Origin of the sequence: Nostoc sp. (assembly GCF_036919615.1) — a bacterium.
Classification (GTDB): Bacteria; Cyanobacteriota; Cyanobacteriia; order Cyanobacteriales; family Nostocaceae; genus Nostoc.
The window spans coordinates 57,672-115,342 of sequence record NZ_JBALCN010000102.1 but is presented as its reverse complement, the minus strand read 5'-3'; the positions used below and the strand labels follow the sequence as shown (position 1 = coordinate 115,342).

Here is a 57,671-nt window from a genome sequence, read left to right as displayed (position 1 = left end):
AACATTTTGCTCTAATTCCTGGTCACTCATCCGCTGCAATTCCTGACCTGTGAGCAGGCGATTGCCTTCTTGGGCGATTCCTAAATCGGTGGCGATCGCTCGTGCTGTTAATTGGTGGTCGCCAGTAATCATCACTGGGCGAATGCCTGCATCCCGACACTCTTGGACTGCTAACCTCACCTCTGGGCGTGGCGCATCTAACATTCCCACCAATCCCAGCCACACCAAGTTTTGCTCGGATATCTCATCTGAACCTTCCGGTGGGATCTCCGTCAGGGGTTTGTAGGCAAAACCTAGAACCCGCAAACCTTTACTCGCCATTTGGTCATTTTCTGCCAAAATTTTCTGGCGTTGTGCTTCGGTTAAAGTAGCCGTGTTATTACCCAAATGAATTTGAGTGGAACGTGCCAAGGTTAACTCGGGAGAACCTTTGGTAAACATTAAGTAAGGTTCAGATTGGAGAAAACTGACGATGGCTGGGTCAACACCTCTCGAAGATGCTTCACTTGTAGCGACTTCCTGCACCTGAGAAATCACACTCATCCGCTTGCGTTCTGAGGAAAAAGGGAACTCCGCAACGCGAGGTAATTTACTGTTCCACTGGTCTTTTTCGATTCCAGCTTTTCCCGCCAGTGTTAATAACGCCCCCTCTGTCGGATCTCCTAAAATTGCCCATTCACCTTGTTCTTTTTGCAACACTGAATCATTACAAACACCACAAGCGACAGACAACGCTAAGATTTCTGGAGACTCCTCTGGGGAAATTTTTTGACCATCTAGCTGAAAATCCCCTACAGGAGCATAACCTTCTCCAGTAACGCGAAAAGTTTTGTTGTTAGTGGAAATCGATTGCACCACCATTTTGTTTTGAGTCAGCGTACCAGTTTTATCAGAACAGATGGTAGTTACAGAACCCAATGTTTCCACTGCTGGTAGTTTGCGAATCAAGGCATTTTGGCGCACCATTCGCTGAGTTCCCAGTGCCAAGGTGACGGTAATTACAGCTGGTAAACCTTCTGGCACCACAGCAACCGCCATACTCAAGGAAACTTCCAAGAGTTCTTGGATGTTTTTAAAACCTCCGTCCTTGATCACACCGCCGGCGACGACGATCGCCACCAGAATCAAAGAACCTGTAACCAAGACATTGCCCAGTTGAGTCATCCGCTGCTGTAACGGTGTCGGCTCACTTTCCACTGCTTGCAACATGATGGCAATTTTGCCTAGTTCTGTAGTCATGCCGGTGTTAGTCACCAGAACCTTGGCTCGTCCTTGGACTACTTCGGTTCCTTGAAACACGACATTTAGGCGATCGCCTAATGATGTTTCCTCGGGCAATTTTAGTGATGCCTGTTTATTTACCGCTTCGGCTTCACCAGTCAATGCCGACTCACGTATTTGTAAATTAGACTCTTCTATCAAGCGTCCATCTGCGGCTATCTGCATCCCAGCTTCCAGCTGCATTACATCCCCTGGGACTAGTTCCTTGGCTGCTATCTCCACCAGTCTAGCGTCGCGGAAGACCCGCACTAAGGGAGAGGTCATTTTTTTCAATGCTGCCAGAGCTTTTTCGGCACGGCTTTCTTGGACGTAGCCGAGTATGCCATTGAGGATGACAATTGCTAAGATAGCAATCGTATCTTTAAATGGCACTTCACCAGGCTTCAAATTGCCCGACTGCAAACGCATCAGGTCTAAAAACCCTGAAATCAGAGCGACGCCAATCAGCATCAACAACATAATGTTCTTGAACTGATCCAGCAGAATTTCCCAAGCACTACGGCCAGCAGTTTCTTCTAATTCGTTGGGGCCGTATTTTTGCAATCTCTGTTGAATATCTTGGGATGTTAAGCCACTGTCCGCGTTACTATCGAGCAGGTCTAGCGCTTTCTTAACTTCTAAACTATGCCAAACAGCGGCACCTTCAGGCAGAGAATTAGCAGACATCGTGTGGGTCACAGCAAATGGTTACAAAATTCGATCATAATTTAGTGATGGCAGGAATTCCATCTCCTAAAGTTACATTAAGGCTGTCACCCAGTTATATGAGTGTATATGTAATTCTTAATATTTGTAAATTTATACTTTTTTAAGATAGTGTTATTTCTCACGAAAGAGTTTTTCGGAACACATTGTACCGATAATTGTGAGTAATAAAGCTTTGAAGCTTTGTTACAGAAGCATATGCCACAATTAATTTTAAGCTGCCATTGCTTTAATTGACATCTAGTTAATAGCCAGGATGCATGGCACGAGTGCATTTCTTCTCTACCAGACCAGAGGCGAACATTTGAAATTTTGCGAAAAGTAAAGCCAGTTGCTTGTGTATTTACCCGCTCAAGCAAACTCGCATACCAGTAGGGTTTCTTGACTAGAGCAAACTTTTCAAGCCAAATTTTGAATTTTGAATTGCTTAGGTGTGCTAAACCATTGAATAAATATGCTTAATATGTATGAGTTTCACATTTCCCACTTTGACCGTTAGCCAGATGTTTGGGCAAAAAACAATTCGACCGCTTACTGCTGCTACCCTGTATGGCATTACTTTCATTAAAGATAGACTGATTGCCATTGACAGTATTAAAGGGCATCTACTGGAGATTGATCCCACCTCTGACAACAGCAAAATTATCAATCCTCATCAAGTAAAAGAATTTACCGATGTCACTGGTCTAGCGGCGTGGGAAGATACTTTGTGGGTGAGCCGAGAAAATAGTGTTTACTTGTGCAAGCTCAATGCTTTGGATCTAGAACATTTTGTGACATTGCCTTATGAGGCTGATGGCGTTGCTGTTTGGGAAACAACAGTTTATGTCAGCTGCCAAAGGCTGGGCTACATTCTGATTTTTGACCGCCAAACGCGAAAAGAGATTACCAGATTTTATGCCCCTGGAGTTGGGATAGAGAATTTGGCAGTTAGTCAGGAAATGCTGTGGATTTGCGATCGCACCGAACAATCAGTTTACGCGATGGACAGGGCCACAGGAGAACTTCAATTCAGTGTCCTGACACCCTTTGAATCTCCCACAGGCATAGCGATCCATAAAAATAGCGAAACAGGCAAAGAAAGTATTTATGTCGCTTATGCTTCAGAGGAGCCTTATATCCGAGACAACCCAAATGCTGATCCCAGTCATGAGCTAACGTTCCGCGATCGCACTTTTATTCATCCCCTGTATTATGATTACCAGCCAGATAAGCGCTACGCCCTTTCTAATGGCTATCTGATTGAAATGTCCTATGCCGAGGAAATTGCTCCCTTAGACGAGGTTTATTTACCTGATGTAGAATGGCGTATCGCCCTACCCTCGGAAACTGAGCGTCAAAAGGTAAAACACGTTGAACCCATTGGTATACCCTTTACTGAAGAGGTGGTAGAGGGACAACGTGTAGCAGTCTTTAAATTTGATTCTCTTGCTCCAGGTGAACGGCATATATTTGGCTGGAAAGCACTTTTGGAAGTTCGAGGGATTAAGTATCGCATCACACCCAGAGATGTGGAAGACGTTCCTGAACTGTCCCCAGAATTACAAACACGCTACTTAGTCGATGATGACGATTTAGCAATGGATACTACCATTGTTCGCCGTGCTGCCAGAGAAGCGATTGGTTCTGAAACCAATGTGCTGCGGAAAATGCACAGAATCCGCAACTACGTTTATGATGAGTTATCCTACGGTATTAAACCTTACATTGACCCGCCAGATACAGTTTTAGAACGGGGTGTTGGTTCGTGTGGCGAATATGTCGGCGTTTTACTTGCCCTATCCCGTTTAAATCGCATCCCTTGTCGGACTGTAGGTAGATACAAATGCCCTGCTCATAGTGACTTACAAGGTGTGCCTCTGCAACCCGACTTTAATCATGTTTGGCTGGAGTTCTACGTCCCGAATTTTGGCTGGTTGCCAATGGAATCAAATCCTGACGATGTGAGTGAAGGTGGGCCTTATCCAACGCGCTTTTTTATGGGCTTATGCTGGTATCACATTGAAATTGGTAAAGGTATCACCTTTGAAACTGTGACAAGTCAAGGTTCACGGTTAACCAAAGAAGATATCCCCATTGGCGATTTGGCGATAAATCATATTCGGTTCACGATTCTTAAAGAATTACCACCCTTTTGAATTAGGGCATTGGGCATTCTGGAAAGGCGCTGATAAAGCCAGTAAGGTGTGTTATGGCGTAGTCTAACGCACCTTAATACTCTCTGCTTAACCCCCATTTGTGTCTACTTCTGAACTCTTGTTCCTATTCAAGTATTCTTCAAACAATTCAAAAAATTTCTCTAGTGCCTCATACTCGTCTACAGAATAGAAAAGAATCTTCAACCCTTTCAGGATAGATATGTGAAGCAGTAACCGTTGGATTAATGTAAAATTCGTCCTTTTCTTCTCTAAGGCGATGATGTGGGTGTACCACTCGTAAGCCCCCAAACTGCCTTAGAAAATCCACTACAACTGCATGAATAGGATACCCTTCTGACTGCAAGCTTTTTTCGTATTCGCTTGTATTCACACAACGGTCTTCGCTCCATCCTGCCTGCTGTAACAATGCTCTTGTTTCTATTGAAAATACTGCCATAAGTAATTATTCCTTTTCCTATTAAATATTAACTCTTAAACTGGGCAGGGGATATGATTGATGCTGCTTAAAATCGGCAAAATCACAGATTGAGTTAAATGGGCAAAAGCGGCAGTGAGAGCCAGGATTTGGAGGAAAAATTTTACTGAAATTACTAGTTTTTTCCTGATATTTTTGCAAATCGTGCTGGTGCTTGTGGGCAACATTCGCTAACTCAAATTTTAATGATTCTAATTCACTATTATTGATACTAATTAACTCAGATTTTTTACATATTTCTAAATTATAAAATGATGCAACAGCTTGCCGTTCCGGGTAAAGATAACGAGCAGCTAGCAAATAAACTAATGCCTGTCGTCGGTCAAAAGCCGATTTACCAGTTTTGAAATCTAAAATATGTAAAGTGCTATCAGACTCAATGAAAACGCAGTCCATAGCCGCATATAAACGAAAGCAATAATCTTCTTGTTCAACTACTATCGGTTTAGGAAAGCCTTCATCACCCGGAGTTAATTGGATAATATCTTTATCCAAAAGCAACGGAGCATCGTGATATTTTTTCAAAATTTGCAGCACGCGTTGCTGGACTTGATCGCTTGAGTTGCCTAATTTCAGTAGCTGTGCAACTCTTTCTACACCATCTGCTTGCTTCAACAGATGCCTGTGATGATGAAACTCATAAACGCCTTTTTGAGCGAGTATCCCAATCCGCTGGGGTGCAGTGGCTTGCGCTAAAAGCGCTTTGACTTGTGGTTCGTGTTGCCGCGCTTTGATAAACCCCCGTCTCATCTGGCAATGCCAGCGTTCTTGCCCGGTCGCTGGGGCAACTAGAGACCAAAGGTGATAACTGGCAAAAGGTCGATCGGGGGTTGACATTGCTCAGAAACAGTGAGAAAAAATACGATAGGGAGAAGTTTAACCTAAGGCTTCCTTAGAAAAGAACTTCGGAGGATGCTTGCTGCTACACACGCTTTGCGGGAAGCTTTAATAGTACTGATAATGTACCGGAGCAAGTGGCAAAAATGTCCAGCAAGATAAAATTTGGCACCGATGGATGGCGAGGGATTATTGCCGATGACTTTACTTTCCCAAATGTGCGAAAAGTAACAAGAGCAATAGCCACTTACTTAGAAACAGCCTACACAAAAGATAGACCAGTACTTATTGCCTACGATACTCGCTTTTTAGCTGACGAGTTTGCCCAAACAGCCGCTCAAGTCCTAGCAGACTTGGGTTGGACTGTCAAAATTACTGATCGGGATTGCCCCACACCAGTAATTGCCTACAACGCCCGTCACCTAAATTCCGCAGGAGCGTTGATGTTTACTGCTAGCCATAATCCAGCACCCTACTGTGGAATTAAATATATACCCGATTATGCTGGGCCTGCCACTCCAGAGATTACTGATACTATCGTCGCAAATATAGAAAGTGCATCGGATGAGTTGCCTGGGAGCAACCCATCGGGTTCAATTTCTATTTTCGATCCGAAACCAGATTACCTGCAATTTATCTACACCCTACTTGATGTAGAAAAGATCAAAAGCGCTAATTTAAAGGTAAAGTACGATGCGCTCTATTCTACCTCTCGCGGCTATTTAGATGAAGTTTTGCAACATAGTGGTGTTCAGTTAGAAAGTTTTCACGATTGGAGGGATGTGTTATTTGGGGGTGGAATGCCAGAACCCAAAGGAGAACAATTAGTTGAGTTAGTGGAAGCTGTACTTCGCGATCAAGCAGATTTGGGCTTGGCAACGGATGGAGATAGCGATCGCTTTGGTATCGTTGATGAACAAGGAAACGTCCTTACTCCTAATACTGTGCTGCTACTCTTAGCACGTCATTTAATCAAAAACAAAGGTAAAACCGGCGCGATAGTCCGCACTGTGGCTACAACCCACCTGCTGGATAATTTTGCTGCTAAAAATGGGCTGCAAATTTACGAAACAGCAGTTGGTTTTAAATACATCGGCGAAAAAATGCGGGAAACTGCTGTATTAATTGGTGGAGAAGAATCAGGCGGTTTGAGTATTATCGGGCATATTCCCGAAAAAGACGGGGTTTTAGCCGATATGCTGGTGGCAGAAGCGATCGCCTATGAAGGCAAACCTTTGAGTCAACTTGTCAAAGAAGCGATCGCTGAAGCCGATGGCCCACTTTACAACAACCGCCTAGACTTGCACCTCACAGAGGCGCACAAAACCGCCGTCATCGATTCTTTTTCCAAAAATCCACCTACAGAGGTAGCAGGAATTAAAGTCAAGGAAGTCGGGCGTAAAGACGGTATTAAGCTCTATTTAGAAGAAGGTAGCTGGATTTTACTGCGTCCTTCTGGTACAGAACCACTGGTGCGCGTCTACCTAGAAACCAACACTCCCGAAAAACTCACCCAAATCGCCCAAGAGTTAGAGAGTGTCATTGCTAGATTAGAGGCAGCAGTTTAATCAATCAGAGTTAGGAGTTAAGAGTTATGAGTTAGGAGTTAAGAGTTGTAAATTAGCAATTCTTAACTCCTAACTCATAACTTCGATCAAAATGTGAATTAATAACTCCTCACTCCTAACTCCTGTACAGACGCGATTAATTGCGTCTCTTTTTAACTTTTATCAAAATATGAAAATTGCTCCTTTTTTGACATCTCTAGTTGTAGCGGTTTGGGTAATAGCGATCGCAATTATTTCAGTCCAAAATGCCACACCCGTATCGTTGAAATTCTTAACATTCCAATCGATTCAGATACCAATGGGTTTAGTGCTAGCTTTCAGTGCCGGTGTAGGGTTAATTGGCGTGGCACTGTTGCAACCTCTCTGGGGACTTGCTAGTTTTGGCCAGCGTAATTCTCGATTGGAAGACGATGCTGAATTTTTTGTTGATGAAGATTTTTGAGGTTTGAATAGCTGTGCAGTACCAAAATATTATTACAATCGAACCAGGAAAACGAGGAGAGCGATCGCACTATTATAAAATCAAAATGTCCATTCATGATCTGGATCATCTAAGGCGGCGCGAACAGAAGCTAAGTTAGCAAGGTCTTTGAAAGGGCTAGATTTAGCAATTTCTGTGATTGAATTTAAGGTAAGGGCTAGTTGGTGATTATTGCCAGATGCGATCGCACTATCAACCACAGCAAATAAAGCGCGAAAGTTTTCTGCACGTTCATCAAAAGAGCGATCTAGATACGCCATCAGCAACTCTCGCTGGGCGTTAATCTTGGTGATTGTTTCTTTTTCCCAAGCCTCAATTTCTCGCCGCTTTGTCTGTTCCTGTTCGGCAATTATTTTATATTCACTATAGGCTGAAACCATTTGCTGTAAGCATTCAGCAGGATTGATAAATTCCTTGACTAGTGTGGTAACTTTTTTGGACGACATTTCTAATTACCTCCCCAAGTACGATACTTGGCTTGTATAGTCGCAGTAATAGGATTCAACTGCCCTTCACTATCTAAAACAGGAGTTTTCATGATTTCTGCAAGTGCTTTAACAAAAAGTGCTACTTTTTGAAACTTACTAGCATCCCTGTTTTTGTTGAATGATGGTAAAGATTCGAGTTCTTGAAGACCTAAAATAGTGCATTCATTCAGATATTCAAATAGACCCCCTAACTCAATAATCCTCTGTCTTACTTGTTGCATAAAGTCTCTTGCTGCTTCAATTTTAACGATCGCAGTATTGACTTCAGCGTTATACTCCCATGCCTTTGTCAATGCTTTTTCGCCTTCACCAGCAAGCACAAAACCTCCAATAAGGACAGCGGGGCCAACGGTGATACCACCTAACACAAGAGAACCAAGAGCCATGCCTCCGCCACCGGCAGCTAATGAGCCACCGCCCAGCCATGCTAGAGTTGCATTCCACGCTGCTGCACCGCTAAGTCCTCCTATAAGTGTCCCAGTACTGGCTACTCCTACAGAGGTAGCAAGACTCATTGCACCACCGTATCCTGCTGTTGCTGCCCCAATCGCCTTAGTGCCACCTTTGAAAAACTGTTCAGCTTCTATTGCGGCGGTCTTGTACTCCTTAATCTGTTGAACTGAAATTCCTTCCAGCCCTTCTAAGAACTCCTTCTCACTTTGTTTTGTTTTACCGATATTTTGTTCGATAAAGTCAACAAAGCGTCCAATTGTACTCATCATCACATCAAGCTGAAGTTGACCATACTCTTTTGCAAACTCGTTAGTCACCTCCCAGTCTGCTTTTAATTCATTGACTGCATATAAGTGACAGTTTTCGGCACGTTCACCAATTTCTTTTGCCTCATTCATATTGCCAACACCTTCAGCACCTTTTACTGCTCCGAAGGCTCCAGTAGCCAAAGCAGCAGCACCTAAGATAAGTGGAATCATGAAATACTCCTGATTGTGATTAGTATTTGGTTAGTACTTGTCTAAGGGTTAAACATAAAAACAAGGCATCACCTTATACTTCTCTTTCCCAGAGATACCAACTAATGAACATTCAGAAGGGATAAATTTGATACTGCGATGAATGCAGCTGTTAATCCTTTTCGTCTGGAGTGCGATCGCTCATCACTGTAGATTGATTTGACTTGAGAAAACCTAGTAATTTATATATGTAGCAACTACTCTACTTGTGCGTAGACGCTTTTTAGCAGCTTGCCGCAGGGATTGCAACTGTTAGGATAAAGGGCAGGAGAATTTATTATGTCTAGTACTGACCAAGAGATATACAGCCAAGTTGTTTGTAACTTATCATCGACTGAGCGGCTAGGCTTGGCAACCCTGATTCTAAATGAGCTAGTCGAGCAAAACTTGTCTATCATCGACCAAAGTGATACTTGGACTGAGCAAGATCAGCTTGATTTAGCATCCTTCTCCTTGGAGTACACAGCTTCAATTTTTCCTGAAAGCTACGAATTGGTATAAGTTGGGCAGCTTTGGGTTAGTTGTAGCTTTAGGTAATCAATAAAGTCTAGAATTTCTCTATCAGTGAACAGTAATCATTGTCTTTTTTGACAAAAACATATTGAGGTTTTGGGACTGCTCCAAAGCCTAATTTAACTTCCATATTTTTGATGAAGGTTTTGGTAAATATATTTATTGAGCAACCAGCCTTTACGATTTGTACCGTCAAGCTATGAGTTACTTTATAGATATAATTCCCTAACCAGCAAGCAAATTAACATTAAGACAGCGAAAATTCCGAAATTTGGTGAATCTATGACAAAGTTTCTGGATCAACACCAAGCGCCTTCAACCTTTCCACTAACATTTTTACCTGTTGTTCTGCTTCCACACGTCGCTGTTCTTCAAAAGCTGTGCGTTCTTCGGCTTCCCTGATGCGTTCTTCTGGTGTCAGCAATTTTTGCCCTTCTTCGTCATACCAGTACAGCCACTCCCGCACTATACCTTGATAAATTCCCCGTTCTCGCCCAATTCCTAAACCAATCTCTGGTAGCCAAACAGGATTTCCTGACATTAAAATATATTCCCCATCAACTAAGTGATACACCTCCAAAGGCGGCTTTTTACGCCGAAGCGGACTATATACAACGTAGTACAAAATTCCTAATTCTTTGGCATACAATTCTTTCTTGCTGCTATATTCTTCCCGATATATTTGGGAAACAACTTCTAGTGCTAAAATCGGCAGTTTATTTTCTTCCCATAGCACATAACTCAGGCGCAAGTCCTCATCAATGAAGCGTTTAACTCCTAAGCTGAGAAACCCATTAGGGACAATGGCTGGTTTATCTGGGTGATAATAAATACCCATCTCAACACCAAAGAACCAATCCCAGCGATCGCACCAAACCAAAGCCAGTGTCGTTTTCAGCAAGCCGGGAATTAAATTTTGGAGTTCATTATCCACAGCGGTATCATCTGAGTCGGGTAATTCTTCGGAAGATGGCAAACAATGTAGCGGATTGTAGTTTAACATGAGCGGTTTTGCCAAATCTTATTTTAGATAGATTGTAGGTAATCTATTGATGTGCGATCGCAGCGCCAGAATAAAGAACCATTTTTAGCGACGCCGAATAGCCCGTCGTAGACATCGCCTGTGGATCTTTTCTCAGTATTCACAGACTTGTGATTGCAAAATTTTACATTAAAGTCGTGATTTTTCGGTACTGACTACCAAAGTCTCTAACTGACAATAGCAAAAAAGTGCGGAATATTGTTCAAATCAAACATTCGAGAAGTCACAGAGTATTCAATTTAATGGTGAATCTGGTGGCTGGGCTGATTATCCATACCTACCAGGATAAAAATACTTCTAAAATAATACGAAGTTACGAATTTGAAGAGATAAAAGTAAAAAAGTTTTTGGCTATTGATGATGTGTTTGGAGACCAAATTAATATTGTCTAAAAAGGTGAGTAAACCTTCTTGGCATTAGAAAAAAATAGAAGGATTTTGAAGATTTAAACTAAAAAATTGACTTATATCATTTATTTGTGAGGCTGCTCAAAATTTTCTTTCTGTGCTTTGCGTTCTTCTCTACGAGACGCTGCGCGAATGCGGTTCTTTCCTCATATAGTTTGGTGCATCTTCATACAGAATTGGTATTAGCGATCGCCTCCAAGCAATATATATCAAAAAAGGGCAGGTAGAAAACCCGCCCTCAAAGTAATAAATATTTCAACTAAACTAGCGATCGTAACTTAATTACCAATTGACGGCGCACTCAAAGAAACCTTTAGTGCATCGTCTTTTTGCTGTGCTAATGTCGGCACAGAATCACGCAATCTTGCTGTCAATTGTACAGTTGTGGCGTCATACATTTGAGTCAGCAACTTCGGATAAAAACCAATACCAATAATTGGCACTAACAAACAAGCAATAATAAATACTTCGCGGGGTTCAGCATCTATCAAAGCTTGGTGAGAAACTAATTCCTTGTTCTCTTCTCCGTAGAAAATTTCCCGCAACATCGACAGCAGATAAATCGGAGTTAAAATTACTCCCACTGCCATCAAAAACACCACAATGACTTTGAAGGTAGAGCTATAAGCATCGCTAGTAGCAAAGCCGACAAACACCATTAATTCTGCCACAAAACCGCTCATTCCTGGCAATGCCAAAGAAGCCATTGAACAGGTGGTAAACATGGCGAAAACCTTCGGCATTCTCTTACCAACACCGCCCATTTCATCCAACATCAGGGTATGTGTGCGATCATAAGTTGCGCCAACGAGGAAGAACAAACTCGCCCCAATTAATCCGTGGGAAACCATTTGCAACACTGCCCCACTTAAACCCAAATCGGTGAAGGAGGCGATACCAATCATCACAAAGCCCATGTGAGAAATTGAGGAGTAGGCAATTTTTCGCTTCAGGTTGCGCTGGGCAAAGGATGTCAAGGCAGCGTAGATGATATTAACTACCCCCAAAACCACCAATACTGGTGCAAAAAAAGCGTGGGCATCGGGGAGCATTTGGGCATTCATCCGAATTAAGGCGTAACCACCCATTTTCAGGAGAATACCTGCCAATAACATGTGTACAGGGGCTGTAGCTTCCCCGTGGGCATCAGGTAGCCAGGTGTGCAAGGGAATAATCGGCAACTTGACGGCGTAGGCAATCAGGAAGCCAGCATAGAGGGCAAGTTGGAAATTCAGGGCGAAATCCTTTAAGGCGAGCGATCGCATATCGAACGTCACCGTATCGCCGTAAAATCCCATTGTCAGGGCAGACAGCAAAATAAACAGCGAACCACCAGCGGTGTATAAAATAAATTTTGTCGCTGCATATTGTCGCCTTTTGCCACCCCAAATCGACAGCAGAAAGTATATCGGCACCAGTTCCAGTTCCCACACCAGGAAAAATAACAGCATATCCTGGACAGCGAACACGGCAATCTGACCGCCATACATCGCCAAAATCAAGAAGTAAAATAGCTTGGGCTTGAAGGTAATAGGCCAAGCTGCTAAAATCGCCAGTGTGGTAATGAATCCAGTCAAAATAATTAGGGGCATGGATAAGCCATCTGCCCCTACTGACCAATTCAAATCTAGTTGGGGTACCCAGGGGTAACTCTCCACCAACTGCAAACCTGGATTGGAGAAATCATACCTAGTATAAAAAGCATAAACAATTAGTGCAAAATCTATCAGCCCTACGATCAGGGAGTACCAGCGCACTGTTTTGCCTTCTTTATCAGGAATGATCGGAAGAAGTAGCGACGCCGCTATCGGAAACAGAATAATCGTCGTCAGCCACGGAAAATTAGCTGTATTCATCACAATTCGTCTGCTATCAAAATCATGTTTGGCAAAAAGTCACTAGTTATTAACTAACAGCTTTTTGAGGATTTCGTCTTCCTCGTTAGGTTGATTTAATTAAATTGCCAATCCTCCATTGTTTCTCTTGAGAATCTTTTTTGACAGTTGGGGGTGCGGAATGTGCGTTGTGATACTCCCAATCAAGTTAAAAATTTGCCTTAAAAAAGCCGCTAAAATTATAGTTTAGTGGTGCGATCGCGTCATCCAACCCATCGCTAAAAATACACGATGCTGTTTGGTGGTTGTTGAAAAAAGCAATTTGGTGCAAAAAAGCATAACAGGAGAAATAACCATAATGATAATCGCACAAATTGAAAATCAGATTCGTTATGTCACCAACATAGAGGGAGAAACAACAGATGTACTCGTCCCTGTAGAACTTTAGCAACAGCTTATGAGTTCCATAAATTATGATAACGTCAGTGGTTTAGCTTGGATTGATGAACAAGAGTCAAAAGCACAAATATTAGCCGATTTGCAAGAGTCAGTGCGGCAAGCAGCAGTAGGACAAACTTTCCCAGTTTCAGAGCTTTGGGACTACAGTAGGCGATTTGATTGAGTTTTTTTAGTAAAATAGACAGAGAAAGTTGATAAGGGAAATTTGATTATGTCATCTCCAGCGATCGCTACTGTAATTAAGATGATGGAATCTTTATCTGAAGATGTGCAAGAAAGAGTTGCAGAACATCTCCGAGAGTACCTGGAAGATTTGCAAGATGAATTGAAATGGGATAAATCATTTAAGAAAACTCAACAACAACTGATTGCATCTGCCCAATCTGCTAAAAGAGAGATTGCAGAAGGACTTGCAAAACCAATGAACTATGAAAAGTTATGAAGTCTGCAAGTCTTCCTTCTTTTTGGGATAAATATCAGTGTCTTGACAAGCAAGTTAGACAGAGTGCAAGAAAAGCTTATCAGTTATGGAGAGAAAATCCTTTTTATCCGTCTTTGCATTTCAAATGTATAAATAACGAGGAGAATATTTGGTCTGTCAGGATAACTCGTAATTATCGAGCAATTGGGGTTTTGGAGGGTGATACAGTTACATGGTTCTGGATAGGTAGCCATGACGATTATGAGAGTTTTTTCTCATAACACGATCACTATTTTATTTACCACTTGTTGGATAGCATGACGCGAGAAAACGAAATTTTGACAATACATGAATTATTTTTTTAAAATTATATTTATTGAAAAATTTATTATTTTGCTAAATGTTAGGCTTCTATTAATTTGTAGGGTGGGTTACGGGTTACGGCGCAAAAAGATTATTATATTTTACCTCTTTATCGCGATCGCCAAATTCAAATTGACATTCAACCCATTATTGATCAGTTACAGGCTAGAAATTTTATCGGTGATCAAATCTCTGGGATAGACTTGACCGTTTTTAAAGTTCGAGCAAAAAATAGTGATATCCCGACGGGCAAAAGTGGTGGATATCGCGTGAGCTATCAAGTTGTCTGACCTAAATGTGTCTTATCTTCTACTCCGAGAGTACCTGGAAGATTTGCAAGATAAAGCTCTAATAAGTTATACAAGTACTGTTGTTTAAGATGTAACATTTAAATGTCACTTCAATTTCCTGATTCATGGCGCTTTAAATCTTCACCAGATTCAGTTATTCCTAATGCAGCGATTGATGAATTTGAGAAACTTATTGGCATAATAGTAGCTAAGGGAAATCGCTGGGAGTTACTAGAGTATTTTAAAGAGTGTTTTGCCCATGCAGTAGGCTCTACGAGTGTCTGGAGTACTTCAGAGAGTTGGGCAAGCACAGATTTACGGTCATATTTGGAAGACGCGGCTAAAAACTCACCCCTGTTTCTAGAGGCGTTCTACGAGGCGTGTGAGAATCTTCGAGATAAATATGCAATCCCTGACATTGAACGTATCAACGATATTTGTCTTGAACACAAGATTGCTTATCAAATCCATCCACCAAAACTTGTGAAGCTATCCGAAGGTGAAGAAGCTATCCCTGTGGCCGAATCGCCATCAACCTTTACTGAGTCTGCAAGGCAACTCATTACTAAGTCTCTAAGCCGTTCTGAACAACTACTGATTGAAAATCGGGCTAGAGAAGCAGTTCAAGAACTGCTTTGGATTCTAGAATCAATTACAACTGCTTTTAGAGGTGAGCAATTACCATCTGGCACAATAATAAAAGGGACATACTTTAACCTAATTGTGAAAGAACTCCGTAATGCAAATGAAGGGACAGCAATCAAGTATATATTAAAATCTTTAGAAAGTTTACATGGTTATCATTCGTCACCAACTGGTGGTGGTAGTCGGCATGGACTTGATCTAAAAGAGGGCAAACCAATGACTCTTTCTGAAGGTCACTTATTCTGTAATCTTATTCGTTCTTACATTTCTTTCTTTCTTACCGAGTATGAAATACTTATAAATAATGATGTGTTGGACAATTTCTAACAATGTGTTGCAGCAAATTGCAGCGAAAAGCGATTATTCAGCTAACAGACATCAGAAAAACTTTGTGTTTGTTTGATATTTGAACCTTTTCTTGCTCACTTAAGCATTTAATAGCATTGTAGTTTCCAAACCGCGTATGTCCTTCTACAAGCTGATATGGGCGATTTAATTCTGCATAATTTGGTATATTAATCATATTTTCAGTTTTTAATACAATTATTGGAACTAGCCAAGTTCCAGACTGCCTCCAATAATCTTTATCTACATCAGTGCATGATAGATGCTCAAAATTTGATATATGACTTTTGCGGTCTACATAATCCTTAAAGCCTGAAAATATCTGCACTTTAGAAAACTCTTTTTCAGACCAATGAACAAGGTTAAAAGTCACTTGATGGTAATTAATCCAGCCATAGTTATTTACCATATCGAAATCATAAATATGCTCAAATTGCCACTGAATAAGTACGTCTATAGGAATATTGTTAAATATTGATATTATCCTTTGTGAATATTCTAAAGGTGTTTCATCAGATGGATCTCGATAATTAAACTTGCGTCTTGGCTTGAGTTGTTTCCATGTATTATGGCTTCGTTCCCAAACTTCATCATCTGGTATATAATGCCGCCTGATTCTGATCTCTTCTTCTGTCATAAATAACTGAATGTTCTGAACGATTTTATTTTTTGAATATCATTAAACATCTTGAAAAAATCAGGGCGGAACTAGAAGGCTAAACTTTTATGGCTTGTATTAAAAAATTTTGTCATCTTTTCAGACTCAACTCTCAATTCCTCTCTACGCCTCTGCACCTGTACGTGAAACAAATAACATGTAGTTTACTTACCTGAAAATGCCTGGATCACAAAATTCAAAAAATAAAATAATGTAGGGGTGGACAACCGTCCACCCCCATGAAAATTAGGTAACACCAAAGACAATCACTAAGCCCAAAACCGCCCCAAACACAATCAAGGCATAGAATTGAGCGCGACCGTTTTCTAGGTACTTCAGACCTTCACCGCTAACAAGGGTGAAAAAGCCTGTGAGGTTAACAGCACCATCAACAACGCGGAAGTCAACTTCCATAACTTGTCTAGCTAGGCGACGCAAGCCGAGGACAAAAACCCGATGGTAAATGTCATCAAAGTACCACTTGTTGAGGGATAACTCGTAAAGTGGTTGGATTTTAGCAGCGATCGCAGCCGGGTCAATTTTATGGCGCAAATACATCAGCGAAGCCAGAGTAATCGCAATCAAAGAAATTCCGACTGAGGCACCCGCCATAATGTAGAATTCCGTCGGATTGAACTCGGAAGCCTTTTCTATAACTTCAGAGAGAGTTTCACTAGGAGGAAAGATAAACTCTTCAAAATAATTGGCGTAGGGAGTTCCCACCAAACCAATCAAAATCGAAGGCACAGCCAACAGTGCCAACGGCAGGGTCATCGTCCACGGCGACTCGTGGGGGGAGTCGCTGTGATGCCCGTGGGAGTCGTGGGAGTCATGATGCTCACTAGTTGCCGCCAATTCTCCTTTCTTCATCGCCCCAGGCCCAAAATTCGGGACTGGTTCTTCTGACTCTAATTCCAGGACAATTGTCGCCGCAGCCTTCTTGAGTTTTTGCTTGATTTTCTCGTCATTACCCCGGAATTCGCCTTCAAATGTCGAGAAGTACATCCTAAACATATAGAAAGCCGTAATCCCAGCAGTTAGCCAGCCGATAAACCAGAGAAGTGGGTTCGCCTCAAAAGCTTTCCCCAGAATTTCATCTTTTGACCAAAAACCAGCAAAGGGGGGAATACCAGAAATTGCCAAGCAACCAATCAAAAAGGTAATTGACGTGATCGGCATGTACTTCCGCAGTCCACCCATCAGCCGCATATCTTGCGCTAAAGCGGGGTCGTGACCGACGACACCTTCCATGCCATGAATTACTGAACCTGAACCCAAGAACAGCATTGCCTTAAAATAGGCGTGGGTCATCAGGTGGAATAGTCCAGCACTGTAGGAACCTATTCCCATTGCCATCACCATGTAACCGAGTTGGGAAATGGTGGAGTAAGCCAAGCCCTTTTTGATGTCGTTTTGGGTAATCGCAATGGTTGCCCCCAAAAACGCCGTGAACGCCCCAGTAAAGGCAATGACGTTCATTGCGGCTGGGACGTGTTCAAATACTGGGTACATCCGGGCAATCAGGAAAACACCCGCCGCCACCATCGTTGCCGCGTGAATCAAGGCAGAAATGGGCGTGGGGCCTTCCATTGCATCTGGTAGCCAGACATGGAGGGGGAATTGGGCTGATTTCGCCACTGGCCCTAAAAAAACTAAAATCGCAAACAGGACAGCGAGAAAATTGCTGATAGAACCTGATTGGACAAGTTGGGCGAGGCGATCGCCCATAACATTAAAATCAAAGCTTCCTGTTGCCCAGAACAGCCCCAAAATGCCGAGTAAAAGACCAAAGTCGCCCACGCGGTTGGTCACAAACGCTTTTTGAGCGGCATCTGCTGCTGACTTGCGATCATACCAAAAGCCGACCAGCAAGTAGGAACACATCCCGACCAGTTCCCAGAATATATAAATCTGTACTAGGTTGGGGCTGACCACCAGACCTAACATTGAGGAGCCAAACAAACTGAGATAGGCGTAAAACCGGACGTAACCTGGATCGTGAGCCATGTAGCCATCGGTGTAAACCATGACTAAGCAGGCTACCGTTGTCACAATCACCAGCATTAGGGCTGTCAGGTGGTCAATAGTGTAGCCCATGTTCAGGTGAAAATTACCTGCTGCCGCCCACTCCAAGGTGCGGATATAAGGCGCGTGTCCTTGAATTTGACTCCATAGCAAGGCAAACGACAGCCCCATCGCTGCTCCCATTAGGGAGATAATCACCACAGCGTTAAGCTGCCGTAGGCGGTTTGTCACCTGATTCAACGAGATTAACCCTAGACCGACCAGCATTGCCCCAAAAAGAGGTAACACCGGAATCAGCCAGGCATACTGATAGATTACTTCCATCACTGACGCCTACTTTTAGAATTCTTGACTAGCGTGTCGGAACTGTTAATAATTGTGACACACACCCTTTAGGATAAAATAACCCACCCAAGGGTGATTGGGTGGGGTGTTAAGCATGGTTTTAGATTTGCCGAGAATAGCCCTAAGTGGTGAGTGCCAAGTCGTGAGTTTAATTATTACTCACGACTTGGCAGTCTCTTCAGGCTGACCGACACTCTAAATCCATTGTTTTTGAACTCTTGTAGATTTTCGGGCAATTGCTATAGCTAGCTTTAATGTCTTCTAAAGCTAGACGTAAATCTTCTCTGCCGCGAAAGCTTTCCAAGCGATGGCAAACATTGCCATTTTCAATCAATAGTAAAGTTGGCAGTGACTTTAGTCTATAAGTAGTAGACAATTTAAAATTTTGATCGGCATTAACCCCAACCAATTTAATTTCTTCCCCACATTGGGCTTGAAATTGCAACAACAGTGGGTGAATAACCCGACACAAGCCACACCAAGGTGCTTCAAAATTAACTAAAACAGGAATAGGAGATTCTAAAACTTCTTGAGTAAATGTCCGCTCACTAACCGACAACACCATGACGCCTCTTGGATTATAGGGTTTTTATATTAAACTAGCTATCTGCACTGAAGTGAAGGATTGGCAAGCCTGTAACTGCGGTATAGATGCTTTCAGGACAAAAATCTCAGGACACAGAATAATTAAACAAAAATTGAGCGCATTGATGTGTCTCTGACAAAAAAGCCAGCGCTACTTTCACGGTGGCTTTTTTGGCTTTTAAACTCCTGATTGCCGTCTCTACCTGGGAATTTGACTGAATTTGCCACTTACTCCCAAGGAAATACAACGGGCCTTCAACTACCAATATAAAATCTCAAGCTAATTGAATGCACCCCCACTGAATAAATGTTTGAATTTATCCTACATTAATTTGGGGGCAATTGATAAGCTGAAATTTTCATCTATTTGGGATTTTCTGCTGACAGTGGGGATCGCCTAGATTTCCCATCTTATCCTACTAGTTGCTTCTAACAACAGAGGGTGCGACCACCAAAGCAAAGCTATAAAAATGGCAACTCCCAAATAGGCAGGACGGAGAAATTCCTGCCATTTGAGAGATTGACGCCCGTCAATAATTGCTTTAAAGGGAATAATTGAAGTCCGCTGTTTGGCAATTTCAAAAGCTTCCCCATAGCGATGCACAAGGCGGCGATCCCCGTGCCAAATCCCAAACAAGTGATGCAACACCAATCCAATGGAAGTCACAAGGGTAAAGGTAGTACCCAGCCACAGAGTATGGGCAATACACCAAATTATTTGTCCCACCATCTGGGGATGACGGGTAATCCGAATAATTCCTGTTTCGTAGAGATGAACTTGGGGCTTTTGAATGGCAGCAATTTCTAGTAGATTGAAGGTAGCAGGATATAAAAACAAGAACGAGATTGCTGACAGCAGCCAAACAAATTCTTGCACTCCTAGTACCCCTTGTACCTGCCAAAGTTGTAAACCATCATAGCGGTGCCCAAAAAAGTAAATAATTAATATCACAGCCAAGGGTAGGCTGACTAATGCAAAGAGAATGCGATAAAACCTTGGACCAATATATTTTTCTGCCCAAGGGCGTAAAGCAGCGCCTCCACTGTGAGCGATCGCAAAAGCTAATTCTAACCCCAGTATGACAAAATGACTGGGGGTCAACCAAGGAGTCAGCATCATATACACGGATGGAGTAATTTAAAGAAAACTTAATTCAGTACAACCAATACCACAAAGTATTCAAAAGGAGACTTCAGTCAAGATGTTGTGCTACTGTCTTTTTCGAGTCAAGCCTTCAAGTTTAATATCCAACAAATCATGCTTGGCTGATTGCTGTCAAAGCTGATTTGTTGCGTGCATCCGCTCCTTTAAAAGTTTGTGGGTTGAGTTTTATGTCTGACCTTCCTTTCACTTTAGATCAGTTACGTATTTTAAAAGCGATCGCTCAAGAAGGAAGCTTCAAGCGTGCAGCTGATAGTCTTTACGTTTCCCAACCTGCCGTGAGCTTGCAAGTCCAAAATCTCGAACGGCAGCTAGATGTCCCATTATTCGATCGTGGAGGACGACGCGCTCAATTAACCGAAGCAGGGCATTTACTCTTAAGCTACGGTGAAAAAATCCTCAGTCTGTGTCAGGAAACCTGTCGTGCGATCGAGGATTTACAAAATCTCCAAGGCGGTACTTTGATTGTCGGTGCTTCTCAAACCACCGGCACTTATCTTTTACCTAGAATGATCGGTATGTTCCGACAAAAATATCCAGATGTCGCAGTGCAATTACACGTCCACTCAACTAGGCGAACTGCGTGGAGTGTTGCTAACGGACAAGTTGATCTGGCGATTATTGGCGGTGAAATTCCCGGTGAACTATCAGAATCTTTAGAAATTCTTCCTTACGCTGAAGATGAACTAGCGCTGATTTTACCTGTCTTTCATCCCTTTGCCAAACTTGAAAAAATCCAAAAAGAAGACCTGTATAAATTACAATTCATTGCCCTAGATTCCCAATCGACTATCCGCAAAGTAATTGACCAAGTACTAGCACGCTGTGAGATTGATACAAGGCGTTTGAAAGTTGAAATGGAACTAAATTCCATTGAAGCAATTAAAAATGCTGTGCAATCTGGTTTGGGGGCTGCCTTTGTTTCAACTAGCGCCATCGCTAAAGAGTTACAAATGGGTGTTCTGCACTGTGCCAACATTGAAGGCGTCGTCGTCAAACGGACACTGTGGCTGATTTTTAATCCTAATCGCTATAGATCCAAGGCCGCAGAAGCTTTTAGTCAAGAAATTTTGCCCCAATTTGCTAACCCAGGATGGAATCAAGATGTGTTAACATTGACACAAAAAAGCATGGTGGTAACTACATTGGATGCAGCAACGTCTACCTCCTCCCGCGAAGTCTAAAATCTGGTCATTAGTCGTTGAAGTTCTGTACCCTTCTCTTCTCTACAATAGGCTGCGCCAAGGAGACACTTTCAGCGAACGGGAAGGCTAGCCAAACGCTCTGGTGCAGACGCGCAAAGGACGCGGACTCGAAAAGGCTGCGCTATCGGCAAAAGTCGGCGCTCATACTTCTTTTTTTGTCATTTGTTCTTTGTTGTTTTGAAAATGACCAATGACCAAATAATTCGTAATACCCTACTGTAAGGCTGCGCCTACGTAATTCGTAATTATACCTCGTAGCTATAAGCACTTTTTGCCGTAGGCAAGCTAGGGGTTTGACATCAGGAAAAAAAAGGTTCCTGTTATTCTTAAATAAATTTAGTTTCTATGTAACCTGAATGAATTACGAATTACGAATTATCAGTTACGAATTATTTTGATTAATGACTAATCACGAAAATGGAAGTTTACTGTACTCGTCCACGTTGCCCACGCCCACAAAACTATTTTGCTGATTTAGACGATATTACGATGCTGAAAACAACGCAGCAAAAGTACTGTATTACCTGTGGTATGCCACTGATGCTAGATGGTCGATATGTACCCATGAAGCTGCTGGGAAGGGGGGGATTTGGAGCAGCCTTTTTGGCACGCGATCGCCGAATACCAGGAATGCGTCAATGCGTGGTTAAGCAGTTTCAACCAGTAGGGAATTTAACCTCAACTCAATTGCAACAAGCGCAGCTGATGTTTGAGAGAGAGGCAGAAGTTTTAGCACAGCTTGGTAATGATCACGAGCAAATTCCTGACTTGTTTGCCTTCTTTCCAGTGATAGTTAATAGCTTGCAACCAGGACAGCAAGACCAATTTTTTTACTTGGTACAAGAATACATTAATGGGCAAAACTTAGAGGAAGAATTAGTTCAAAATGGCAAATTCTCTGAACAGCAAGTGTTGGAAGTGCTGCAAGAAATCCTGAAGGTGCTAAAGTTTGTCCATAATCGAGGCATTATCCACAGAGACATCAAACCCTCTAACATCATGCGCCGTCGTGATGGTAAACTTTTCTTACTAGATTTTGGCGCAGTTAAGCAAGTAACAAACGCTGCACTTGGTTCTGCTGCTTTTTCCACAGGAATTTATTCTATGGGATTTGCACCACCTGAGCAGATGGCTGGGGGTCAAGTATTCCCATCTACAGACTTATACGCATTGGCTGTAACTCTTATTACCTTATTGACAAATCAGGAAGCAGTTCAACTATTTGATGCCTATAGCAACCAGTGGAAATGGCGAACGCAAGTGAGTGTTAACCCTCGCCTTGCTGATATTTTAGATAAGATGCTGCTACCTGCTGCTAATCAGCGCTTCCAGTCAGCCCAGGAGGTTTTAGATGCACTTAACTCACAGCCTCTAGCCCCGACACAACTTAATTCGCCTTCTATAACACTTCCCCCACAACTACCCAAAGGTTCTAGTCCCGTCGTCCCCCGCCCACCAACTCAACCAGCGTTTTCTACAGTGGAATTATTAGGTGGGGCGGCATTTAGTGGGTTTGAGGGGGCATTGATCGCGATCGCCCTCTTCAGTTTAGTAAAATCACCAATAATTACTTTAACTACTTCTGCCCTGATTTTAGGTATATTAATTTTTGCCCAAACCAGGCGGTGGATTGAAAAGTTTGATTTATTAATTATTCCAACAATTAGTTTTGCGATTATTTTTTTTCTCCCCTTTTTACAGGGGGGGCTTGGCATTCAGGCAGTAATTGTTTTAGCAGTTGCAGCAGGCTTAGTAGCCATTTCACTCACAGCCGTATTTCGACTTATTTATAAATTATTATCTCTGTTACTTTAAAAACTCCTGGTGCTAACAGCCACCTATGTCTCAGAAAAACGAAACACTTAGCCTTTTCTTAGCCGCTGTGATCACCATTGGCTTAATCTTTGGTGGCTTATGGTTTTTTATGGAACGGTGGGCACAACTAAATAAACCTGCTGCTAACCAGTCGGAGAATAGCAATCCCAGAGATGCCATTTCTGTTCCTAAGCCTATAGAGACTAGCAAGACAAGTAATATCATCAGCAAATGTGACGTGCCAAACCTCCCAGAGGGGACATTCAACTATGGTGGTAGCACAACCTGGGCACCCATCCGTAAAAACGTAGACTCTGTACTGCCAAGCCTCTGTCCTCGGTTTATTTTACGCTACACTCAACCTCCGTCAGGTCAACCAGGATCTGGAACTGGTATTCGGATGTTGATAGATAATCAACTAGCTTTTTCTCAATCTTCTCGCTCAGTTAAAGCTGAAGAAAATGCCGAAGCTAAACAAAAAGGATTTAGTTTGAAAGAAATTCCGGTGGCGATTGATGGGATTGCGATCGCAGTTAACCTCAATCTCAACATTCCTGGTTTAACTGTTGCCCAACTCAAAGACATCTACACGGGCAAGATTACTAATTGGCAACAGGTGGGTGGGCCAAATTTACCAATTACAGTCTACTCTCGTAGCAAAGAAGCTGGGGGTACAGTGGAATTCTTTGTCGAAAATATTTTGAATAAAGAAAATTTTGGTGCCAACGTTAGTTATGTTGACACAACTACTGAAGCAGTACGAAAAGTAGCTGCAAGTCCTGGCGGAATTTACTATGCTTCTGCTCCAGAGGTTGTACCTCAATGTATGATTAAATCCCTGCCACTAGGGCGCACAAGCAGTCAATTTGTGCCTCCCTACCAAGAACCCTTTGTACCTCTATCTGAATGTCCCACTAAGCGTAATCAGTTGAATACTCAGGCGTTTCGTAGCGGTGACTATGCAATTACCCGCAATTTATTTGTAATAGTTAAACAAAATGGTCAAACAGATCAGCAAGCTGGCGAAGCTTATGCAAATTGGCTGCTGACACCTCAGAGTCAAGAACTGATCGAAAAGGCTGGATTTGTCAGACTTAAATGATCAAAGCGGTTAGATTTAGCCAAATAATCAAATAATAAACATTTTTACTTTATTCAAATTTGTTCATGTCACAAAAGAATGAAACCACAGTTTTAGCCTTGGCCCTGTTGCTGACAGTTGGAATAGTTGGCGGTGGTTTTTGGTGGTTTACTAATGGCTCTGGGGTCAAAATTGGTAATACCATCATTCCAAATCAGGAAACAGGCAGCAATCCATCCCTACAAGATCGGATTAGTTTTGGGGAAAAAACTTTGACTCCAGGTGACATTTCTTCAGTTAAACAAGAAGGTGTAAAGGCGATCGCTGCTAAAAGTTATGATCAAGCGATCGCTAATTTCACCGCTGCCCTAAAACTCAACCGTAACGATCCAGAAGCATTAATCTTTCTTAACAATGCCCGCATCAGGTCTTCCAAAAATTACACCATTGTGGCTTCTGTACCAATAGGCACTGACCCCAATACTTCTTTAGAAATTTTACGTGGCATAGCCCAAGCCCAAAATCAAGTTAATAGCTCTGGAAGAGTCAAGGGAGTGCCTTTGAGGGTAGGGATAGCTAACGACGACGACAATCCAGAAGTAGCCAAGCAAATCGCTTCCAACCTAGTCAGCAATTCAGAAGTATTAGGTGTAGTTGGGCCGAATACTAGCGATTCCACTTTAGCCGCAGGTACTATTTATACTTCTGGACAACTTATAGCCATATCTCCTACCAGCACATCTGTAAAAATTTCCAACTTCAGCCACTACGTTTTTCGCACGGTTCCTAGTGATTTTATGGCTGCTAGAAGTTTAGCCAACTACATGGTGAGAACCTTGCATAAAAAAAATGCAGTGGTTTTCTTTAATTCTCAAAGTAACTATAGCCAGTCTTTAAAGTCGGAATTTGTTTCATCTGTTTCCCTAGAGGGTGGACAGGTATCCAGCGAATTTGACTTATCCAAGGCGGATTTTAGTGCGGCTAAAAGCGTAGAACAAGCAACTAAGCAAAGTGCAGAAGTGTTGATGTTAGCAGCTAACACTGAAACTCTGGATAAAGCGCTGCAAGTAGTTCAGATTAACCAGAAACGATTAACTCTACTGGCGGGAGATGATGTTTACACCGTCAAAACTTTAGAAATTGGCAGAGAACAAGCTGCGGGGATGGTAGTGGCAGTTCCCTGGCATATTGATAGCGATCCTAAGTCAGATTTTCCCCAGAAATCTCGACAGTTATGGCACGGTGATGTGAGTTGGCGAAGCGCCCTTAGCTATGATGCCACTGTCGCTCTGATTGAGGCATTAAAACGCAATCCCACACGAGCAGGAGTCCAACAAGCACTCTTCTCCTCTGACTTTTCTGCCACTGGCGCTTCTGGTACAATTCGGTTTTTAGCATCAGGCGATCGCAATGCGCCAGTCCAACTTGTGAAAATTGTTCCTGGTTCTCGCTCCCGCACTGGTTATGACTTTGAACCAGTTCGATAACCATCGAAGAAAGGCAGAGAGCAGGAGGCAGGAGGGTTTTAGCCTACTACCGCAAGTCAAAAGTCAAAAGTCAAAAGTCAAAAGAAATACAGCATAAACGTTTCGTTGATTTTAAATGGGTTGTTTATTTCCGCCGCGCTGTACTAGTTTATCTTTCTTTACCTTACTTATCTGCTATCCAGATTGTCTGAATGCTTTTTTCTCACTTGTGAGAAATCGGGGTAATACTGCCATGACTATTTAATAAACTTTGCTTTTCCTTAACTTTTCATTAATTTTCAGGTAACAAAATACAGAAGTGGGGATTTTTAGCACCTGGTGAGGTAGTGCAATCTTGAGGTTTTCCCAAGTGTGTAACTGCTGAACCCAGAGGGCTAATGGACGAGTTGTTTAATACCTTGTCCTTTGTGGGGAGAATCAAGAATAATTTGATGCGATGGAAATTGTACCAAATTATGGGTGCAGTCATTTCTGACTTCTGGATTTTTCTTTATACCTTCAAGCCTAGCCACAGCAGTGTTTTCACTTTGGCTTTATTTTGGTGTGCAAAGAACGCACTTTTCTAAACTATGGGCAAAAATATTAACAGCAAACTTATGCTGAGTGCAAAACCTTTAAAAAGGTTATCGCAAGCAACTACTACCGCAGCGCTTGGTTTCGCTATGCTTGCAGCTATTGGTATAGATCCTGCCCAAGCTGTCAATTTGAAAACACTTAATATTTCAGGAAATTTTGCTCCTGCGACTCTTGATGGTTCAGTAGGGCTACCTGTGAATTTAGCAAATGGTTCTTTTAATGGGACTTACACAGTGGATGTGGATCAATTACCCGCTTCCAGTTCTTTTGTAGGTTTGACAAGTTGGACTGTCAATTTAGTCAATAACAATACTGTTTTGCGAACATTATCCAACAGTTTTGCTGGCAATACAGCTTACATTCAAGAGAACATACTTGCTTTTGCAGACGCAGGCTTATTGACAAAGCAAAACCATGATTTGTACAGTTTAGAACTATATTTTGACAGAAATTTCACTGGTATAGGTAGTACCAATGATGGAAAATTTCTGGACAACAGTAACCTGGGAAGTGTCCAAAACTCGGACATTACTGCCGTTATTTTTGCTAAAAGTGAGCCTGTTCCTGAACCTCAAACTTTTGCTGGAACAGTAGTTGTTGCTACTATCTGTTTGTAGCTGAAAAGAAAGCAAAAAGCTCAAATAGCGGCATAATTTTGCTTTTGCTCAAAGGTGTTAAGTTCTTCTGAATTTCGGAACCAATAAAGCACGGCGGAAGCCAAATACCTATTTTAAATCAATCAAATGCTTGCGGTATATGAATAAGAATTACCAAGGAGATGTGCTTTGAAACGATTTACAAAGTTCTATTTTGCTCTAACACTCTTGCTACTACCGTCCTCAATCATACCGTCGATGTTTCTCGGCTCGGCGATCGCAGAGGATGCCTCTCGACATGAAGCATTGCCAGCAAACTCAACCGTCACAACTCAGCCAAATGTAACGCCAGACGTGACACGATACTTAAATGATCCGCACAAGGAACCCAAGCTGCCGCCAAAGTTACTCACGAAACTGCTTCACGAGCGGATCAAGTATGTCTTCGTAATTTTTAACGAGAACCACTCCTTCGACAACGAGTATGGCACGTTGCCCGGTGTTAACGGACTCTACTCAGATGGACAAAAGCCTCGTGACCCAAAGAAAACGCCGGGTTTCACCCAGACCTATACGGATGCTAAAGGCGTGACCGTCACGCTTGAGCCATTCCGGCTCGGGCCTGAGCAGAACTCCAGCGTCGTTGACAGCGTTGACCACTCACACACCGGACTTGCAACCAAGCTCCACGTTGTGAACGGCAAGCCACAGATGGATCAGTTCGCCTCCGACGAGTACACACGCTTCGCATCGAAGGGTGGAGCAGCCAACATTGCTGAGGGCAAGCAGTTTGCCCGCCTTGTCATGTCGCACATCGACTGCGACACCATTCCGTTCTTCTGGAAGTGGGCTAGTCGCTTTACGGTCTTTGACAACATCTTTGCAACCGAAGACACGCCCTCAACCCCGAATGCGGTGGCGATGATCGCGGGGCAGTCGGGTGAAACACAATGGGTCAAGCACGGTTCGAGCGGCAAATCTTACACTGTGGGCAGCCATACTGGGACGACGCAGGGTGTACCCCTGGTCAACGATCCACAGCCCTTCTATGGCTCCCAGTTCGACACAACGACGGACAACAAGCAACCTGCTGGCACGAAAGAGAGCTACGCCGATAGCAACATCTCCTCGAACCTGACCTTCGCCAGTCTGCCGCTCACCTTCCAGGGGCGCAATATTCGGTCGGTCTTGGCTGGTAACAGGAATCCTTCATTCGATCTAGCCGACATCCAGCAGGATATCCCTTATATCCAGCAACTCCGAACTGAGCCTGTCAATTGGCGCTGGTATCAAGAAGGCTACGATCTCGAACCAACCGATGCTAACGGAGTTGCCTCGCACAATGCCTATGTCACGCATCACAACGGTGCACAGTATTTCGGCTATATCGCCAACACGCCGGAGGTGAGCAAAAATCTCCGTGGGCTGAATGACTTTTTTAGCGACATAGCCAAAAATACGCTGCCCAAAAGTGGCGTGTTCTACATTCGTGGTGGCTACACGAACCAGCAGGGGTTGAAGCCACCGATCACGAACCCCAACACACCCGCAGATGAGATCGCCGCGATTAATGCGGCGAAGTCAGGCGATGATGATCATCCGGGCTACACTGATCGCCAGCTCAGCGAAGCGATGGCGGCCAGGGTGATCAACGCGATCGCCTCAAATCCGAAGCTTTGGCAGCAGAGTGCTATCATCATTACCTACGACGAGTCCGATGGTTTCTACGACCATGTGCCACCGAGGATCTTGTCCTATGGCCCTGACGGGCTGCCACTCTCCCGTGGTGTCCGTGTGCCACTGCTTTTAATCTCACCCTACGCCCGGACGCACGCCGTCTCACACGTCGAGGGCGATCACAACTCGGTGATCGAGACGATCAACACGATCTTTGGTTTACCTGCGCTTGCCAGCCTGCCCGATGAGGCACAGGCACTTGCTGCTGGCAACTCCCCACGGTTCAACAAGTTCGGGCCGCCAGGCTTTGAGCAGAAGTACCTCGGCCCACGGGACATCAATTCACCGATCACCGACAGCCTACTGTCAGGCTTCGATCCGAAGCGCCTGCTCGGTGTCTCGCCGCCACTGCCAGCCTCGTTTGCGAAGATTCCAGACAGCGTTGTAAATACACTACCGCACTACGGTGGGCAAGGTTGTCGGGCGATCGGAGTCACGCCGGAGGACAAGCGCCAGGGGATAGTCAACAAAATCCCCAAGGGCTTCAACTCACTACCAAGTACTTATCCAGCGGCTAACCCTTAAAGTGCTGAGTGCTGAGTAAAGAAGTGGGGAATCTCACTTCCTTAATTCAGCACTCTTCAAATATGTCCATTTTTCGACATTCCCTGAGGAGAATTCATGCGCTTCATCTTAGTCTTGCTGACTCTGCTTGGTGTCAGCTGCTCGATTTACAGCGCTGAGGCGGGTTCGGTGATCAAACGTGTCAAGGAACACAATGTGGTTCGCTGTGGCAGCGTCGAGCGGACAGGTCTGGCAACTGAAGCCGAGCCAGGAGGCTGGAGTGGTCTCAACGTCGACGTCTGCCGGGCGATCGCCGCCGCCGTGCTAGGATCTGCTGACCGCATCCAATATCATGAGTACGAAACGCCGAAGGACTTCGATGCTGTGCGTAACCAGCAGGACGACGTATACTTTCTCACAGGAGCGGAGATTGAGGAGCAAAAGTTGGCCGGTAAACTGCTGCCTGGCCCTACTATCTTCGTAGAATCCAATGCGGTGATGGTGGCGTCCACCTCGGCTGCACAGCACGTCAGCGACCTGGCCAAAGAAAGCATCTGCTTCATGATTGGCAGTTCGGTCGAGCGGAGCCTGACGGCTTACTTCGGTGCACTCCACAAGAACTGGTTCCGTCGGCCGTTCTCTGAAGACGGGGAGATGATCGATACATACAACGTCCAAAATTGCCAGGCGATCGCTGGTGAGATCACGACCCTTGCAAATATCCGCCTCGACCCTGGGGTTAACCGATTATCGAGCCGTATCCTCCCGGAGCCACTAACGACCTTTCCGGTGATCGCTGCAACCGGAACTGAGGACGCCCAGTGGTCGGCGATCGTCACCTGGACAGTGGATACATTGATCAACGCAGAAAGACCGGAAACACCCTGGTATGCGGGCGGTGCTGGGGTGATGCCGGTCTTTGCACCAGAACTGGGTCTCGACAAGGAGTGGCAGCGCCGTGTTCTTGCATCTCTAGGCAACTATGGCGACATCTTTGATCGCCATCTAGGGAAAGGCTCCCAACTCAAGCTCGACCGCGGATTAAATGCGAACCATTTCCGTGGAGGACTTCTTCTGAGTCCGTTCCTCGATTAATTTCAACTCAGTATAAAAGTGTCAGACAAAGTTTTTGGCTGTTTTCAACTAATACCTTCACTTCTAAAGTAGTCACAAGTGAGGATTTATCATAATTCGTTAATAAAACACCCGTCCTCCAAATACAATCTCAAGTAGCAAGCACCTATCAAGTCAAGCACTTATATTGAATGGACGCACGGGTAATTTACTATGTCCCAAAAAAATGAAACAACTATTCTTGTATTATCCATCCTAATCACGGTCGGGCTAATAGCTGGCGGTTTTTGGTGGTTTACTAGAAAGTCTGGTCTTGACCTAAATACAATTAATTCTGGTAACACCAAAACACCCCAAACTGGATCAGAACAACCTAGTGGCAAGACTTTCACCTCAGTACAGGATGTTCCAACAGGATTATTCAATTACGGAGGCAGTACATCTTGGGCGCCGATTCGACTAATAGTTGATCCAGTAATTCAAGCGGCGCGACCAGAGCTTCGGCTGCGTTATGTAGAACCCAGCAGTGCATCTCCTGGTTCTGGTACTGGTATCCAGTCGCTGATAGACGGTCAATTAGCTTTTGCTCAGTCCTCCCGACCAGTTCTAGATCCGGAGTTAAGCCGTGCCCAGCAACGTGGGTTCAGTTTGAAACAAATCCCTGTGGCAATTGATGGTTTGGCATTTGCAGTTAACCCCAATCTTAACGTCCAAGGACTAACGTTAGACCAGTTAAAGTCAATTTACACAGGCAAAATCAATAATTGGAGCCAGGTGGGCGGCCCCAATATTCCAATTAAGCCCTATTCTCGTCGCATTGCTGATGGCGGTACGGTCGAACTTTTTGTCCAAGACATCTTGGGTGGTCAAGCTTTCAGCCCGAATGTGGAATTTATCTCCACAACCACCCAAGCCTTGCAAAAATTGGCTGATAGTCCTGGTGGTATCTATTACGCTTCTGCCCCAGAGGTGATTCCTCAATGTTCAATCAAACCCTTGCCGTTGGGGCGGACGCAAGGGACATATATTACTCCCTACCAAGAACCATCTGTCCTCCCGTCTGAATGTCCTGGTAAACGGAACAAATTGAACATTGAGGCTTTCCAATCAGGAAAATACCCGATTACCCGTAATCTGTTTGTGGTGGTCAAACAGAATGGTCAGAATGAGCAGCAAGCAGGTGTCGCTTACGCCAACTTACTGCTGACTGAACAGGGACAGGAACTGATTACCCAAGCAGGGTTTGTCAAAATTCGCTGACAGGAGCAATCGCCTCGGGTGGGACGTAACCCATCGCACTCAGACAGAGTGGCGGAAATCGCCGCTCTGAACTGTGCTTTAACCAGCTCTATTAATCGATTCTGCTGGCAAGCAAATGAGATTATCCCCTTGAGTGAGGATTAAGCCACGTTGACGCAGCTTGCCCATCAAGCGGGTGACGGTAACACGAGTAGAACCAATCGCACTACCAATTTGGGCATGGGTGAGGGGGAAGGGCAGACAATAACCGCGAATCACATCAGGATCAGTGTCGCTCATTGCTGGCTCTCCATATTCCTCAATTAACAATGTGAGAAATCCTAAGAGTCGGTCAATTGTGCGGCGTTGTCCCAAGGCACTCAGCCACAGCAGCTTACGCTGGTGCTGATACCTAAAGGCATCCATTACTTCGCGACGGAAGTGAGGCCAATTGTCTAAGTCGTGCCAGTACATCCACAGCACCGCAGTTTGGTCAACATGGGCGTAAGCCTGGAGTGTGAATGGTGATTGGGCAACAATTTCAAATGGCTGTCCCGCTCCCACAAAACCCAAGAACGCTTCTTCTGGGGTTCTGTTGATTCGTCGAGACGTTAGCTGACTAGCAGTCGCACTAACTTGTGCGGTTCCTACCATGCGGATTGCACCCCTTTGCACCAAATACAGCAATCCAGGTCTGGCTGGAATGCGCTCATCTTTGCTAAAGGTGCGGCAGCGGTAGTGTTCTTGAGCCCAGTCAAGAATTCGTTGCCAAGTCAAAAAAGGCCGTGATGCCTCAGAAAAGGAGGATGGAGATTGCATAGGTAACAAAGAGCGTTCGGCTGAAGACAAAGACGTAAATAAAAAGGTGCAAGGAGTGTCTTTGTGTTGGCGAGGCAGGCTTAACGCCTAACAGCGCCAGCCAATCCAAAGAATAGAAAGCAAAATACTCTCTACTCTTTTGTTATACTTCCTACTGTACAATGATGGTAGTAAAGTTTACTTACTATTCATCGATTATTCATCAAATTTTATCCTCTTCTCATTTTTCTTCATCTGAATTAAATTTATCTCGTAAGATAGATGACAGAAAATTAACAAATAAATTTTACATGATTATTTAAATAAAATTACGTGCATTATAAATTACTAGCAAGCAAATATACGTCAGTAAAACAGCTAGTATACAGCTATTTGCTAAAAATACTAAGTATTAATACTATTAAGCTAGATAAAGCACGCATAAAAGACGAAAAAATTCCTCTATACAAAGGTAGAGATGATAGTAGAGTTTTATATATCTCAGGTGTAGCTTTACATCTGTCAAAATCTCAGAATCGAAAAGCTATGGAGCTTGCCAATGCGATCGCCTCAGATATCTCAGGGATCTGTGAGGACGTTTTTAGCATCAAAATAGTTCCCCCTGGTTGGATACATTTTGAATTGACTCACTCCACGTTAGCGACTTGGTTACAAAGTCTTGCAGTCGTAAGTTCAGGGGGAGAGGGGGAGCAGGGAGCAGGGGGAGATGAGGGGACAATTGATGCCCCATGCTCAGTGCCCAATTCGTTGTTTGCTGTTCAATATGCCCATGCACGTTGCTGTTCGCTAGTGCTTCTGGCTCACCGAGAGGGATTGATTAAACTTAGAGAACCAGTTCCAAATAGTAGTCCAGTATTTTGGAGTGTTAGCGCTCCCAACCCCATACCTTGGCTCACCAGTGATGGAGGACTGCGGCTAAATCACCCAGATGAGCGTCGTCTCATTGGCGAGTTAGTGCAAGTGGTAGATAACATAGAGTGCCCTGATATTAGTGGTTCTGTGAAATGGGAAAAAGTAGCACTGAATTTGAGCCAAGCTTTTGAAAAATTCTGGTCTAATTGCCGGATTTGGGGTGAGGTGAAAATTACCTCACCTGAGCTAGCCCAAGCCAGACTTGGATTGCTGATGGCTACTCAGTCAGTATTAAGATATGTCCTAAAGGAAAACTTGGGGGTTTTTGCGCCCTTAGAGTTATAAATCAGTAATGTCTCTTAGGTAAAAAATAAAAACTTTTATATAGCTATTGACTCAATGCATCACCTCAGCTACATTAGCAGGTGTGTGAGGAGCGAACCAGCTAGGGCACCGAGACGAAACACGGCCAGTCGTCGGTGTCCTTTCTGATTTATATGGTTTAGGTTTGGAAAAGTGCTCTGACTACAGCAAAAACTTTTCAATTGCTACTGCTGCTCCATCTTCCTCTACACTAGGAGCTACCCACTGGGCGATCGCTCGTACTCCTGCTGGTGCGTTGCCCATAGCTACACCAAGTCCAACAGACTCCAGCATTTCCAAATCATTGAAGTTATCGCCAATAGCCATAACGTTGGCTATCTGTAATCCCAGCAATTCTTCGGCTAGGTAACGCACAGCAGTTCCCTTATTCACAGAGGCGTTAGTTACTTCAAAAAAGGTAGCAACAGATGTTGTGAGATAAAGTTCAGCAGGTGTGTATTGGCGGCGCAAATTCCCCAATAGCTGATCAATCACATCAGTGTCATTACATAAAGCGAGAATTTTTGTCGGTTCATTGGTTAAAGTTTGGCGCAAATCACCTACAGGAATCGGGATAATACTAGAACGTTCTGCATAAATTTGGGTTTCTCTAGTTAACTCACGGACGTATAGCTGATCATTGATGTAAAAGTGGACAGATAGGAGCGATCGCAACTCAGGCTGTTCAAAATAATCTATTAGCTGGTGGGCGATTTCCCTGGAAACAGTCCAATGGCGATGAATTTTTTGGGTGATCGGGTCTTGAATCCAGGCTCCTTGATAAGCCATTAATGGTAGGGTAGAACCAATGTCTTGGTGAAAGCGTAAGGCTGAACGATACATGCGACCTGTAGCGATCGCCACTTGAATTCCTCGTGCTTGGGCTGCTACAATAGCTTGCTTTACACCTACACTGATGGTGTTAGAGTGTCCAGCGATCGTGCCATCTACATCCAAAACTAGTAGTTTAATGTCTTTTGCAGCAGCCTGATTATCACTAGATGCCAAATGTGTGGCAGATGCTTTCTGCATAATTTCCTAGATTTTAAGTTCCAGTAAGAGGTTAACAGGCTATAGCGACCAGTGGAGAGCAGTAGCAAAAATTGGGATCTTTAGTCAACCCAATTTCCCTACCATGAGGATGCTGAGTCAATATACATATAATTAACTTCATATCAATAATATTTACTGTGATTCCCAAAAATAGTATTTTTTAGATATTGTTAAAAATTCTGACTAATAGTCGCAACAAAAAAACCCGATTCTCAAAAAAACCGGGGATTTTAATTAAAATTAGATAAACTGACCGATAGATGGAATGGGAAAAACTTACTTATTCAAAAAAGTTTATGAGTTGTCCACCTTGATCCGGCTTTTTTTGCGTTGTGACAACAGACAAAGCCCAGCAATTAAACCAACTCCTAATGTGGCAGAGGGTTCAGGTATTGATTTAACATCATCGTAGTCATAAGTTACTTTGATATTTGCTTTGGCAAGTGTTTCAACATAAGATGCTATGTTGCCCGACCCCGTAACTGCTGAGGTGGCTGAAGCTGAGAATAAAAAGTCTATGTTGCTATTACCAATGAAAGACTGCAAGAATTGGGTATTAGTGAAAGACTGAGTGCCAGATTGTGTGGCAGTTAAGTTAGAAACAGTCTTTCCAGATGTGCCACTATAATCAGTGTTGCCGTCATATTTAGCAACTTGGTAACTGTAAATATTTTGTGGATTGAGCGCAAATAGAGACTGATTATTTAATTCTAAGCTGAGTTGACTAGCAAGCTTTACTGTCACTGGAGTTGAAGTTTGACTCCTGTTTTCAAAACCTGCATTTCCAAGTAGATCACCACTAAATCCTATAGTTACACCCTTAAGTATGCCTAGAGACGAGTCAAATTGTTGGATACTCAGAGGTGCATCAATGATATTTGTAAAATTGTAATCAATGGAACTACTGTACGAGAGAGAAGCTGCATTAGCTGCTCCAGATGTTGCAACAATTCCTGCCAAAGTTGTGGCAGCAGCTAGAGTGTTGAATAGTTTTGTTGTCATGAATAGAAGATGCTTTTCTCAAACGAATCATTACAGGATTGCTAACTTATTTTTAACTTTTAAATTTTGCTTATAGGCTTGATAAATATACGTAAACTTGTATAAAGTTTTTATATTTAAATTCTTTCAATAAGTATACCTTTGTGTAGGTATGTATAAAATTTTGTGAAAGCAAAGAGACCTTGATAGTGGTCATCATGTGTCGAAATATTAAGTTAGTTTTTGTTTGTTCCTGAGAATTGAATTCTGGTAAGCAGTTCAATCTAATTAAACACAAAACGCTCAGGAGATAGATCCCCAACTTCTGGTGAGAAGTTGGGGATCTGATTATGAAGTCGGGGATCTGAATTATTATGTTTATTTATACTCGCGTACTTAATTGGGCTGATATCCCTGCCAAAAGCTGGTTCTACTTGGTTTCCGTACTAAAGCTGCAAATGCGTAGACATCAATATTATATAAAATAGTACACAAGAATAACTAGTACGCAAAAACTGCGCTATTGTCGCTAAAGCCAAGCTGAACAAGCATCTGAAATTGCTAACTATGTGACAAAGCTTCTAGCTAAAATAGGGCTATGTCTGAAACTTTCATTTCTGCAACCGCAACACACCCCACGTTCATCCTCGTAGATGGACACTCCTTGGCTTATCGTTCATACTTTGCTTTCGCCAAAGGGCGAGATGGAGGACTACGTACCAAAACAGGCATTCCAACCAGTATATGTTTTGGTTTTGTGAAGTGCCTGCTGGAGGTAATGGCAACACAACAGCCACAAGCAATGGCGATCGCTTTTGATTTGGGCGAGGCAACTTTTCGCCACGAAGCCGACGATACTTATAAAGCCGATCGCCCTGAAACGCCAGAAGACTTCATTCCCGACTTAGCAAACCTGCATGAGTTGCTCAATGGCTTCAATCTACCGATTTTCACTGCCCCTGGTTACGAGGCAGATGATGTTTTAGGAACCTTAGCACAGCGAGTAACTGCTGCTGGGTATAGGGTGAAGATTCTGACTGGCGATCGCGATTTATTTCAACTGATCGACTCTGACAAAGAAATCACTGTTCTGAATTTTAGTCCAGATGCCCTAAAGCGCTCTACAAATAGCATCACGGAATTTGAAGCAGAACAAGTCAAAGAAAAAATGGGCGTTTTACCTTCACAAATTGTTGATTTCAAAGCTCTTTGTGGTGATAAATCGGATAATATTCCTGGGGTCAAGGGAATTGGTGAAAAGACAGCAGTGCAGCTGCTAAATACCTATGGTTCCCTTGAACATATTTATGCTGCGTTAGATGAAATTAAAGGCGCAACTCAGAAAAAACTAGCAAGTGGTAAAGAAGATGCTGATCGGTCTCGCTATTTGGCAACTATAGTTCTGGATGTTCCTATAGAAATTAATTTAGAAGATTGCAAATTACAAGGGTTTGATACAACCGTCCTAACACCAATTTTAGAAAAGTTAGAATTCAAGTCTTTTCTAGGCAAAATCAACGACCTCCAGCAACGTTTTGGGGGCAAAGTTGCAGAAAACGAAGAACCTAAAACAGAGGGAATTAATCCCAATACTAACTCAGAATTCCGGGCTGATGAAGATAATGATTTGTGGTTTTTTAGTGCTAGTGATACAGCAGCAGTTCCACAACAATCTACTTCCCCAATTACACCAAGCATCATCAACACCGAAGCCAAACTCACTGAATTAGTGAAACTTTTGCAAAAATTCACCAACCCACAGACTCCCGTTGCTTGGGACACTGAAACCACCGATTTAGAACCAAGAGATGCTGAGTTAGTAGGAATTGGTTGCTGTTGGGGAACGAAATCAGATGAGGTAGCCTATATTCCTGTAGGGCACAAAACTGGAGAAAATTTGAATAAAGATTTGGTGTTAGAAGCATTACGCCCAATTCTTGAAAGTACCGATTATCCAAAAGCTCTACAGAATGCAAAATTTGATCGCTTAGTTCTAAAGTGTCAAGGAATTAATTTGGCGGGAGTAGTGTTTGATCCTATGCTGGCAAGTTACATTCTAAATCCAGATTCTAGCCATAATTTGATGGATTTGGCGCAGCGATATTTAGGATTGATAGCAAAAAGTTACTTAGATTTAGTTCCTAAAGGCAAAACCATCGCTGATATAGATATTCCCGCCGTAGCAGATTACTGCGGTATGGATGCTTATTCTACCTTTGGCTTAGTGTCAAAATTGCGTGAGGAGCTGGATAGAATTCCAGCTTTATCTAAGCTGTTAGTGGAAGTGGAACAGCCACTAGAAGCGGTTTTAGCCCAAATGGAATACACAGGTGTCCGGATTAATTCAGCTTATTTGCAAGAACTTTCGCAGCATTTAGAAACAGAGTTAGCCAGGTTAAAAGAGGAAGCAACTGAAATAGCTGGAGAAAATTTTAACTTGGGTTCTCCTAAACAATTGAGCCAAATTCTGTTTGAAAAGTTGGGATTAAGTACTAGACATTCTCGTAAAATTCAAACAGGCTACTCTACAGACGCAGCAACGCTGGAAAGACTCCAAGAAGATGATAACACTGGATTTGTTGAGGCGATCATTGAGTATCGCACCCTTTCTAAATTAAAGTCTACTTATGTTGATGCATTGCCAGCATTGGTGCGTCCAGATACCCAGCGGGTGCATACTGATTTTAATCAAGCAGCAACATCAACTGGTAGGTTATCTTCCTCTAATCCGAATTTGCAAAATATCCCCATTCGTACAGCTTTTAGTCGCCAAATTCGGAAGGCGTTTTTGCCAGAAGCTGGTTGGTTAATGGTGGCTGCTGATTACTCACAAATTGAATTGCGGATTTTGGCTCATTTGAGTCAAGAGCCGATATTAGTGAAAGCATATCAGCAAAATGAAGATGTTCACACTGTTACGGCGCGGCTAGTGTTTGAAAAAGAAAATATCACCTCAGAAGAACGAGGGATGGCAAAAACTATCAATTTTGGCGTGATTTATGGAATGGGTTCTCTAAGGTTTTCGCGCTCAACTGGGATAGATAAGACAATTGCCAACGAGTTCATTAAGCGATTTAATGAACGATATCCCAAAGTTTTTGCATATTTGGAGCGAGTCAAAAAAGAAGCGATCGCTCTTGGTTATGTAGAAACTATTTTTGGTCGTCGTCGTTACTTTGACTTTACTAATAACAGTTTACGCAAATTAAAAGGCACTAACCCAGAAGATATTGATCTGAGTAAATTGAAGAATTTGGGTGCTTATGATGCAGGTTTACTACGCTCTGCTGCTAATGCACCAATTCAAGGTTCCAATGCTGATATTATCAAAATTGCAATGGTAAGACTGCATGAGGTTTTAAAGAATTATCAGGCGCGTTTGTTGTTGCAAGTTCACGATGAACTAGTGTTTGAAATCCCCCCTCAGGAGTGGGAAGAATTACAACTGCAAATTAAGTCGGTGATGGAAAATGCAGTCCAGTTGAGTGTGCCGTTGCTGGTAGATGCGCGTGTCGGTGATAATTGGATGGAGACGAAGTAAGTCGAACTGTGACAAGGCTTTTAGCTAGAAAAGTGTCAATCAGTTTAGTTGAAAATTTAAAACTCTGACTAATATCAAGTTGAGATATGACTACTATTTGATTTTGGAACAGATACGTAGAGGAGCCAGTGCCTTAACTGGGGTTTCCCCTAGTGAAGCAACTGGCCTTGTATTAGACGAAAGTACGGCATCAAACCCTTAAGAATGGTGCGTTACGGATTTCATCCTAACGCAGCCTACAACCTAACCTTGTTCAAAAATTAAACCGGATTCCTATAAGATAATCAACAGTCAAAAGTATCGACTCTTGACTGTTAATAATGGAGTAGGCAATAGTTAAGAATTAACCGCCACGCTTCAGCGCTACTTCTACCTGCTGTAACTCCTTCTCTAAACGATTTTTGAGTTTTTCGGGTACAGGACGATTTGGGTAAGAACTGTAATGTCCAGCTAGAGAGTTGAGGGCTGTTCGCATGGTTGTAAAGGAGCCAAGACTAGAAACAGAGTTAACCCGCTGATAGCGAGCTGAAAAGTCATTAATTTTTTGACGCGTTTCTGCTTGAACTGCTGTTTTGTCTGGTGAATCTTGTGATACATCCAGAGCTTGTCTCATAACATTGACTACAGCTAAGGTGTCTTGGCGATAATCCCCACTCAAACTATCTGGACTGCCAGAACAACCCATTAAGCCGATAGCTACAACCAAAACCAGTGCAAGCAAACGCGACCAATAGCGCTTCATATGCATTAAGTAAAAGAATACGTAAATCAACGTCCATCGTATCTTGAATTGGTATCTTGGGGATCAATTGAGTGTCAAAGCTGTTTCATTCCCTAAAAGGCACTCATTTACAAGCATCTTGGGCAAAAAAATCAGGTGGTTAAAAAATCTGATTGGACAATTATTGTTGCGATGCCTTCGACAAGACTTCTCTACAAGACGCTACGCAAAGCTTGCTTCCCCGTAGGAGTACGCCAACATACTTAAATTTACTTGTTGAGGTGGTAGCTTTTCGATTGCCAACTGAGTGCAGATTTCTCGCTCATACTCTTGACAAAATCCCTACCTTATCAAATGAAATAGCTCTGGAGGAGTGGGATTTCAATCACTTATTCAACGAAATCTTAAGAAGGTATAATGCTCTCGTGTTCTGGGCTTACTGCCTAGAGTGAGAGTAAAAGTTTTCGGTCTATTTAAAATAGGAGCTTGTCAGTTAGAGTTATAAATAGAGAGGTTGATACAATTTAATCAACTAACTTTCCCTACCTCAATTTTTGCAATTTAAGCATCGTAATACATATCATCAGCCACAAAAAACCGACTCCATAACCTGCAATTATGTCTGTGGGCCAATGCACTCCTAAATATAAGCGACTGATACCAATAGCAGCAATTAAAATAACTGTCAAACTGTAAATAACTTTGGCAAAATGAGGATAGTGAGTTGCCAACTCGTAAGCAATAAAACCATAAAGCACCATAGAACCTAGTGCATGACCACTAGGAAAACTAAAAGATTTTTCAGAAATCAAGCGATGCCACAGTTCAGGACGAGGTTTAGAAAAAAACAACTTTAGCCCTGTATTTAAAATTCCCCCTCCCAAGCAAGCAAGTACAAAAACTTTCGCTTCTTCTTGGTAACGTCGCCACCAAAGGAACAAGACAGTAACGCCTGCAACTATAACCACTGTACTAGGATTACCAAGATTTGTAATAAATAGCATTAAATTATCTAAATTTGGATTGGCGAACTGATGTAGCCATAACAGAAAATTAGTATCAAATGTAAAAGCATCTCGCTCCAAAACCTCTTCAGCCAGTTTTGCTAAAACAAAAAGGATGAGCAGACAACTTGCAAGTCCAACAATACTAATTGTGGCAATTAAAGGAGCTAAACGAGGATGTATATGACGCAACCAGAAATTAGAAATTTGTCGGAGCATACTTTAATTTTATTCATTATGCATAAACGTATCACTCAATTAGGTGACGCACTTTTTTCTCCTTTCGCACGGAAAAGAATAGGACAACTGCCAGCAGGATAAAGGCGATCGCCGAAGCATAGTCCTTTGGCAGTGATAGACCGCCATCTTTGACTGGTTTAGTCAGATAAATCTCCGAAGGGGGTGTGAAGATGAACGCGAGCCAGAATAGGAGAATATTGCTCAACTTTGTTAGGTAGTGAAGGGCGATGACAACACCAATGACGGTGGTTGTCACGAATGCGCTCTGAATATAGCTCAGTCCTAAGTTGCTTGTTAGAAAGTCACCAAAGGCCGTTCCCAAACTGTTGGAGAACACGACAGCCAGCCAATAGGTGGTCTCTGCATCTTTCCTGATAATCGGATAAACGCTCAAATCTTGATCGCGGTAGTATCAGATGTAAGAACGCTCAACAGACCGACTACCAGGATAAGCAAGCCTAGTGTGTAGCCCAACCCAAGAGATCGATTGAAATCACCTGCTGTTTCGCCGAGCGTCGTGGCAATGATCTTCATGATCCAGAAGAAAATTGTGACTTTTGCAACTTTGTTCATTTTTTTTTATAAGAAAAAATAGTAAGTCATTGTAAAGAATGCTGACTGTTGCTGCGATCACAAATTACCATCAAATTGCTAGGTTACAAACAGAAAGACACCCAAGTTGAGAAGGCGATCAATCGCTAATCAGTCTTGTCGGTCGATCGGCAGTAAGGCTGGTTTTTTGTGTTTAAAGCTTAAGTAAATAACCAGACTGACGATTATAGACAGAAAAAGCATACTGGTTCCGACCGTACCAAAACCAAAGCCTCCATTTGTAGCAGATTGGGATAGTAAATCACCCATAGATGCTCCAAGAGGACGAGTTAAGATGTAAGCTAACCAGAATGCCAAAACTGCATTCATCCGAAAGTAATAATAACCGATCGCTATGATTGCAATCGAAGCGCCAAATATCAGTGCTGATTGTGCATAACCCAGTCCAAAAGCCTCTGCTAAAAGGTCTCCTGTTGCGGTACCCAAGGCAAACGTAAACAAAACAGCTACCCAATAAAAAAGCTCTCTTTTAGCTGTATGGATAGAGTGCATGGCTAATATCTTTTCGTTTGAATACCATAGCGCAAAAACTACTAACAAGGAAACACTAAAAATTACAGTATTTGTCACCAAACTAACTCCAAACTCATCTACCAATCTATCAGTGATCAGTGTGCCAACGATACTTATCAAAACAACCACAAACCAGAAACTTGCTGGAACATAGCGTTTCAGCTTAAACTGATTCAACAGCGCAATCAATAACACGCTGCTCATAATGTAGGATGTAACACCTAAACCAAGGTTCAGGGTTGCTGACAGAAAATCTGCTGCGGTTTCACCTACCGTGGTTGCCAGAACCTTAATAATCCAGAAGTAAAGTGTAACCTCTGGAACCCTGTTTAAAATCTTATTCATAATCTTTCTCCTTCTTGATTTTTCTGTATAAGTGAGATGAAATCACATCTTCAAGTTACCTATGTTGTCAGAAATTACTGATTGACTGATTGTACTTTACACAGCAAAAGTCAAGAAATAGTCAAAATTTTATTGAAAAAGTAATTTTCTCCTAAAATAGGCACTAGAAATAACTGAAATATCTGATTCAAAATTAATTTCACCATTTGATATTAAATTTTTTGAATTCAAACCAATCTTGACTATTTCTTGACTTTTATTACCTACTGTGAAAATACAAACCCAGACTTCAAGGGATTTTACAAGTATGAAGACTTCAACAACAATCATTTTGGCAGCAGCTTTTGTTGGTGCTTTGGGACTTACTGGATTGTCGAGAGTTGTGGGAGCAAAACAACCACAATCTTTCGTAGCAATTGCACCTCAGCATCATAGTGCTACTCAAGTTGCTGAAGCCAGTGATGGCAACGGTGAAACAAACGACGATGCACAAGAAGCGGCAAAACTGCAACCGCTAGCTAAAATTACAGCACAACAAGCACAGCAAGCAGTTGAAGCATCTGTGGGAGGTAAAGCAAGTGGCGTCAAACTCGAAAATGAAGATGGCAACTTAGTTTATACTGTAGAAATTGGTCAGCAAAATGTTAAGGTCGATGCTGGTAATGGCAAAGTTCTTTACGCTGAAAATCCCAATCAACAAGATGAAAAGAATGAAGCCACTCGTCCCAAGAGTAGTATTCAAGTTCAAGAAACTAGTAATGGCGATCGCGAAACCAATGATGATGGCAAATAAGCACGCAACTTAAAATCACATTGTCAAGAAGTTGGTAAACGCACAGTAAAACAACTACCAATTCCTAATTGACTCGTAACACTAATTAATCCACCGTGATTTTGGGCAATAGCCTGAGCGATCGCTAGCCCTAAACCAGAACCACCTGACCAATAAGAACGAGACTGATCTGCTCGCCAAAAACGCTCAAAAACCTTGTTAATATTCTCAGGTGCAATTCCCATGCCTGTATCTTGCAGGTTGACATAAAGTTGGGAACCGACACGATTAGTTTTAATTTCAACTACGCCTCCTGATGGTGTATAGTAAAGTGCGTTTTCAATTAAATTAGTAAATAGTCGCATTAACTGAACTGAATCACCTATTAGCTGAAGATTAGCAATTAATTGAAATTTCAAGTTAATTTGTTTAGTTTCAGCTTGAGGTTTATGTAATTGTATTAGGTTCTCTAATATTGACGTTAAATTGAGAGTATTCCGATTCTGAGTGGGAAGTTTATCGGTGCGTGCTAACAATAATAAGTCTTCTGTGAGACGAGTCATCTGGTTAGTAGCGCTGGCGATCGCCTGAAACTTTTCTGCATCTTTTGGCCCTATTTCTTCTGGATATTCTAGCGGCAACTCAGCATTAATTTTGATAGCCATTAACGGACTGCGTAGTTCGTGGGAAGCATCAGCAGTAAACTGTTTGAGTCTTTGAAAACTCTCTTCAATGGGTTGCATTGCTTGACGAGTTAGTAAAATTCCGGCAATACCACTAAGAACCAAAGTTATAATAATCCCACCGCCTAGTCCCCAGTCCAGTTTTTCGAGGGTTTCATCAAATTCTCCTAGAGATTGACTCACCCTCACATACCCAACTAGCTTACCATTGTCGCTAGCAATAATTGGTACAGTCACTGCTTGGATAGGAACTTTACCCGTCTGAATTTGTACCATTTTGTTTGGTAAAAAGGGTAAAATTAAAACAGTTTTTCCTTGTTGGGTAATTAAATTTCCTTGAGTATCAAACCACTGTAATGTTTGATGATAAGCAATTAAGTTTTGTGGGCGAAAGTCACTTTCAACTGTCAGGTGACCTTTTTCAAACTCTACATTTGCAGCCGCACCTTTCCCTATGGTTATGAGTTTATCTGTTATTTGTTCAGTCAGACTACGAGTGAAAGCAAATCGGACTGCGATCGCAAATATTCCCAGCAGCGATGCGAACACAACTAAGTAAGACAACAATAAACGATATCTAATTCTTTGAAACACATTTTTTCTGCTATAAATTTATATGAAATTATTTTAATTATGTCCCAGACGATAACCAATGCCATAGATATTTTCAATCAAGTCTTCTGAACTTCCAGATGCTCTAAGCTTATTCCGCAAATTTGTAATATGAGTTTTAATACTTCCTTCTCCCGAAGATTTCTCAAAATTCCACAATTTATCAAGAATTGCCGAACGAGTAATAACTTGATTTGGGTTTCTCAAAAAATATTCTAATATCATATATTCTTTAGGAGTTAATAATATGATGTTTCCTGCACAAGTAACCTGTTGAGTTGCTGGGTCTAGTTGCAAATCACCGTGGATTAAAATCTGGGGACGAATCTCTGGAGTCCTTCTAGCTAAAGCCCTGATGCGTGCTGCTAACTCTTTTAATTCAAATGGCTTAACCAAATAATCATCAGCACCAGCATCGAGTCCTATAATTTTGTCGTCTGTTGTATCTCGTGCCGTCAGCATTAAAATCAGAACATTAGATGAAGCAGTGCGTAAACGCTTACACAGAGTAATTCCATCTAATTTAGGAAGCATTAAATCTAATAAAATTAGCTCATATAATGCTGATTGCGACCATTCCAAGCTGTTAACCCATCAGTTGTTATATCCACGATATGGTGTTGTCGTCTTAAAAATTCAGCTAATGGTTTGACAATGCGATCATCATCTTCAACTATCAAAATCCTCATAATGCTTTACCTCTAAATTATTAAGGCTTGGTAACATCGAGTAAGGGTTATTTTATCTATAAGGTTAATTTTAAATTTTTCATCATATATTCTTAACTGTAACTTAATTTGATTCGATTAATGTTCGTAATAATCGAGCAAAATCTGTGATACCAATCAAGCTGATTCCTCAAAAGACCAATTCCTAAATTAAATATTTATTTCAACAAGGATAACAACAAATAGAAGAATTTAAACTTTTGTAACTTAGTAATAAAATACCTTTTTCACCAAGTATACTCGACAAGATTTTATATTGTTTTAGCTTAGTTATGCTCGGCTCTATAACTGTTAATTACCGTTGATTCATAACGCTAATAACCACAAACCTAGAACAATACATAAAGTACTTTATAAACATAGGAAATAAATCGGATGCCTCGATTTAGCAATTATCATCTACCTACTGTTTTAAAAACAGTGATTTTTAGCATAATTATTATAACCAAGTTGCAGTTACGGCTCTAGATGCGTTGGGATTAAATCCTGAGTCATTAGAAGATGCTGTGAAGGAAGGTACTAAAAAACTACCAGGGTTAGAAATTTTGGATACCCGCGCAGTATCAGAGCCAGATACAAGTCTTGGTTTGTTATCTATTATGGGCTTGATGTTAACAGTCTTTATGGAAACGACGCAAGCAACTAAGTTAAGCGTTAAAGATTAGTTTTTTTAAGGTGACTTGTAAAATCTGTTTTTTTCTCTTTGCTCTCTCTGTGCCTCTGCGGTTTAAAAGTAATTTATTTAACTACTGAGGCGCAGATAACACAGAGAGAAGTATGAGATAAGGCTTCCTTTAACTCCTGACTTTCTGATAAAGAGTATTGCGTTGTTGGTAAGGTCTTCCTAAAGAAGCGATCGCAGCTTGCAAGGTTTCCACTTCCATACACGTACCGCCCAAAGCACCTGCCATTGTGGTAATATGCTCTTCCATTAAGGTGCCACCGATATCGTTGCAACCCCAAACTAAGGCTTCTGTTGCACCAGCAAGCCCCAGTTTTACCCAACTCTGCTGATGGTTGGGAATCCAATTACCCAAGTAAATCCGCGCCACAGCTCCTAGCAGTAGTGCATCACTCAAAATTGGTTGATCGCGTCCGACACGGCGACGTAAGGATTTGGGCGCTTCTTGTCCAACAAAGGGTAATAAAATAAACTCTGTGATGCTTGCTGAATATCCCTGATTGACGGCGGTTTTTTGGAGCGATCGCAATTTTTCTAAATGCCCGATTTGCTGTTCGTGGGTTTCAATATGCCCAGATAACATGGTGCTAGTGGTATGCAAGCCTAATTTGTGAGCTGTGCTGACAATTTCTAGCCAAGTGGCTGTGTCAATCTTCTCTGGACAGAGTATCCGCCTTACCTGATCGTCCAACACTTCTGCTGCTGTTCCCGGCATTGAGCCAACACCAGCATCGCGCAAAGCAATAATCACATCAGCATACTCAAGTCCGTCAAGTCTGGCGATAAATTCCACTTCCTGGGGAGAGAAAGCGTGGAGATGTATCTGAGGAAATTTTTGTTTAATGGTTTCTACTACCTTGAGATAATAGGACAAAGATTTACCATTTATCTGCGCTTGTGGATTTAATCCCCCCTGCATACAGATTTCCGTCGCACCCCGTTGCACCGCATCTGTCGCCTTTTCCAAAATTTGTGCCGAATCTAACCAGTATGCATCGGTATCACCATCATCTCGACGGAAAGCACAAAAACTACAGTGCTGCTCACAAATATTAGTAAAGTTGATATTACGATTAATTACGTATGTAACCGTATCGCCTGCTTGAGTGTGGCGGAGTGTGTCAGATGTAGCACGGATTGCAGCGATCGCCTCTGGCTCAGTTTGTTGTAATAATACCACTCCCTCTTCCAGGGATAAGTCGTATCCCATCAAGGCACGTTCAAGAATTTTTTCAACGGCAATTTTTGTCAGCATTACTTTCTTAATTTCTTAGTAAATTTTAATTTTATAATCTGGGAAATAATAAAATTCTACTTAATAAATACACCAAGTTCTGGAGAATCCCAAGCTCGAACATAAGTTTTACCTTTAAAATTCATCTCCAGAGATTTCTTTTGTTTACTTTTTTTAGTTTCCATTGAAATAATCGCACAAGGATCAAAATCTTTATAGGAATTTTCTTTTTCTAAAATCGCTGAAATATTAGTTACATTAACATGTTGAATTTTAGCTAGTTTTTGATTGTTTTGCTGCAAAAGTACCCATAAAGGGTATTCCCAAGGGTCATTTCCCATTGATAGCCCAATATTCGAGCATTTTTTTGAATTTAAAAACTCAACTGCTCCTGTATAAGTAACTTGCAGGTATGGTCTGTTACTAAAATACTGCTCGATTCTACTGGTTTGGAATATATTGTTACTATCAATAATAGGTCTATATCTGTTAAAAAACACCCATGTTAATGATGATATTAGTAAAAATGTTACTATAAAAATTGCTATTTTTTGCTTTTGTAGCTTAGATAACACAACACCTAAAAATGGAGAAATTAGTACAAAAAAAGGCAAATGCAGACGACTATTCCAAGCTTGCCATTTTACCAAGTAGCAAAATATCAAAAATGTAGATATGGTAATAATAAGATAAGCAAAAATATAACTTTGCTTCCGGATAGATTTTCGAGATATAAAAATAATCAAACATATTATTATCAGTGCTAAATGTACTAAATTACCAGCACTATTTTCATTACCAGTTATTCCGATTGTTGCCCAGCCTCCTGGTACAAAAAATGTCTTAGAAAAAGTTATCCGAGGATCATTTACATCAACACAAATAAATATATGTATAATTTTAATTAATTTATTTACTATTCCATTCCATAAACCAATTGGTGTGCCTATATGCAAAGCAATATTTCTCAAAATATTAGAAAAAAGTATATTAACACCGAATACTTCATTACGATAGCCACCTGGTTCACCAAGTGGCGAAGCAAATAAATTATAATTGCGTAAATAGTGACTAAGATTAAGTAATAAAGATATACTTACCACTATAAAAGCCGGCTTCCATGCTTGCCAGCGGAAGCGTTTAATCTGGTATAAAGCAAACCAAATCAAGAAGGGAAAGACATAAAAATAAGCAGTTCCTTTGCTCAAAATAGCTAATCCTATGCTGCTACCAATCTTGAATGAATTCGTCCAAATTTCACTTTTTTTTGCTTGAATATCTGATAGCAAGTAGTAAGCAAGACCAACTACCCAAAATGCAATAACATAATCATTTTGAGTGCTTGATGCTTGCAATATTCCCATAGGAATTGTTCCAGTTACAACAGCAGAGAAAACCTGACCTCGTAAATCTGCTCCGAGTTGTTTGGCAATTAATGAGACTCCAATAATGCAGCCAATCATACTCAACCATTGAACTAAGTTAGCGAAGTAGTCACCACCACTCAAAATTTTAGAATGCAAAATCACGAACTCTGACCAAGGGTTTTGATATAGCTGTGGAGTATAACTTGTTGGATAATGAGCAACACTATGATTTTGTATCCAATAAGCAACACGACTCATATGATAGTCCATAGAATCCCAGTTATTGGGTGGTGCTATGATGGCAATTAATCCAACTGTTGCTACAACAAAACCTATGCCATATAATAATAAATTGATAGAGAATTTAATTTTAATATATTTCTTGATTTGAGAAGAATTATTTCGTTCTGAAGTCGGAACTATTTGGTTATTTAGCCGAAAGTATAGATAAATTAATATAATAAATATCAATCCCCAAGTTCCTAATATCCAACCAAAAGTAATTAATTTGAAAAAGCTCAAAACTTCGGTGATTGCAGTAAGTAAAATTCCCCAGTAAGTAGATGATAATATCAGGGATTCACGCCAATCGGTACGAATTTGATTAATTAACAAAAAAATAGCAATGAAGGAAGCGAGAGGCAAAATTATAAACATAATACCAATTGAATATTTAAAATTTAGACTAATTTTTTAACTGAATTTAATCAATGCTTGACTAATAATTATTAATTTATAATTCCTAATTACGGACAGAGCAACTTGATTTATCAATGGAGAAATAAAAATGCACGCTGCATGGATATTTCAGAGCAAGCGCATACCCTAACAGGCAAGCAAGCTAAATGTGTGGGGTAATAATTATGAATCATTTTGACAGATATATGCAACAACTTACCTTGTTTTAACACTTTTCCACAAAAACCAAAGCATATATTTGGCGCTCGTGTCGCCCAACCCACAAGAAATGTACAATTTCAGATTATGCAAACTAGATGTGGTTTAGCTTAACAGATCAAAATTAAAAATTGTCATGTTGCCAAGCATCCAAAATTCCTTAAAATGCGATTTATGCTATCTCCAAGCCAATTAAATACGCCACAGATTACCGACAGTTACTTGCTAAGGTGCTATTTACTTACTGTTTATACTCCAAGTACTCCTAAAACAATCGGTATATCAGGAATAAGTATGAAACAGTTAGTTTATCTGAATATTATTTATACATAAAGCAACGTATAAATACAGTTAAAATTAATAAAATTTGGCTGGAGTTTTCAGGGACTGATTCTTGCTTTATCTGGATTTAATAGCTTCAGTAGCAGTTTTGAAGTAATGGAAAATTATTGACAATAATTACTAATTCCTCTAAAATCTAAAAGCAATTGCTAAGGATTTGCAATTCTTTTTTGGTGCTAACCGTAACTAAATGTCATGCCCAACAACTTCGCTCTAGGTAACGAAAAACCATGGAGCCGCCGTCAATTACTGAAGCTAGGTTTAGCAGGTGCTGGAGTGATTGGTGCAGCTGGACTTTGGCAGACGCTAAATCTACAAAGTAAGTCAATCGTCAAAGTGCCACCACTGGATATGGAAGCACCAGATGACGGTACTAACCCGATGAAGATGTTAAGGGATTTTGATTATGGCACAGTAAAGCAAGAAAATGGGCGGACTATCCGAGAATTTCAGTTAACTGCCGATACTTCCATAATAAAACTCAATAGTGCTGTCTCTTACAACATTTGGGATTTAAATGGTCGCATACCAGGGCCAACGCTACGGGCGAAACAGGGCGATCGCGTGCGGGTACTATTTCTTAACAACGCGGGACATTCTCACTCTTTGCATTTTCATGGCGTTCATCCGGCACAAATGGATGGTGTTCGCCCAATCAGTAATGGCAAAGCCACAATTTATGAATTTGATGCTGAACCCTATGGAGTACACTTGTACCACTGCCATATTGAACCAGTTACCCGTCACATCGCCAAGGGACTGTACGGGATGTTTATCATCGATCCACCTACGCCCCGTCCCCCGGCTGATGAAATTGTACTAGTCATGGCTGGGTATGACGTGAATGATGATGGCCATAATGATTATTATGCCTTCAACGGTTCGCCTCATTATTACATGCATCATTCCATTCCTATTTACCAAGATCAGTTGATTCGGCTGTATGTTCTCAACATTATTGAATATGATCCGGTAGTGACGTTTCACCTCCATGCCAACTTCTTTGATGTCTATCGCTATGGCATGAGTATGAATCCTAGCGAGAAAGCAGATGTGATTACGATGGGTATGGCCGAAAGGCACATTTTGGAATTTGCTTTTCGCTACCCAGGTAAGTATATGTTCCATCCCCATCAGGATGCGATCGCCGAAAACGGTTGCATGGGTCAATTTGAAGTACTTGCTGAGAGCAACTCTCAAAATACTGTTAAACATTCCTGACAATATTATTAGTAATTCGTAATTAATTAATTAAAGTTTTAAATAAATAGTTGATAAAAAATCTCATTATATGCAACAGTAAAATGTATGACAATGTGTCAAACAAACTACCTGATAGTAATAGTTTGAAATGTTTCAATTAATACCTTTTTTAGTTGTGCGAGGAGCAGTGATGATAAAACTTCGTTATATCTGTTTAACAGCAGCAGCAGCCGTAATAGTTACATTAAGTTCCTGTAGTAGTACACCAACCGCAGAAAATCCATCAGCGCCAGTTATTAGTCCTCAAGCTACAGAGGCAGTAAGTGAAAACAGTCATAGTGGTCACGGTGGTAAAGAAAAAATTAACATTAACAGTGCTATCTTGTCAGAATTGGATAAGTTTGAAGCCAAGCTAGGTGTCCCGGCTTTATCCAACAAAATTCAGGCAGGTCGTCCCTATGGCAGCCCAGAAGATTTAGTTACTAAAAAAGTAATTACTCAAGAGCAATTCAACCAAATTAAAGACCAGGTTGGTGTTCAAGAAGTGAGACTCACAGGTGAGGCAAAAGATGTTGACTATATGTCTAAATTAGGTTTAATGAAAGGACATCTTTTGGTAGCACAAGAACTACTAGATCAAAATCAGCCAAAACAAGCAGAACCTCATATAGGACATCCAGTTGAGGAGATTTACGTTGACGTAGAAGAACAATTGAATGAGCGCAAAGTCAAAGAATTTAAGACGACTTTGGTAAGTTTGCAAGATTTAGTTAAATCTAATTCAAAAGATAGTGAAATTAAAACTAATTTTGCTTCTTCGATGCAATCAGTTGACGGAGCGATCGCAGCTTTGCCAGCAGATCAACGCTCCAAACCAGGATTTGTGCTACAGGTAATTAACGAATTGCTAGATTCAGCTAACTCCGAATATGGCGCTGCGATCGCAGATGGTAAAATAACCGCACCAATTGAGTATCAAGACTCTCGTGGTTTTGTCGTTTACGCCAATGATTTATACAAAGGAATTTCTAGTCAAGTAGCTCAAGCTGATCCCGAAGCACACAAAGCGATCGATAGTAGTTTCGCTGAACTAATAAAAGTTTGGCCCGCCGCCATCCCACCAGAAAAAGCAGTCAAAACTCCTAGTGATGTTACTAAGCTAGTGAAAACCATTGAGGAAAACTCTCAAAAAGTGGTTGACAAATCTAATACCAAAGCATAGCGATAACACTTTCATTTAATGGGAAGGGTAGGGTAAGGAGTTTAAAATAAGGAAATAGTTAGGAGTTAAGAATTACGAATTACAAATTACGAATTACTTACTTCTAACTCATTACACTCCATTCGTTACTTGAACTAACAACTGATGCAAGAACTTGACCAGAAAAAGACCATTGACCTGCTGAACGCCATCATGGAATTTGAACTAGCAGGGGTAGTGCGCTATACACATTATTCTTTGATGGTGACTGGTCCTAACCGTATTCCAATTGTGGCTTTTTTTAAAGCACAGGCAAGTGAGTCTTTACTTCATGCCGAACAAGTGGGAGAAATTCTCACCGGTTTAGATGGGCATCCCTCCCTGAAAATTGCCCCAATGGAAGAAACCTACCAGCATAAAGTCAAGGATATCTTGGCAGAAAGCTTATCCCATGAAAAAAAGGCATTGGATCTGTATAAAGATCTGCTCGAAACTGTCACCAATGCCAGCATTTATCTTGAAGAATTCGCTCGCGGCATGATTGGGCAAGAAGAGATGCATAATCTCGAATTGAAAAAGATGCTACGCGATTTTGGTCAATAGTCATTAGTCATTAATTATTGGCCAGGGACTAATGACAAAGATAGAAGTCTGAACGGAGCGAAAAACCAGAGCGGATGTTTCCTCTGCTCTGGATTTTTCAATTTTTGGCTTCTGATCATAATAACTTCTCCTAAGGGAGGCGCTGGGCGTAGCTTGCTTAAGAGAAGGGGTACAGGGATAAAAGACAAAGGATAAAAGATGAATTTTAGTACTGCTCTACCTACTTTTGTAATAACACTCCGAGAAGGAGTGGAAGCTGCCCTTGTTGTTGGCATTGTCCTAGCTTTGCTGAAAAAAGCTAAACAATCCCGACTCAACTCTTGGGTGTATGCTGGTGTCGGCGTTGGTATTGTCGTCAGTGCCTTAATCGGTGTACTATTCAGTTGGATAATTTCAGTACTGAGAGCAGTGAATCCTCAATACACCTCCGTAGTTGAGCCAGGGTTAGAAGGTGTGTTTAGTGTGTTAGCGATCGCAATGCTCAGTTGGATGCTAATCTGGATGACCAAACAAGCCAGATTTATGAAAGCTACAGTTGAAGGAGCAGTTACACAAGCACTGACACAAAACTCAAATGCTGGTTGGGGTGTTTTTACTTTAATTTTAGTTGCCGTTCTGCGCGAAGGCTTTGAAACTGTTCTGTTCGTTGCTGCTAATTTTCAACAGGGATTAATGCCAGCGTTGGGTGCTATTGGTGGTTTGGTAGCGGCATCCGCCATTGGGGTGCTGGTATTTAAATGGGGTGTCAAAATTAACATCCGCCAGTTTTTCCAGGTAATGGGCGTTTTATTAGTGTTGATTGTCGCTGGGTTAGTAGTTTCAGCCTTGCAACGTTTTGATGACGCTGTGGCTAATCTTGCCCTTAGCAGTCGTGCCACAGAAAGCCTTTGTTTCTATTACGAACGCTTTACTAAAGTCCACTCTTGTATTTTGGGGCCAATAGTTTCAAATACTTCTACAATCTTGCCTGACGAACAGTTTCCTGGCATTATCCTGAAATCTTTATTTGGTTATACAGAGAATCTCTATCTTGTACAAGCAGTGGCATATGTGATCTTTTTACTCACCATTGGAGGACTGTATTTCCGCAGCCTTGGAGCTTCTTCTCGTGAAGGTAAAAAAAATATCCCCTTTGCTCAAAAACCAATTAGTTCTATAAAGGATTAAAAGCACAGTTAATTTTATATTTTTTGCCTCGTTCCCAGCCTCTTCCTTTGTTCCCAGTCAGAGACTGGGAATGCCTATTGGCAGGCAAAGCCTCCCACCAATTAGTTCTACAAAGGATTAAAAGCACAGTTAATTTTATATTTTTTGCCTCGTTCCCAGTCAGAGGCTGGGAATGCCTATTGGGAGGCAAAGCCTCCCCTATTCATCAATGACAGGTATTTCAAGGTAAAACCTGAAAACAAGATTTTAATTCTATTTATTGAGCTAAGTACAGTTTTGCGTAAAAGCGTAGCGTTTTTAATGCAAGGTAATGCATTAACATTGCGACCGATGAATTAACATTGTATCGGAATGCATTAACAATGCGACCGACGCATTAACATTGTATCGGAATGCATTTAAGTGCCTTGTGGTGCAAACAACGCTTGCTTAAGCTGCTGACAAGCCTTTTGAATTGCATCTATACTACCTGGATTCACCAGACCAAAATAATCAAACACATAAACTCGGTTATTTTTAGTTGCTTGCAGTTGCTGCCAAAAAGCTTCCTTTTTCAGCGAATCTAAAAGCGCTGCTGACGAATTCCCTTGCGGGGGATTAACCAAAATTATCACCTCTGGATTTGCTTCTAAAACTTTCTCAGCCGAAAGCGTCACATAGCCAGCAATTGGACTTTTTCCTTGTAAATCTGCTGCTATATTTTTCGCCTGGAATTTCGCCAGCAAATCCCCTGCCCAACTATTTTTATTCGGCGCTAAAATTGGTTGACGACTAACCAGCGCTAGAGTAGAAAAACCCAGAGTTGGCTTTTCTGGTAAGAAAGTTTTGTAACGATTTAACAAAGGCTGAGGATCGGCGTCAATTGATTTAGCCAGTGTTTTAGTAAGTCCTTCTAGAGATTCCCAGTTATTTACCTTAGTGAGAAAGGTCGGAATTCCTAGCTGCTGAAGTTTTTGAATTGGGATGTTAGAAAAACCTTCTGCACCAATAACTAAATCTGGTTTGAGTGCTACCACTTTTTCTAAATTTGGCGGACTTTGGCCTTCACTAACACGGGGAATATCCTTGAATCTTGAGTCATTCTTAAATAATCTGCTACCAGTGATTCCGACAATTTTTGTTTGATCAAGTCGAGAGATAATGTCAGCAGAAAGAGAAGAAAGAGCAACAACTCTTTTTGCTGATCCTTTTGGTAATTGTTGAGAATTTGTATTTGTAGTCTCAGTAAGGTTTGTGACTCTTGTTTGTGGCTGCTGAGTGGTTGCAGTTGTGCAAGCAGCTAAAACTATACTCATCAAAAGTGCTAAAGCAGATAAGAGCCAACGACGATGCATATTAAAGTTCCTTCTGGGGTAAGAATGGCATAGAAAGAATACTCAGCAGCACATTCAAAAATCGCAAATGTAGCTTTTAGCAATATAGCTATAAATTACCAAGCAGGATCAACGAAGCTAGAGATTAAAAAGATGTGGCTAATGACAAGAGCTAAAAGTCAGGCTATTCTTGATTCAAAAACCCTAGTGGTTTTAGCAGATTTTCACTAACTAAGGTAAAAGCAGAATCTACCCAATAGTAGACTAAACTTGCTTTATATTCTGATGTTTTATACTGCCCCGTATACGTTTATGTATTCATAAAAAAATGCAGCAACACAAATAGGGCTTTGGCGGTCTTGAAAAAATAGGTTTTAAAACCCTTACTGCTTAACTATATAATTCGATACACGTTGCCTACAATTATCTAAATTGGGGTCGATGATTATTGTGTCCATCTACTGGTAGGTATGTCTAACCATCTTTTGAACGTTGCAAGATCAACATTATTTTGGCGGCGTCTATTCGCTGTTGTTTTCACTAGTAGTTCATTGCTCCCCAACTTTGTCAGCGAACCAGCAAGGGCACAAGTAACCCAATATTGTCAGTTACCATCAGTGGCGGCGCAAGAAAAAGAAAACTTACGTTTATCAGCCCTCAAAGGTAAGCAAGATGCTCAAACGCGCTACCAAAACATTCTCCAAAAACAGGCAGAGGAATTACAGGAGTGCCGCACTCGGACTTGGCCACAAATCCAAGCCATTTGGTTGCGCTTGTATCCCTGTGACATTCAGCCAGGAACAATTGATCAGATTATGGATCGGATTGTCAACCGTGGCTATAACCAAGTTTATGTAGAAGTATTTTACGACGGGCAGGTACTATTGCCAGCAAGAGCTAACCCGACGGTTTGGCCTTCTGTGATTCGCACTCCAGGGGCAGAAAACGCTGACTTACTCGCCACAGCAATTAAAAAAGGTCGGCAACGCGGTTTGAAAGTCTACGCCTGGATGTTTACCACAAATTTCGGCTATACTTACGCCCAGCGCCGAGATAGAGAAGCAGCGATCGCTCGTAATGGCAAAGGTCAAACCAGCCTATATGTCGTAGATAACGGCTCTCAACTATTTATCGACCCCTACAATCTGCAAGCAAAACGCGACTACTATCAATTAGTACAACAAGTTTTGCGCCGTCGTCCAGATGGCTTGCTATTAGACTATGTGCGCTATCCCCGACAAGCTGGAAGTGATTCCATCGCCACCAAAGTTTCAGATTTATGGCTATTTACTCCCGCAACCCAAGAAGCTTTATTTAAACGGGCACAAAATTACAAAGGGCTGGACTTGATTCGCCGCTTTTTGAGTAAGGGATACGTCACCGCTGGAGATGTAGCGGAAGTTGATAAACTTTATCCCCAGGAAGGGGAACCCCTTTGGCAAGGACGCCCTCTCCCATCAGCGCAAAAGTCAATTTTGTCTACAACCAACAGACAACCACTTTTACAATGGGAGTTGTGGCAGCTTGCTGTTGCCCACGCCATGCAAGGAATTCTAGATTTTGTCACCATAGCTAGTTACCCAGCAAAGCAGCAAGGTATTCCCACAGGAGTAGTGTTTTTTCCTAATGGCAACCAAACTGTCGGACAAGGGTATGATTCCCGTTTGCAACCTTGGGATCGCTTCCCCACTACATTAGAGTGGCATCCTATGTCTTATGGGAATTGCGGTAATGTTAGTTGTATCGTGTCGCAAGTGCAGCGGGTTTTGAGTATGGCAAAACCGGGTACGCAGATAATCCCAGCTTTAGCAGGTGCGTGGGGAAAATCTGTCAGTAATCGTCCATCTTTAGAAGTGCAAATGCAGGCACTTCGCCAATACGCTCCCCAACTCAAGGGAGTTAGCCATTTTGCTTATTCTTGGCAATATCCTCAGAGTGATAGCGATCGCAAATTTTGTCGCATTCGGTAAACAGTAGATACAGCAGAATTCAGAAGGAAAATTTCTTTCATCTCCCCAATCACCTAATTGCGTCGTTATCAAATAGATTTATATCCCACATTCAGCTGAATCCCCCATTAATTGATTCTGAGTTCTGTATTCTTCTTCAATCAACTTAACGTGAGTTCAACGGTTAGAAAAAGGCAAAAAGTTTGCTAAACATGAAGCATAAGAAACCAAGCAGGTATTGCGATCGCTTAAAGGTAATTAAGTTTATCGTCTGAAATGCTCAAGTTAACGTTGTTTTGGGAGTTTTGTAATATTCGTGGCTAAGAAAAAATGTTCAGATGGTAAAACTTATAAAAAACTTTTTGGTTTACTTTTCATCAAACTCATGTTGTAACTAATAAGTTCCATGTCCTGTGATAATCTAAAAGGATGTTTGAAAAGTCTCAGAAAGTATTGGGTTAAGTGCTACGAAAAATGAAGTTTTTAGCGATATACTGAGA

General features: G+C 41.8%; 49 protein-coding genes and 2 pseudogenes (1 of these 51 only partly in view). 26 read left to right on the top strand and 25 right to left on the bottom strand.

Annotated features, from left to right (window positions below):
• A protein-coding gene (locus V7K48_RS32135) for a cation-translocating P-type ATPase (protein ID WP_335079184.1) crosses the window boundary here: on the bottom strand, positions 1-1,947 show its 5' portion. 912 nt of this gene lie to the left of the window's left edge; 1,947 of the gene's 2,859 nt are visible here — the first part of the coding sequence; it begins with the start codon at positions 1,945-1,947; its stop codon lies off the left edge, out of view.
• 506 nt (positions 1,948-2,453) lie between these two features.
• Here V7K48_RS32135 and V7K48_RS32130 point away from each other — a divergent pair.
• Entirely contained in the window at positions 2,454-4,124 is a 1,671-nt protein-coding gene (locus V7K48_RS32130) for a transglutaminase family protein (RefSeq protein WP_335078969.1), read from the top strand.
• A gap of 169 nt (positions 4,125-4,293) precedes the next feature.
• On the opposite strand, the gene V7K48_RS32125 is transcribed toward V7K48_RS32130, so the two are convergent.
• On the bottom strand, positions 4,294-4,581 hold the full coding sequence (locus V7K48_RS32125; RefSeq protein WP_335078967.1) for an SUKH-3 domain-containing protein: 288 nt from the start codon (positions 4,579-4,581) through the stop codon (positions 4,294-4,296).
• Between the two features lie 21 nt (positions 4,582-4,602).
• A complete protein-coding gene (locus V7K48_RS32120) occupies positions 4,603-5,457 on the bottom strand; it encodes a PD-(D/E)XK nuclease family protein (RefSeq protein ID WP_335078965.1) in 855 nt (284 codons plus the stop codon).
• A gap of 146 nt (positions 5,458-5,603) precedes the next feature.
• On the opposite strand from V7K48_RS32120, the gene V7K48_RS32115 reads away from it, so the two are divergent.
• Positions 5,604-7,025: a phosphoglucomutase/phosphomannomutase family protein gene (locus V7K48_RS32115; protein ID WP_335078964.1), complete on the top strand. Its 1,422-nt coding sequence runs from the start codon at positions 5,604-5,606 to the stop codon at positions 7,023-7,025.
• A 169-nt stretch (positions 7,026-7,194) separates the two neighbouring features.
• Positions 7,195-7,467, top strand: coding sequence for a LapA family protein (locus tag V7K48_RS32110; RefSeq protein WP_335078962.1), 273 nt, complete (start codon positions 7,195-7,197; stop codon positions 7,465-7,467).
• An 80-nt stretch (positions 7,468-7,547) separates the two neighbouring features.
• Here the strand turns inward: V7K48_RS32110 and V7K48_RS32105 are convergent, their stop codons facing one another.
• Both V7K48_RS32105 and V7K48_RS32100 read right to left on the bottom strand, forming a co-directional pair.
• Positions 7,548-7,952 carry a hypothetical protein gene (locus tag V7K48_RS32105; protein WP_335078960.1) on the bottom strand — a complete coding sequence of 135 codons (405 nt, stop codon included), beginning with the start codon at positions 7,950-7,952 and terminating at the stop codon, positions 7,548-7,550.
• Between the two features lie 2 nt (positions 7,953-7,954).
• On the bottom strand, positions 7,955-8,926 hold the full coding sequence (locus tag V7K48_RS32100) for a hypothetical protein (RefSeq protein ID WP_335078958.1): 972 nt from the start codon (positions 8,924-8,926) through the stop codon (positions 7,955-7,957).
• A gap of 318 nt (positions 8,927-9,244) precedes the next feature.
• On the opposite strand from V7K48_RS32100, the gene V7K48_RS32095 reads away from it, so the two are divergent.
• Positions 9,245-9,466, top strand: coding sequence for a hypothetical protein (locus tag V7K48_RS32095; protein WP_335078956.1), 222 nt, complete (start codon positions 9,245-9,247; stop codon positions 9,464-9,466).
• A gap of 292 nt (positions 9,467-9,758) precedes the next feature.
• On the opposite strand, the gene V7K48_RS32090 is transcribed toward V7K48_RS32095, so the two are convergent.
• A complete protein-coding gene (locus tag V7K48_RS32090) occupies positions 9,759-10,481 on the bottom strand; it encodes a Uma2 family endonuclease (protein ID WP_335078954.1) in 723 nt (240 codons plus the stop codon).
• 281 nt (positions 10,482-10,762) lie between these two features.
• On the opposite strand from V7K48_RS32090, the gene V7K48_RS32085 reads away from it, so the two are divergent.
• On the top strand, positions 10,763-10,912 hold the full coding sequence (locus V7K48_RS32085) for a hypothetical protein (protein ID WP_335078952.1): 150 nt from the start codon (positions 10,763-10,765) through the stop codon (positions 10,910-10,912).
• A 293-nt stretch (positions 10,913-11,205) separates the two neighbouring features.
• Here V7K48_RS32085 and ndhD1 read toward each other — a convergent pair whose 3' ends face one another.
• Positions 11,206-12,783 (bottom strand): photosynthetic/respiratory NAD(P)H-quinone oxidoreductase subunit D1, encoded by a 1,578-nt coding sequence (gene ndhD1, locus V7K48_RS32080; protein ID WP_335078950.1) that lies wholly within the window; start codon positions 12,781-12,783, stop codon positions 11,206-11,208.
• A gap of 436 nt (positions 12,784-13,219) precedes the next feature.
• Between ndhD1 and V7K48_RS32075 the strand changes: the two genes are divergently transcribed.
• From V7K48_RS32075 to V7K48_RS32065, 4 genes are all read left to right on the top strand, one after another.
• Positions 13,220-13,384, top strand: a complete 165-nt coding sequence (locus tag V7K48_RS32075) for a hypothetical protein (protein ID WP_335078948.1) — start codon at positions 13,220-13,222, stop codon at positions 13,382-13,384.
• A 48-nt stretch (positions 13,385-13,432) separates the two neighbouring features.
• Positions 13,433-13,663 (top strand): hypothetical protein, encoded by a 231-nt coding sequence (locus V7K48_RS32070; RefSeq protein WP_334928583.1) that lies wholly within the window; start codon positions 13,433-13,435, stop codon positions 13,661-13,663.
• Entirely contained in the window at positions 13,660-13,923 is a 264-nt protein-coding gene (locus tag V7K48_RS35300) for a ParE family toxin-like protein (RefSeq protein WP_442949503.1), read from the top strand. Before V7K48_RS32070 ends, V7K48_RS35300 begins: the two co-directional genes overlap by 4 nt.
• Before the next feature lie 474 nt (positions 13,924-14,397).
• On the top strand, positions 14,398-15,267 hold the full coding sequence (locus V7K48_RS32065; protein WP_335078945.1) for a hypothetical protein: 870 nt from the start codon (positions 14,398-14,400) through the stop codon (positions 15,265-15,267).
• A 37-nt stretch (positions 15,268-15,304) separates the two neighbouring features.
• Here the strand turns inward: V7K48_RS32065 and V7K48_RS32060 are convergent, their stop codons facing one another.
• The 4 genes from V7K48_RS32060 to V7K48_RS32045 all read right to left on the bottom strand — a co-directional run bounded on the left by V7K48_RS32060 (position 15,305) and on the right by V7K48_RS32045 (position 20,018).
• On the bottom strand, positions 15,305-15,922 hold the full coding sequence (locus V7K48_RS32060; protein WP_335078943.1) for a hypothetical protein: 618 nt from the start codon (positions 15,920-15,922) through the stop codon (positions 15,305-15,307).
• Positions 15,923-16,189: 267 nt separating this feature from the next.
• Positions 16,190-18,292, bottom strand: coding sequence for an NAD(P)H-quinone oxidoreductase subunit 5 (locus V7K48_RS32055; protein WP_335078941.1), 2,103 nt, complete (start codon positions 18,290-18,292; stop codon positions 16,190-16,192).
• A 199-nt stretch (positions 18,293-18,491) separates the two neighbouring features.
• Complete coding sequence (locus tag V7K48_RS32050; protein WP_335078939.1) at positions 18,492-18,878, bottom strand: thioredoxin family protein; 387 nt, start codon at positions 18,876-18,878, stop codon at positions 18,492-18,494.
• 417 nt (positions 18,879-19,295) lie between these two features.
• Positions 19,296-20,018 carry an NnrU family protein gene (locus V7K48_RS32045; protein ID WP_335078937.1) on the bottom strand — a complete coding sequence of 241 codons (723 nt, stop codon included), beginning with the start codon at positions 20,016-20,018 and terminating at the stop codon, positions 19,296-19,298.
• A 212-nt stretch (positions 20,019-20,230) separates the two neighbouring features.
• Here V7K48_RS32045 and V7K48_RS32040 point away from each other — a divergent pair, with 212 nt between their 5' ends.
• The 8 genes from V7K48_RS32040 (at position 20,231) to V7K48_RS32005 (ending at position 31,395) form a co-directional block, all read left to right on the top strand.
• Complete coding sequence (locus V7K48_RS32040) at positions 20,231-21,244, top strand: LysR family transcriptional regulator (RefSeq protein ID WP_335078935.1); 1,014 nt, start codon at positions 20,231-20,233, stop codon at positions 21,242-21,244.
• Between the two features lie 438 nt (positions 21,245-21,682).
• A complete protein-coding gene (locus V7K48_RS32035) occupies positions 21,683-23,080 on the top strand; it encodes a serine/threonine-protein kinase (RefSeq protein ID WP_335078933.1) in 1,398 nt (465 codons plus the stop codon).
• A 25-nt stretch (positions 23,081-23,105) separates the two neighbouring features.
• On the top strand, positions 23,106-24,182 hold the full coding sequence (locus V7K48_RS32030; protein ID WP_335078931.1) for a PstS family phosphate ABC transporter substrate-binding protein: 1,077 nt from the start codon (positions 23,106-23,108) through the stop codon (positions 24,180-24,182).
• Positions 24,183-24,247: 65 nt separating this feature from the next.
• On the top strand, positions 24,248-25,648 hold the full coding sequence (locus V7K48_RS32025; RefSeq protein WP_335078929.1) for an ABC transporter substrate-binding protein: 1,401 nt from the start codon (positions 24,248-24,250) through the stop codon (positions 25,646-25,648).
• A 569-nt stretch (positions 25,649-26,217) separates the two neighbouring features.
• Positions 26,218-26,841: a PEP-CTERM sorting domain-containing protein gene (locus V7K48_RS32020; protein WP_335078927.1), complete on the top strand. Its 624-nt coding sequence runs from the start codon at positions 26,218-26,220 to the stop codon at positions 26,839-26,841.
• A 168-nt stretch (positions 26,842-27,009) separates the two neighbouring features.
• Positions 27,010-29,082: a phospholipase C gene (locus V7K48_RS32015; protein WP_335078925.1), complete on the top strand. Its 2,073-nt coding sequence runs from the start codon at positions 27,010-27,012 to the stop codon at positions 29,080-29,082.
• 96 nt (positions 29,083-29,178) lie between these two features.
• The gene (locus V7K48_RS32010; RefSeq protein WP_335078923.1) at positions 29,179-30,156 is read left to right on the top strand and encodes a hypothetical protein; all 978 of its coding nucleotides are present in this window, start codon (positions 29,179-29,181) and stop codon (positions 30,154-30,156) included.
• A gap of 192 nt (positions 30,157-30,348) precedes the next feature.
• A complete protein-coding gene (locus V7K48_RS32005) occupies positions 30,349-31,395 on the top strand; it encodes a PstS family phosphate ABC transporter substrate-binding protein (RefSeq protein ID WP_335078921.1) in 1,047 nt (348 codons plus the stop codon).
• A gap of 78 nt (positions 31,396-31,473) precedes the next feature.
• Here V7K48_RS32005 and V7K48_RS32000 read toward each other — a convergent pair whose 3' ends face one another.
• Complete coding sequence (locus tag V7K48_RS32000; protein ID WP_012412419.1) at positions 31,474-32,193, bottom strand: Crp/Fnr family transcriptional regulator; 720 nt, start codon at positions 32,191-32,193, stop codon at positions 31,474-31,476.
• A 525-nt stretch (positions 32,194-32,718) separates the two neighbouring features.
• On the opposite strand from V7K48_RS32000, the gene V7K48_RS31995 reads away from it, so the two are divergent.
• The gene (locus tag V7K48_RS31995; RefSeq protein ID WP_335078919.1) at positions 32,719-33,390 is read left to right on the top strand and encodes a DALR anticodon-binding domain-containing protein; all 672 of its coding nucleotides are present in this window, start codon (positions 32,719-32,721) and stop codon (positions 33,388-33,390) included.
• 180 nt (positions 33,391-33,570) lie between these two features.
• On the opposite strand, the gene V7K48_RS31990 is transcribed toward V7K48_RS31995, so the two are convergent.
• Together V7K48_RS31990 and V7K48_RS31985 are read right to left on the bottom strand one after the other, a co-directional pair.
• Positions 33,571-34,440, bottom strand: coding sequence for a Cof-type HAD-IIB family hydrolase (locus tag V7K48_RS31990; RefSeq protein ID WP_335078917.1), 870 nt, complete (start codon positions 34,438-34,440; stop codon positions 33,571-33,573).
• A gap of 315 nt (positions 34,441-34,755) precedes the next feature.
• Positions 34,756-35,463 carry a PEP-CTERM sorting domain-containing protein gene (locus tag V7K48_RS31985; RefSeq protein ID WP_335078915.1) on the bottom strand — a complete coding sequence of 236 codons (708 nt, stop codon included), beginning with the start codon at positions 35,461-35,463 and terminating at the stop codon, positions 34,756-34,758.
• A gap of 577 nt (positions 35,464-36,040) precedes the next feature.
• Between V7K48_RS31985 and polA the strand changes: the two genes are divergently transcribed.
• The gene (gene polA, locus V7K48_RS31980) at positions 36,041-38,983 is read left to right on the top strand and encodes a DNA polymerase I (RefSeq protein ID WP_335078913.1); all 2,943 of its coding nucleotides are present in this window, start codon (positions 36,041-36,043) and stop codon (positions 38,981-38,983) included.
• A 343-nt stretch (positions 38,984-39,326) separates the two neighbouring features.
• Here polA and psb27 read toward each other — a convergent pair whose 3' ends face one another.
• The 6 genes and pseudogenes from psb27 to V7K48_RS31950 all read right to left on the bottom strand — a co-directional run bounded on the left by psb27 (position 39,327) and on the right by V7K48_RS31950 (position 42,418).
• The gene (psb27, locus tag V7K48_RS31975) at positions 39,327-39,731 is read right to left on the bottom strand and encodes a photosystem II protein Psb27 (RefSeq protein ID WP_335078911.1); all 405 of its coding nucleotides are present in this window, start codon (positions 39,729-39,731) and stop codon (positions 39,327-39,329) included.
• A gap of 515 nt (positions 39,732-40,246) precedes the next feature.
• Complete coding sequence (locus V7K48_RS31970; RefSeq protein ID WP_335078909.1) at positions 40,247-40,927, bottom strand: phosphatase PAP2 family protein; 681 nt, start codon at positions 40,925-40,927, stop codon at positions 40,247-40,249.
• A gap of 31 nt (positions 40,928-40,958) precedes the next feature.
• Positions 40,959-41,204: a hypothetical protein gene (locus V7K48_RS31965; protein WP_335079198.1), complete on the bottom strand. Its 246-nt coding sequence runs from the start codon at positions 41,202-41,204 to the stop codon at positions 40,959-40,961.
• Positions 41,205-41,213: 9 nt separating this feature from the next.
• Positions 41,214-41,285: pseudogene (locus tag V7K48_RS31960) on the bottom strand (hypothetical protein); the annotation flags it as partial.
• Positions 41,286-41,338: 53 nt separating this feature from the next.
• Positions 41,339-41,521, bottom strand: a complete 183-nt coding sequence (locus V7K48_RS31955; RefSeq protein ID WP_335078907.1) for a hypothetical protein — start codon at positions 41,519-41,521, stop codon at positions 41,339-41,341.
• 129 nt (positions 41,522-41,650) lie between these two features.
• Entirely contained in the window at positions 41,651-42,418 is a 768-nt protein-coding gene (locus V7K48_RS31950) for a COG4705 family protein (RefSeq protein WP_335078905.1), read from the bottom strand.
• Positions 42,419-42,725: 307 nt separating this feature from the next.
• Here V7K48_RS31950 and V7K48_RS31945 point away from each other — a divergent pair, with 307 nt between their 5' ends.
• Positions 42,726-43,211, top strand: coding sequence for a PepSY domain-containing protein (locus V7K48_RS31945; protein WP_335078903.1), 486 nt, complete (start codon positions 42,726-42,728; stop codon positions 43,209-43,211).
• A gap of 23 nt (positions 43,212-43,234) precedes the next feature.
• Here V7K48_RS31945 and V7K48_RS31940 read toward each other — a convergent pair whose 3' ends face one another.
• Both V7K48_RS31940 and V7K48_RS31935 read right to left on the bottom strand, forming a co-directional pair.
• A complete protein-coding gene (locus V7K48_RS31940) occupies positions 43,235-44,467 on the bottom strand; it encodes a sensor histidine kinase (RefSeq protein ID WP_335078901.1) in 1,233 nt (410 codons plus the stop codon).
• Positions 44,468-44,500: 33 nt separating this feature from the next.
• A pseudogene (locus tag V7K48_RS31935) lies at positions 44,501-45,174 on the bottom strand (response regulator transcription factor).
• Between the two features lie 512 nt (positions 45,175-45,686).
• On the opposite strand from V7K48_RS31935, the gene V7K48_RS31930 reads away from it, so the two are divergent.
• Positions 45,687-45,878: a hypothetical protein gene (locus tag V7K48_RS31930; protein ID WP_335078899.1), complete on the top strand. Its 192-nt coding sequence runs from the start codon at positions 45,687-45,689 to the stop codon at positions 45,876-45,878.
• A gap of 129 nt (positions 45,879-46,007) precedes the next feature.
• On the opposite strand, the gene cofH is transcribed toward V7K48_RS31930, so the two are convergent.
• Complete coding sequence (gene cofH / locus V7K48_RS31925) at positions 46,008-47,150, bottom strand: 7,8-didemethyl-8-hydroxy-5-deazariboflavin synthase subunit CofH (protein ID WP_335078897.1); 1,143 nt, start codon at positions 47,148-47,150, stop codon at positions 46,008-46,010.
• 56 nt (positions 47,151-47,206) lie between these two features.
• Positions 47,207-49,153, bottom strand: coding sequence for an ArnT family glycosyltransferase (locus V7K48_RS31920; protein ID WP_335078896.1), 1,947 nt, complete (start codon positions 49,151-49,153; stop codon positions 47,207-47,209).
• A 777-nt stretch (positions 49,154-49,930) separates the two neighbouring features.
• On the opposite strand from V7K48_RS31920, the gene V7K48_RS31915 reads away from it, so the two are divergent.
• The 4 genes from V7K48_RS31915 to V7K48_RS31900 all read left to right on the top strand — a co-directional run bounded on the left by V7K48_RS31915 (position 49,931) and on the right by V7K48_RS31900 (position 53,909).
• A complete protein-coding gene (locus tag V7K48_RS31915) occupies positions 49,931-50,956 on the top strand; it encodes a multicopper oxidase domain-containing protein (protein WP_335078894.1) in 1,026 nt (341 codons plus the stop codon).
• A gap of 172 nt (positions 50,957-51,128) precedes the next feature.
• Entirely contained in the window at positions 51,129-52,160 is a 1,032-nt protein-coding gene (locus V7K48_RS31910) for a helix-hairpin-helix domain-containing protein (RefSeq protein WP_335078892.1), read from the top strand.
• Between the two features lie 144 nt (positions 52,161-52,304).
• Positions 52,305-52,742, top strand: coding sequence for a ferritin-like domain-containing protein (locus tag V7K48_RS31905; RefSeq protein ID WP_298914352.1), 438 nt, complete (start codon positions 52,305-52,307; stop codon positions 52,740-52,742).
• A 198-nt stretch (positions 52,743-52,940) separates the two neighbouring features.
• Positions 52,941-53,909: an FTR1 family iron permease gene (locus V7K48_RS31900; RefSeq protein ID WP_335078890.1), complete on the top strand. Its 969-nt coding sequence runs from the start codon at positions 52,941-52,943 to the stop codon at positions 53,907-53,909.
• A gap of 398 nt (positions 53,910-54,307) precedes the next feature.
• Here V7K48_RS31900 and V7K48_RS31895 read toward each other — a convergent pair whose 3' ends face one another.
• Entirely contained in the window at positions 54,308-55,243 is a 936-nt protein-coding gene (locus tag V7K48_RS31895; protein ID WP_335078888.1) for an ABC transporter substrate-binding protein, read from the bottom strand.
• Between the two features lie 449 nt (positions 55,244-55,692).
• Between V7K48_RS31895 and V7K48_RS31890 the strand changes: the two genes are divergently transcribed.
• Complete coding sequence (locus V7K48_RS31890) at positions 55,693-57,192, top strand: family 10 glycosylhydrolase (RefSeq protein WP_335078886.1); 1,500 nt, start codon at positions 55,693-55,695, stop codon at positions 57,190-57,192.
• The last annotated feature ends 479 nt before the right edge of the window (positions 57,193-57,671 follow it).

Excerpts from the sequence above, each read along its gene's own strand:
- V7K48_RS32000 (WP_012412419.1), bottom strand. The coding sequence starts at position 32,193 with ATGCAATCTCCATCCTCCTTTTCTGAGGCATCACGGCCTTTTTTGACT.
- V7K48_RS32055 (WP_335078941.1), bottom strand. The coding sequence starts at position 18,292 with ATGGAAGTAATCTATCAGTATGCCTGGCTGATTCCGGTGTTACCTCTT.
- V7K48_RS32130 (WP_335078969.1), top strand. The coding sequence starts at position 2,454 with ATGAGTTTCACATTTCCCACTTTGACCGTTAGCCAGATGTTTGGGCAA.
- cofH (WP_335078897.1), bottom strand. The coding sequence starts at position 47,150 with ATGCTGACAAAAATTGCCGTTGAAAAAATTCTTGAACGTGCCTTGATG.
- V7K48_RS32095 (WP_335078956.1), top strand. The coding sequence starts at position 9,245 with ATGTCTAGTACTGACCAAGAGATATACAGCCAAGTTGTTTGTAACTTA.
- V7K48_RS32075 (WP_335078948.1), top strand. The coding sequence starts at position 13,220 with ATGAGTTCCATAAATTATGATAACGTCAGTGGTTTAGCTTGGATTGAT.
- V7K48_RS32100 (WP_335078958.1), bottom strand. The coding sequence starts at position 8,926 with ATGATTCCACTTATCTTAGGTGCTGCTGCTTTGGCTACTGGAGCCTTC.
- V7K48_RS32105 (WP_335078960.1), bottom strand. The coding sequence starts at position 7,952 with ATGTCGTCCAAAAAAGTTACCACACTAGTCAAGGAATTTATCAATCCT.
- V7K48_RS31985 (WP_335078915.1), bottom strand. The coding sequence starts at position 35,463 with ATGACAACAAAACTATTCAACACTCTAGCTGCTGCCACAACTTTGGCA.
- V7K48_RS31955 (WP_335078907.1), bottom strand. The coding sequence starts at position 41,521 with ATGAACAAAGTTGCAAAAGTCACAATTTTCTTCTGGATCATGAAGATC.
- V7K48_RS32065 (WP_335078945.1), top strand. The coding sequence starts at position 14,398 with ATGTCACTTCAATTTCCTGATTCATGGCGCTTTAAATCTTCACCAGAT.
- V7K48_RS31915 (WP_335078894.1), top strand. The coding sequence starts at position 49,931 with ATGCCCAACAACTTCGCTCTAGGTAACGAAAAACCATGGAGCCGCCGT.
- V7K48_RS31990 (WP_335078917.1), bottom strand. The coding sequence starts at position 34,440 with ATGCAGAAAGCATCTGCCACACATTTGGCATCTAGTGATAATCAGGCT.
- V7K48_RS32115 (WP_335078964.1), top strand. The coding sequence starts at position 5,604 with ATGTCCAGCAAGATAAAATTTGGCACCGATGGATGGCGAGGGATTATT.
- V7K48_RS31945 (WP_335078903.1), top strand. The coding sequence starts at position 42,726 with ATGAAGACTTCAACAACAATCATTTTGGCAGCAGCTTTTGTTGGTGCT.
- V7K48_RS32090 (WP_335078954.1), bottom strand. The coding sequence starts at position 10,481 with ATGTTAAACTACAATCCGCTACATTGTTTGCCATCTTCCGAAGAATTA.
- V7K48_RS31995 (WP_335078919.1), top strand. The coding sequence starts at position 32,719 with ATGGAGCTTGCCAATGCGATCGCCTCAGATATCTCAGGGATCTGTGAG.
- V7K48_RS31920 (WP_335078896.1), bottom strand. The coding sequence starts at position 49,153 with ATGTTTATAATTTTGCCTCTCGCTTCCTTCATTGCTATTTTTTTGTTA.
- V7K48_RS32040 (WP_335078935.1), top strand. The coding sequence starts at position 20,231 with ATGTCTGACCTTCCTTTCACTTTAGATCAGTTACGTATTTTAAAAGCG.
- V7K48_RS32010 (WP_335078923.1), top strand. The coding sequence starts at position 29,179 with ATGCGCTTCATCTTAGTCTTGCTGACTCTGCTTGGTGTCAGCTGCTCG.
- V7K48_RS32060 (WP_335078943.1), bottom strand. The coding sequence starts at position 15,922 with ATGACAGAAGAAGAGATCAGAATCAGGCGGCATTATATACCAGATGAT.
- V7K48_RS31910 (WP_335078892.1), top strand. The coding sequence starts at position 51,129 with ATGATAAAACTTCGTTATATCTGTTTAACAGCAGCAGCAGCCGTAATA.
- V7K48_RS32085 (WP_335078952.1), top strand. The coding sequence starts at position 10,763 with ATGGTGAATCTGGTGGCTGGGCTGATTATCCATACCTACCAGGATAAA.
- V7K48_RS32025 (WP_335078929.1), top strand. The coding sequence starts at position 24,248 with ATGTCACAAAAGAATGAAACCACAGTTTTAGCCTTGGCCCTGTTGCTG.
- V7K48_RS32020 (WP_335078927.1), top strand. The coding sequence starts at position 26,218 with ATGGGCAAAAATATTAACAGCAAACTTATGCTGAGTGCAAAACCTTTA.
- V7K48_RS31900 (WP_335078890.1), top strand. The coding sequence starts at position 52,941 with ATGAATTTTAGTACTGCTCTACCTACTTTTGTAATAACACTCCGAGAA.
- V7K48_RS32005 (WP_335078921.1), top strand. The coding sequence starts at position 30,349 with ATGTCCCAAAAAAATGAAACAACTATTCTTGTATTATCCATCCTAATC.
- V7K48_RS31950 (WP_335078905.1), bottom strand. The coding sequence starts at position 42,418 with ATGAATAAGATTTTAAACAGGGTTCCAGAGGTTACACTTTACTTCTGG.
- V7K48_RS31895 (WP_335078888.1), bottom strand. The coding sequence starts at position 55,243 with ATGCATCGTCGTTGGCTCTTATCTGCTTTAGCACTTTTGATGAGTATA.
- psb27 (WP_335078911.1), bottom strand. The coding sequence starts at position 39,731 with ATGCATATGAAGCGCTATTGGTCGCGTTTGCTTGCACTGGTTTTGGTT.
- polA (WP_335078913.1), top strand. The coding sequence starts at position 36,041 with ATGTCTGAAACTTTCATTTCTGCAACCGCAACACACCCCACGTTCATC.
- V7K48_RS32035 (WP_335078933.1), top strand. The coding sequence starts at position 21,683 with ATGGAAGTTTACTGTACTCGTCCACGTTGCCCACGCCCACAAAACTAT.
- V7K48_RS32110 (WP_335078962.1), top strand. The coding sequence starts at position 7,195 with ATGAAAATTGCTCCTTTTTTGACATCTCTAGTTGTAGCGGTTTGGGTA.
- V7K48_RS32050 (WP_335078939.1), bottom strand. The coding sequence starts at position 18,878 with ATGGTGTTGTCGGTTAGTGAGCGGACATTTACTCAAGAAGTTTTAGAA.
- V7K48_RS31970 (WP_335078909.1), bottom strand. The coding sequence starts at position 40,927 with ATGCTCCGACAAATTTCTAATTTCTGGTTGCGTCATATACATCCTCGT.
- V7K48_RS32120 (WP_335078965.1), bottom strand. The coding sequence starts at position 5,457 with ATGTCAACCCCCGATCGACCTTTTGCCAGTTATCACCTTTGGTCTCTA.
- V7K48_RS31905 (WP_298914352.1), top strand. The coding sequence starts at position 52,305 with ATGCAAGAACTTGACCAGAAAAAGACCATTGACCTGCTGAACGCCATC.
- ndhD1 (WP_335078950.1), bottom strand. The coding sequence starts at position 12,783 with ATGAATACAGCTAATTTTCCGTGGCTGACGACGATTATTCTGTTTCCG.
- V7K48_RS32030 (WP_335078931.1), top strand. The coding sequence starts at position 23,106 with ATGTCTCAGAAAAACGAAACACTTAGCCTTTTCTTAGCCGCTGTGATC.
- V7K48_RS32045 (WP_335078937.1), bottom strand. The coding sequence starts at position 20,018 with ATGATGCTGACTCCTTGGTTGACCCCCAGTCATTTTGTCATACTGGGG.
- V7K48_RS31890 (WP_335078886.1), top strand. The coding sequence starts at position 55,693 with ATGTCTAACCATCTTTTGAACGTTGCAAGATCAACATTATTTTGGCGG.
- V7K48_RS32070 (WP_334928583.1), top strand. The coding sequence starts at position 13,433 with ATGTCATCTCCAGCGATCGCTACTGTAATTAAGATGATGGAATCTTTA.
- V7K48_RS32125 (WP_335078967.1), bottom strand. The coding sequence starts at position 4,581 with ATGGCAGTATTTTCAATAGAAACAAGAGCATTGTTACAGCAGGCAGGA.
- V7K48_RS35300 (WP_442949503.1), top strand. The coding sequence starts at position 13,660 with ATGAAGTCTGCAAGTCTTCCTTCTTTTTGGGATAAATATCAGTGTCTT.